The sequence below is a fragment of the Flavobacterium sp. CAU 1735 genome, from assembly GCF_039888695.1.
GTDB lineage: Bacteria > Bacteroidota > Bacteroidia > Flavobacteriales > Flavobacteriaceae > Flavobacterium.
On record NZ_JBDQQQ010000001.1, the window covers coordinates 51,954 to 109,624 of the forward strand.

At 40.2% G+C, this 57,671-nt stretch carries 56 protein-coding genes (1 of these 56 only partly in view); 19 read left to right on the plus strand and 37 right to left on the minus strand.

From position 1 onward, the window contains the following. Nucleotides 1-67 precede the first annotated feature (67 nt). From AAFN64_RS00435 to hemA, 8 genes are all read right to left on the minus strand, one after another. The gene (locus AAFN64_RS00435; protein ID WP_300489394.1) at nt 68-1,114 is read right to left on the minus strand and encodes a DUF4421 family protein; all 1,047 of its coding nucleotides are present in this window, start codon (nt 1,112-1,114) and stop codon (nt 68-70) included. Nucleotides 1,115-1,178: 64 nt separating this feature from the next. After that, nucleotides 1,179-2,084, minus strand: a complete 906-nt coding sequence (gene hemF, locus AAFN64_RS00440) for an oxygen-dependent coproporphyrinogen oxidase (protein WP_347758872.1) — start codon at nt 2,082-2,084, stop codon at nt 1,179-1,181. A gap of 2 nt (nt 2,085-2,086) precedes the next feature. Then, nucleotides 2,087-2,644 (minus strand): DUF3575 domain-containing protein, encoded by a 558-nt coding sequence (locus AAFN64_RS00445; RefSeq protein ID WP_347758874.1) that lies wholly within the window; start codon nt 2,642-2,644, stop codon nt 2,087-2,089. Between the two features lie 25 nt (nt 2,645-2,669). Beyond that, the gene (gene hemE, locus AAFN64_RS00450; RefSeq protein WP_347758876.1) at nt 2,670-3,695 is read right to left on the minus strand and encodes a uroporphyrinogen decarboxylase; all 1,026 of its coding nucleotides are present in this window, start codon (nt 3,693-3,695) and stop codon (nt 2,670-2,672) included. 35 nt (nt 3,696-3,730) lie between these two features. Further along, a complete protein-coding gene (locus tag AAFN64_RS00455; RefSeq protein ID WP_347758878.1) occupies nt 3,731-4,243 on the minus strand; it encodes a GNAT family N-acetyltransferase in 513 nt (170 codons plus the stop codon). After that, nucleotides 4,240-4,917 (minus strand): uroporphyrinogen-III synthase, encoded by a 678-nt coding sequence (locus AAFN64_RS00460; protein ID WP_347758880.1) that lies wholly within the window; start codon nt 4,915-4,917, stop codon nt 4,240-4,242. Before AAFN64_RS00460 ends, AAFN64_RS00455 begins: the two co-directional genes overlap by 4 nt. Beyond that, entirely contained in the window at nt 4,917-5,834 is a 918-nt protein-coding gene (gene hemC / locus AAFN64_RS00465) for a hydroxymethylbilane synthase (RefSeq protein ID WP_347758881.1), read from the minus strand. Before hemC ends, AAFN64_RS00460 begins: the two co-directional genes overlap by 1 nt. Further along, entirely contained in the window at nt 5,827-7,086 is a 1,260-nt protein-coding gene (gene hemA, locus AAFN64_RS00470) for a glutamyl-tRNA reductase (protein ID WP_347758883.1), read from the minus strand. The genes hemC and hemA overlap by 8 nt, the downstream gene beginning before the upstream one ends. Before the next feature lie 229 nt (nt 7,087-7,315). Between hemA and AAFN64_RS00475 the strand changes: the two genes are divergently transcribed. The 5 genes from AAFN64_RS00475 to AAFN64_RS00495 all read left to right on the plus strand — a co-directional run bounded on the left by AAFN64_RS00475 (nt 7,316) and on the right by AAFN64_RS00495 (nt 12,133). Then, nucleotides 7,316-8,188, plus strand: a complete 873-nt coding sequence (locus AAFN64_RS00475) for an AraC family transcriptional regulator (RefSeq protein ID WP_347758885.1) — start codon at nt 7,316-7,318, stop codon at nt 8,186-8,188. Between the two features lie 91 nt (nt 8,189-8,279). Next, nucleotides 8,280-9,296: a ferrochelatase gene (hemH, locus tag AAFN64_RS00480; protein ID WP_347758887.1), complete on the plus strand. Its 1,017-nt coding sequence runs from the start codon at nt 8,280-8,282 to the stop codon at nt 9,294-9,296. Nucleotides 9,297-9,306: 10 nt separating this feature from the next. Beyond that, nucleotides 9,307-9,864 carry a CopD family protein gene (locus tag AAFN64_RS00485; RefSeq protein WP_300489420.1) on the plus strand — a complete coding sequence of 186 codons (558 nt, stop codon included), beginning with the start codon at nt 9,307-9,309 and terminating at the stop codon, nt 9,862-9,864. A gap of 57 nt (nt 9,865-9,921) precedes the next feature. Beyond that, entirely contained in the window at nt 9,922-11,340 is a 1,419-nt protein-coding gene (locus AAFN64_RS00490) for an ATP-binding protein (protein WP_300489453.1), read from the plus strand. A gap of 10 nt (nt 11,341-11,350) precedes the next feature. Continuing rightward, the gene (locus AAFN64_RS00495) at nt 11,351-12,133 is read left to right on the plus strand and encodes an enoyl-CoA hydratase-related protein (RefSeq protein WP_300489423.1); all 783 of its coding nucleotides are present in this window, start codon (nt 11,351-11,353) and stop codon (nt 12,131-12,133) included. A 62-nt stretch (nt 12,134-12,195) separates the two neighbouring features. Here AAFN64_RS00495 and AAFN64_RS00500 read toward each other — a convergent pair whose 3' ends face one another. The 4 genes from AAFN64_RS00500 to yiaA form a co-directional block, all read right to left on the minus strand. Next, entirely contained in the window at nt 12,196-14,025 is a 1,830-nt protein-coding gene (locus tag AAFN64_RS00500) for an enterotoxin A family protein (RefSeq protein ID WP_347758889.1), read from the minus strand. 120 nt (nt 14,026-14,145) lie between these two features. After that, entirely contained in the window at nt 14,146-14,703 is a 558-nt protein-coding gene (locus AAFN64_RS00505; protein ID WP_347758891.1) for a GDYXXLXY domain-containing protein, read from the minus strand. Then, complete coding sequence (locus AAFN64_RS00510; protein ID WP_347758892.1) at nt 14,700-15,977, minus strand: DUF2157 domain-containing protein; 1,278 nt, start codon at nt 15,975-15,977, stop codon at nt 14,700-14,702. Before AAFN64_RS00510 ends, AAFN64_RS00505 begins: the two co-directional genes overlap by 4 nt. 63 nt (nt 15,978-16,040) lie before the next feature. After that, nucleotides 16,041-16,436 (minus strand): inner membrane protein YiaA, encoded by a 396-nt coding sequence (gene yiaA / locus AAFN64_RS00515; RefSeq protein WP_300489454.1) that lies wholly within the window; start codon nt 16,434-16,436, stop codon nt 16,041-16,043. A gap of 196 nt (nt 16,437-16,632) precedes the next feature. Between yiaA and AAFN64_RS00520 the strand changes: the two genes are divergently transcribed. Next, a complete protein-coding gene (locus tag AAFN64_RS00520) occupies nt 16,633-18,123 on the plus strand; it encodes a hypothetical protein (RefSeq protein WP_347758893.1) in 1,491 nt (496 codons plus the stop codon). Here the strand turns inward: AAFN64_RS00520 and AAFN64_RS00525 are convergent, their stop codons facing one another. The 7 genes from AAFN64_RS00525 to AAFN64_RS00555 form a co-directional block, all read right to left on the minus strand. Beyond that, entirely contained in the window at nt 18,124-18,771 is a 648-nt protein-coding gene (locus AAFN64_RS00525; RefSeq protein WP_347758894.1) for an HD domain-containing protein, read from the minus strand. Between the two features lie 52 nt (nt 18,772-18,823). Further along, entirely contained in the window at nt 18,824-19,813 is a 990-nt protein-coding gene (locus AAFN64_RS00530) for an acyl-ACP desaturase (RefSeq protein WP_300489438.1), read from the minus strand. Nucleotides 19,814-19,817: 4 nt separating this feature from the next. Continuing rightward, nucleotides 19,818-20,552 (minus strand): lysophospholipid acyltransferase family protein, encoded by a 735-nt coding sequence (locus AAFN64_RS00535; RefSeq protein WP_347759881.1) that lies wholly within the window; start codon nt 20,550-20,552, stop codon nt 19,818-19,820. 88 nt (nt 20,553-20,640) lie between these two features. Then, the gene (locus AAFN64_RS00540; protein WP_300489441.1) at nt 20,641-21,051 is read right to left on the minus strand and encodes a BrxA/BrxB family bacilliredoxin; all 411 of its coding nucleotides are present in this window, start codon (nt 21,049-21,051) and stop codon (nt 20,641-20,643) included. 152 nt (nt 21,052-21,203) lie between these two features. Beyond that, nucleotides 21,204-23,579 carry a TonB-dependent receptor gene (locus tag AAFN64_RS00545; RefSeq protein WP_300489444.1) on the minus strand — a complete coding sequence of 792 codons (2,376 nt, stop codon included), beginning with the start codon at nt 23,577-23,579 and terminating at the stop codon, nt 21,204-21,206. Nucleotides 23,580-23,908: 329 nt separating this feature from the next. Further along, nucleotides 23,909-24,373, minus strand: coding sequence for a thioredoxin family protein (locus tag AAFN64_RS00550; RefSeq protein WP_347758896.1), 465 nt, complete (start codon nt 24,371-24,373; stop codon nt 23,909-23,911). Then, on the minus strand, nt 24,373-26,631 hold the full coding sequence (locus AAFN64_RS00555; protein ID WP_347758898.1) for a TonB-dependent receptor: 2,259 nt from the start codon (nt 26,629-26,631) through the stop codon (nt 24,373-24,375). The genes AAFN64_RS00550 and AAFN64_RS00555 overlap by 1 nt, the downstream gene beginning before the upstream one ends. Nucleotides 26,632-26,730: 99 nt before the next feature. Here AAFN64_RS00555 and AAFN64_RS00560 point away from each other — a divergent pair, with 99 nt between their 5' ends. Continuing rightward, entirely contained in the window at nt 26,731-27,387 is a 657-nt protein-coding gene (locus AAFN64_RS00560) for a metal-dependent transcriptional regulator (protein WP_300488916.1), read from the plus strand. A gap of 2 nt (nt 27,388-27,389) precedes the next feature. Then, nucleotides 27,390-29,276, plus strand: coding sequence for an Nramp family divalent metal transporter (locus AAFN64_RS00565; protein WP_300488919.1), 1,887 nt, complete (start codon nt 27,390-27,392; stop codon nt 29,274-29,276). Here the strand turns inward: AAFN64_RS00565 and AAFN64_RS00570 are convergent. The 4 genes from AAFN64_RS00570 to AAFN64_RS00585 all read right to left on the minus strand — a co-directional run bounded on the left by AAFN64_RS00570 (nt 29,273) and on the right by AAFN64_RS00585 (nt 32,518). Beyond that, a complete protein-coding gene (locus AAFN64_RS00570) occupies nt 29,273-29,398 on the minus strand; it encodes a FeoB-associated Cys-rich membrane protein (RefSeq protein ID WP_347758901.1) in 126 nt (41 codons plus the stop codon). The two genes, AAFN64_RS00565 and AAFN64_RS00570, sit on opposite strands and share 4 nt — an antisense overlap. A 2-nt stretch (nt 29,399-29,400) precedes the next feature. Then, on the minus strand, nt 29,401-31,503 hold the full coding sequence (gene feoB / locus AAFN64_RS00575; protein ID WP_300488925.1) for a ferrous iron transport protein B: 2,103 nt from the start codon (nt 31,501-31,503) through the stop codon (nt 29,401-29,403). A 4-nt stretch (nt 31,504-31,507) separates the two neighbouring features. After that, on the minus strand, nt 31,508-31,741 hold the full coding sequence (locus AAFN64_RS00580; RefSeq protein WP_136403503.1) for a FeoA family protein: 234 nt from the start codon (nt 31,739-31,741) through the stop codon (nt 31,508-31,510). 105 nt (nt 31,742-31,846) lie between these two features. Further along, a complete protein-coding gene (locus tag AAFN64_RS00585; protein WP_347758904.1) occupies nt 31,847-32,518 on the minus strand; it encodes an SCO family protein in 672 nt (223 codons plus the stop codon). 170 nt (nt 32,519-32,688) lie between these two features. Between AAFN64_RS00585 and AAFN64_RS00590 the strand changes: the two genes are divergently transcribed. Continuing rightward, complete coding sequence (locus AAFN64_RS00590; RefSeq protein ID WP_347759883.1) at nt 32,689-34,755, plus strand: M13 family metallopeptidase; 2,067 nt, start codon at nt 32,689-32,691, stop codon at nt 34,753-34,755. A 47-nt stretch (nt 34,756-34,802) separates the two neighbouring features. Here AAFN64_RS00590 and AAFN64_RS00595 read toward each other — a convergent pair whose 3' ends face one another. The 7 genes from AAFN64_RS00595 to AAFN64_RS00625 form a co-directional block, all read right to left on the minus strand. After that, nucleotides 34,803-37,529: a T9SS type A sorting domain-containing protein gene (locus AAFN64_RS00595; protein WP_347758906.1), complete on the minus strand. Its 2,727-nt coding sequence runs from the start codon at nt 37,527-37,529 to the stop codon at nt 34,803-34,805. Nucleotides 37,530-37,839: 310 nt separating this feature from the next. Then, a complete protein-coding gene (locus tag AAFN64_RS00600) occupies nt 37,840-38,250 on the minus strand; it encodes a DUF6157 family protein (RefSeq protein ID WP_347758908.1) in 411 nt (136 codons plus the stop codon). Continuing rightward, nucleotides 38,247-38,636 carry a VOC family protein gene (locus AAFN64_RS00605; RefSeq protein WP_347758910.1) on the minus strand — a complete coding sequence of 130 codons (390 nt, stop codon included), beginning with the start codon at nt 38,634-38,636 and terminating at the stop codon, nt 38,247-38,249. Before AAFN64_RS00605 ends, AAFN64_RS00600 begins: the two co-directional genes overlap by 4 nt. Continuing rightward, nucleotides 38,633-39,712, minus strand: coding sequence for a winged helix DNA-binding domain-containing protein (locus tag AAFN64_RS00610; protein ID WP_347758912.1), 1,080 nt, complete (start codon nt 39,710-39,712; stop codon nt 38,633-38,635). Before AAFN64_RS00610 ends, AAFN64_RS00605 begins: the two co-directional genes overlap by 4 nt. A 40-nt stretch (nt 39,713-39,752) precedes the next feature. Then, nucleotides 39,753-40,559: an SDR family oxidoreductase gene (locus AAFN64_RS00615; RefSeq protein WP_347758914.1), complete on the minus strand. Its 807-nt coding sequence runs from the start codon at nt 40,557-40,559 to the stop codon at nt 39,753-39,755. Between the two features lie 61 nt (nt 40,560-40,620). Beyond that, nucleotides 40,621-41,157 (minus strand): YfiT family bacillithiol transferase, encoded by a 537-nt coding sequence (locus tag AAFN64_RS00620; protein ID WP_347758916.1) that lies wholly within the window; start codon nt 41,155-41,157, stop codon nt 40,621-40,623. 7 nt (nt 41,158-41,164) lie between these two features. Further along, entirely contained in the window at nt 41,165-42,694 is a 1,530-nt protein-coding gene (locus AAFN64_RS00625; RefSeq protein ID WP_300490984.1) for a bifunctional GNAT family N-acetyltransferase/carbon-nitrogen hydrolase family protein, read from the minus strand. 253 nt (nt 42,695-42,947) lie between these two features. On the opposite strand from AAFN64_RS00625, the gene AAFN64_RS00630 reads away from it, so the two are divergent. Both AAFN64_RS00630 and ssb read left to right on the plus strand, forming a co-directional pair. Then, nucleotides 42,948-44,708, plus strand: a complete 1,761-nt coding sequence (locus AAFN64_RS00630; protein ID WP_347758918.1) for a T9SS type A sorting domain-containing protein — start codon at nt 42,948-42,950, stop codon at nt 44,706-44,708. A gap of 54 nt (nt 44,709-44,762) precedes the next feature. Continuing rightward, entirely contained in the window at nt 44,763-45,089 is a 327-nt protein-coding gene (gene ssb, locus AAFN64_RS00635; protein ID WP_300489736.1) for a single-stranded DNA-binding protein, read from the plus strand. A 5-nt stretch (nt 45,090-45,094) separates the two neighbouring features. On the opposite strand, the gene AAFN64_RS00640 is transcribed toward ssb, so the two are convergent. The 5 genes from AAFN64_RS00640 to metG are packed head-to-tail and all read right to left on the minus strand — an operon-like array spanning nt 45,095 to nt 49,855. Further along, the gene (locus AAFN64_RS00640; RefSeq protein WP_300489733.1) at nt 45,095-45,997 is read right to left on the minus strand and encodes a histone deacetylase; all 903 of its coding nucleotides are present in this window, start codon (nt 45,995-45,997) and stop codon (nt 45,095-45,097) included. 8 nt (nt 45,998-46,005) lie between these two features. Further along, nucleotides 46,006-46,461 (minus strand): NUDIX domain-containing protein, encoded by a 456-nt coding sequence (locus tag AAFN64_RS00645; protein WP_300489730.1) that lies wholly within the window; start codon nt 46,459-46,461, stop codon nt 46,006-46,008. Continuing rightward, entirely contained in the window at nt 46,458-47,087 is a 630-nt protein-coding gene (locus AAFN64_RS00650) for a chloramphenicol acetyltransferase (RefSeq protein ID WP_300489727.1), read from the minus strand. The genes AAFN64_RS00645 and AAFN64_RS00650 overlap by 4 nt, the downstream gene beginning before the upstream one ends. Beyond that, nucleotides 47,084-47,773 carry an HAD family hydrolase gene (locus tag AAFN64_RS00655; RefSeq protein WP_300489724.1) on the minus strand — a complete coding sequence of 230 codons (690 nt, stop codon included), beginning with the start codon at nt 47,771-47,773 and terminating at the stop codon, nt 47,084-47,086. Before AAFN64_RS00655 ends, AAFN64_RS00650 begins: the two co-directional genes overlap by 4 nt. A gap of 21 nt (nt 47,774-47,794) precedes the next feature. Continuing rightward, the gene (gene metG, locus AAFN64_RS00660) at nt 47,795-49,855 is read right to left on the minus strand and encodes a methionine--tRNA ligase (protein WP_347758920.1); all 2,061 of its coding nucleotides are present in this window, start codon (nt 49,853-49,855) and stop codon (nt 47,795-47,797) included. Nucleotides 49,856-50,128: 273 nt separating this feature from the next. On the opposite strand from metG, the gene AAFN64_RS00665 reads away from it, so the two are divergent. The 7 genes from AAFN64_RS00665 to AAFN64_RS00695 all read left to right on the plus strand — a co-directional run bounded on the left by AAFN64_RS00665 (nt 50,129) and on the right by AAFN64_RS00695 (nt 56,115). Next, on the plus strand, nt 50,129-51,025 hold the full coding sequence (locus AAFN64_RS00665; protein ID WP_300489719.1) for an LD-carboxypeptidase: 897 nt from the start codon (nt 50,129-50,131) through the stop codon (nt 51,023-51,025). A gap of 8 nt (nt 51,026-51,033) precedes the next feature. After that, complete coding sequence (locus AAFN64_RS00670; RefSeq protein WP_300489717.1) at nt 51,034-51,393, plus strand: YraN family protein; 360 nt, start codon at nt 51,034-51,036, stop codon at nt 51,391-51,393. A gap of 72 nt (nt 51,394-51,465) precedes the next feature. Continuing rightward, a complete protein-coding gene (locus AAFN64_RS00675) occupies nt 51,466-52,125 on the plus strand; it encodes an aspartate kinase (protein ID WP_136403485.1) in 660 nt (219 codons plus the stop codon). Nucleotides 52,126-52,223: 98 nt separating this feature from the next. Then, nucleotides 52,224-54,419: a M12 family metallo-peptidase gene (locus AAFN64_RS00680; RefSeq protein WP_347758922.1), complete on the plus strand. Its 2,196-nt coding sequence runs from the start codon at nt 52,224-52,226 to the stop codon at nt 54,417-54,419. A 274-nt stretch (nt 54,420-54,693) separates the two neighbouring features. Next, a complete protein-coding gene (locus AAFN64_RS00685; RefSeq protein ID WP_347758924.1) occupies nt 54,694-55,053 on the plus strand; it encodes a T9SS type A sorting domain-containing protein in 360 nt (119 codons plus the stop codon). Nucleotides 55,054-55,156: 103 nt separating this feature from the next. Next, complete coding sequence (locus tag AAFN64_RS00690) at nt 55,157-55,582, plus strand: hypothetical protein (RefSeq protein WP_300484888.1); 426 nt, start codon at nt 55,157-55,159, stop codon at nt 55,580-55,582. Nucleotides 55,583-55,653: 71 nt separating this feature from the next. Then, on the plus strand, nt 55,654-56,115 hold the full coding sequence (locus AAFN64_RS00695; protein WP_300484890.1) for a septal ring lytic transglycosylase RlpA family protein: 462 nt from the start codon (nt 55,654-55,656) through the stop codon (nt 56,113-56,115). Nucleotide 56,116: 1 nt separating this feature from the next. Here the strand turns inward: AAFN64_RS00695 and AAFN64_RS00700 are convergent, their stop codons facing one another. Both AAFN64_RS00700 and AAFN64_RS00705 read right to left on the minus strand, forming a co-directional pair. Then, entirely contained in the window at nt 56,117-56,560 is a 444-nt protein-coding gene (locus AAFN64_RS00700) for a YciI family protein (protein ID WP_347758927.1), read from the minus strand. A gap of 1 nt (nt 56,561) precedes the next feature. Then, nucleotides 56,562-57,029 carry a CYTH domain-containing protein gene (locus AAFN64_RS00705; protein WP_300484894.1) on the minus strand — a complete coding sequence of 156 codons (468 nt, stop codon included), beginning with the start codon at nt 57,027-57,029 and terminating at the stop codon, nt 56,562-56,564. Nucleotides 57,030-57,124: 95 nt separating this feature from the next. Between AAFN64_RS00705 and AAFN64_RS00710 the strand changes: the two genes are divergently transcribed. Beyond that, nucleotides 57,125-57,671: the 5' portion of a recombinase gene (locus tag AAFN64_RS00710; RefSeq protein WP_300484896.1), read on the plus strand. 1,502 nt of this gene lie beyond the right edge of the window; only the first 547 of its 2,049 coding nucleotides appear in the window; its start codon is at nt 57,125-57,127; the stop codon falls past the right edge of the window.

The window sequence follows — 57,671 nt, forward strand, 5'->3', positions numbered from 1 at the left end:
CTTCCGAAAGGAAAAAAGGAGTAAAACAGCGCTGCTAAAAAAGGAATAAAAAACGGTTTTTGTCGAATTATATCGGAAGCCTGTCCAACTGTTTTTCGATTTTTTGAAAAACTTTTTTAATGGGTTTGGATTCTTTAAAGCGGTATCCGATAAAAAAATCGAATCCGATACGGCTACTGATAAACTCCGTATTCAGTTCGTTGATGTAGTTAAAATTCCGGTAATTCGCTTTGAAGCCGGAAAAGAAGTTACTGTTGTTAAAGCCCAAAGCGAGGTTGGCATCGATGTTAATATTAACACCTTGCGAATTTTTTTCCAATTCCTGACTGCTTTGATTGTTGAGGTAAAAGTTTTTGGAATGATTATAACCGATTCCGGGATGTAATCCGGCTGTGGCAAACCATTTTTTATCCAACACAAGATTGTACATATAGCCGGCTTGAACGATTACATCATAGGAATAAATCTTATCGATAAAAAGCTTACTAGAGTTATCAGCATTGGTTTCAAGAGTATTGTAGGCATAATAAATGCTTGGTATAAAAGAACCTGTACTCTGCATTTGCCGTTCGGTTTGCGATTCGTAGGCGCGATAGGAAAAATTCCGGTTAACAATAAAGAATGTTTTTCCACCATAGGTGTTCACTTTCATTTGCGGGAACGCTTCGATCAATTCGTCGTTTTCCGGAGAAACAAGATAATAACCCTGTACGTTTTTATAGATAATTTCCTGTCGCAGTCGATCGGAATAAAAAAACTTAAAACCCAAATCCAGAATCAGGGTGTTGCCTTTGATGGCATTGTCGTTATTTCCCGGGAAGAAACTGGGCGAAAAAGAAACCGTTAGTCCTAAAAACCGATAGTCGAACGAAAAACGGAGCTTAAAAATCTCATTCGGAATAAATTTATTTTCCGATTTTTCCTTGACATTGCGGATATACAGATTGTTGATATCGGAATCGATATTCAGTTTGCATATCATTTTATTAGCATAATTGACACGATACAGCGTGTCGTACTTTTGCGTAACTTCTTGAATGGTATCATTTTGTGAAAAAGCAAAAGTCGACAGGAATATACAATATCCGATGAAAACAAGTTTTCTAAAATCCATCGGTTAGAGGGGAATGGTTAGCGTATCGGTCATGAATCGATTTAAGCCCGCAAGTTACAAAAAACTATTTTAGCCAGTCAACAGGCGTTTTTAAAACGGAAAGCAACTGCTCTTCAGGACTGTCTTTTTCCGGATGATGATCGTAAACCCACTGTACATGTGGTGGTAAGCTCATTAATATACTTTCGATACGACCATTGGTTCTCAAACCAAACAAGGTTCCTTTGTCGTGAACGAGGTTAAATTCGACATAACGACCACGTCGGATTTCCTGCCAGGTTCTGTTTTCCGGCGTATAATCCAATATTTTTCGTTTTTCCACAATCGGAAGATAGGCCTCCAAAAAGCTATTTCCAACTTCGGTCACAAAAGCATACCATTGCTCCATGCTCATCGTTTCGGTAGCTTTACAATGATCAAAGAAAAGTCCGCCGATTCCTCTGGCTTCCTCGCGATGTGCATTCCAAAAATAGGCATCACATTGTTTTTTAAACAGATCGTAAAATGCCGGATTGTGTTTGTCACAGGCTGTTTTACAAACCTGATGAAAGTGTCGGGCATCTTCCTCAAACAGATAGTAAGGGGTTAAATCCTGTCCGCCGCCAAACCATTGGTTGATAACATTTCCGTCTTTATCATACATTTCAAAATAACGCCAGTTGGCATGAACAGTTGGTACCATCGGATTTTTTGGGTGAAGGACCAAACTCAGACCACAGGCAAAAAAATCAACATCTCCTACATTAAAGTAGGTTTGCATCGCTGCAGGAAGTGGTCCGTGAACGGCCGAAATATTAACGCCTCCTTTTTCGAATACAGCACCATTTTCGATCACCCGGGTTCTACCGCCTCCGCCTTCGGGACGTTCCCAGATATCCTGGTGAAAAACAGCCTTCCCATCGGCTTTTTCCAAAGCTGCCGTAATGGTGTCCTGTAAATTTTGTATGTATGTATAAAATTGTTCTTTCATCATTATAATTTATAAACCAACATTAAACCACCGCGATACGGAAGAAACTCACCACTTTTATTGTATTTCTCAGCGCCGTCAATTCGCTCGTGTGTTGTTATCGTATAACCTTTGTAAAAACCCTGATGGTTTCCGCCACCTAAAAATAATTCCAGACTAAAATGATCATTTATCGGATAGAGGTAACCAATAGTCGCTCCCATCATTACGCCAATACCTTCCTGATAATAATCCATATGCCAGGAATCCCATTTTTGGATTTTATATTGACTTCCGCCAACGTGTGCGCCAACAAAAAAGCCTCTGTTGATGTCTTTCGTATAATAGCGGACTTCGGCAAAAGCCAGTGTGAATTCCATCGGGCTACCTTTAAACGATTTCCAGAAAGAAGCGGTGGCATCGAACTGGAAGGTCATTTTCTCACCGATTTTGGTTTCTATACCAAAATTCGGAATGACCGCCAAAGCAGTGGCAATATTCCCTTTAATACGTGTCTGACCGAAAGTAACCGAAGTTATCAGGCAAACCAATAACAGGTGAAATTTGATTTTTGTGGTCACAGAGCGTGGCTTTTATCGTTGTTGTTTATTTCTGATATTCTTTTACTGCTTCTATAAATGCTTTGGCATGATCAACCGGGATGTTTGGTAAAATACCATGTCCCAGATTAACGATGTATTTGTCTTTTCCGAACGCATCGATCATCTCGTGTACCATTTTTTTGATGGTTGGAATAGGCGATAACAAACGCGAAGGGTCGAAGTTTCCTTGTAAGGTGATGTTTCCACCGGTTAGGTAACGTGCATTTTGTGGCGAACAAGTCCAGTCTACTCCCAAAGCGGAGGCTTTACTTTTGGCCATTTCGTTTAAAGCAAACCAACATCCTTTTCCAAAAACAATTACCTCGGTATGCGGTGCTAAAGCTTCTACAATCTGGTTGATATATTTCCATGAAAATTCCTGGTAGTCAACCGGCGAAAGCATTCCGCCCCAACTGTCAAAAATCTGAACGGCATTCACTCCGGTTTTTACTTTTTCGATCAGATAGGCAATCGTAGTATCGGTGATTTTTTGTAGTAAGGTATGCGCCGCTTCCGGTTGCGAAAAGCAAAAACCTTTGGCCGTATCGAAACTTTTCGAACCTTTTCCTTCCACAGCATAACAGAAAATCGTCCATGGTGAACCGGCAAAACCGATCAATGGTACTTCATTGTTTAGCATTTCTTTGGTCAGTTTGATCGCATCCATCACATAACCTAGCGATTCCTGAATATCCGGATTGTAAACTTTTGCCACATCGGCAGCCGAACGAATCGGATTTGGGATAATTGGTCCTAAATTGTCTTTTAGTTCTACATCAATTCCCATTGCTTGCGGAACGACAAGGATATCCGAAAAAAGGATTGCTGCATCCGGTTTTACAATACGGATCGGCTGAACGGTTATTTCAGCAGCCAATTCGGGAGTTTTACAACGGGTGAAAAAATCATACTTGTCGCGCAATGTCCGGAATTCCGGTAAATAACGACCCGCCTGACGCATCATCCATACCGGTGGTCTTTCCACGGTTTCTCCTTTTAAAGCTCTTAAAAATAAATCGTTCTGTATCATAATCTGTTGTTTTGAACAATCGTCTAACCGATTGCTTATTTTTTTATTTTAAATATATTGACAATGGTGTGGTTTACAATGTCGGTATCTTCCCATTCCATGCCCAATTCGCTGAAAATGTCTTCGCGTTCCTGATCCGACGGACTCACATAGGCGAAAAGGGATTTGATTTTCATGGTGTCAAAAGCCGTTTTAATACAATGTTGTAAGGCTTCTTCGGCATAGCCTTTATCGCGAAATTTCGGAAGGAGTGCATAACGAAGTACCACTTTATGGGTGTCGTTCGCATCGGGTTCCAATCCGCATTGTCCGATAATGGCTTTACTTTTTTTATCAACCAGAATGAGTAAACCTCCGGATTGTTGTTCGTATCGTAAAAATTGTTCTTCAAACCATTTTTTACAAGCCTCTTCAGGTGCTTTTCCGGCATTGTAAAATTCGATCGCTTCGGTATCGTGATGATAGGGTAGCCAGTTTTCGAAATCCGACGGAGTCAGTTTTCGGAATAGTAAGCGGTTTGTTTCCTGATTTTCTAAAAGATAATTCATGACGGTACGGATTTAAAGTAATTAAGACATTGAATTATCGTGTTTTCAATGGTAGGCTGATTGGCAATAATAGTGTTTTGTGTGCTATTTTCCAACGCTTCCGCAGTCGTTGTTCCGATACAAAAACACATTTCGTCGGTAATGGTGTTTTCTTTTAAATAACTTTCAACACCCGACGGACTAAAAAACAGGATGCCGGCAGCTTTGGTTTTTATCGGATGTGGTGTTAATACGGTCGCATATACGGTTACTTCGTTAAAAAGTATCCCGGCTTGATGCAAAGCTTCCGGTAGCGTATCCCGACGTAAGTTACCATTAAAAAAGGTAAAACTCGTTTGTGGGCAATGCTTTGTAATATAATCGGCCAACTCAGCGGCATATCCGGTACAGGCCAGCACGGTAAAACCGTTTGCTTCGAGTAGGGCTTTGGTTTTTATGCCAACGCAAAAAACGTTTTTATGTTGTAAGGTTGTCAGATCGACGTGTTTCAGGACACTATGAACGGCATTCTGACTGGTAAATAGCAGGGAATCGTGAAGCATTGGTATTGAAAAAGGCAAGTCTTCCGTTTTGATAAAATCCGATTCGATAACCGAAAAACCGGCATTCAGCAGGTATTGCTTCTGGTTGGACAGAAGTTTTTTGGTGCTGATGATACGAATCGGTTCCTGCATTATTTTTGTAATGTTTTTTTGATAAGCGTCATCAGGACACTTCCACCATTATTCAGTACTTCGCGAGCGGCTTTTTGACCGAGTTCGCGGTAATCGTCCAGGGATACCACTTTTTCAATCTCGTGTTTTTCGGTTCCGTCCAGCGAAAATAAAACCCCGTTAAAGGTGATGGTATTTTCGGAAACGGTTGCCAAAGCACCGATAGGAGCGGTACAACCACCTTCCAGTTCCCGTAAAAACTGTCGTTCGATATGCGTGCAGATTTCGGTTTCTTTATGGTTTAATTGGGCTACGGCCTCACGACAAAAAGCGTCATTTTCCATGGCAACAACAACCATTGCCCCTTGAGCGGGTGCAGGAGTCATCCAGTCCAGATCGATATAGGTATCGGGTTTTAGATTGATCCGTTCCAGTCCGGCTGCTGCAAAAACAGCACCGTTCCAGTTGTTGTCGTGTAATTTTTGCATACGGGTGTTTACATTTCCGCGTAAATCGACCACTTCATGCGTTGGATATTTATGAAGCCATTGCGCTTTACGACGAAGGCTTCCGGTGGCAATAATGCCATTGCCGTTTAAAAAATCAAGGTTTCCTTTGTGGACTAAAATATCAACGGTATTCGCACGTTCCAAAACGGCTGCCTGTACAATTCCTGTTGGAAGTGCTGTGGGAACGTCTTTCATCGAATGAACGGCAATGTCTACTTCACCTTTAATCATTGCGATGTCGAGTGTTTTGGTAAAAATACCGGTGATGCCCAATTCATACAAAGGTTTATCCAAAATAATGTCGCCTGTAGATTTTACGGCGACAATTTCAGTAGGGTATCCTAAGTCGTTTAGTTTTTTGGCCACGGTGTGCGCTTGCCATAACGCTAGCTCACTGTCGCGTGTTCCAATACGTATTGTTTTATTCATTTTTAGCAGTTTCTATCTGGAAAATTTTTTCAATCCATTCGATACTTTCGTCGACCATGGTGTTGTTGTCTTTCAGATGATTGGCAAAATGGGTGGTTATCTTCTGGATAATGCGGGTACTGATAATTTCCGCCTGCTCCTCGTCGAAGTTGTCGAATTTTTTGCGTTGAAAATTCAGTTCACTTTCTTTAATCGTGTTAAGTTTTTCTTTTAACGCATGGATGGTTGGCGCAAACTTTCGGGCTTTGGTCCAGTTAAAGAATTCTTCTTTTATTTCTTCGATAATAGCCTCGGCTGCCGGAATGTGTTTTTTGCGGTTTTCCAATGTCTCATCGGTCATTTGCGAAAGATGATCCATATGAACCAATGTTACATCCGACAATTCTTTTACATTGTCATCAACATTTTTAGGTACCGATAAATCCAGAATCAACAACGGTTTTTTCAGATTCAGGATGGCTTTGTCGATCGTTGGATTTTGTGCTCCGGTAGCAACAATAAGCACATCGGCTTTTTGAATTTCCAATTGCAGGTCGGCATAATCTTTTACGATCAGGTTGAATTTTCCGGCAATTTTCTCCGCTTTGTCTTTGGTTCTGTTGATCAGTGTAATATGATCATTTTTGGTGTGCTTAACCAGGTTTTCGCAGGTATTCCGTCCGATTTTTCCGGTTCCAAACAATAAAATGTTTTTCGAACTGATATCCGGAACGTTATTCATAATATATTGTACCGCGGCAAACGAAACGGAAGTGGCACCGGAACTGATCTCGGTTTCATTTTTGATGCGTTTGCTGGACTGGATTACAGCGTTGATCAAACGTTCAAGAAAATTGTTGACTAACGTATGATTTTTGGATTCGATAAAAGCATTTTTCAGCTGACTGATAATTTCGAAATCACCTAAAATCTGACTGTCCAATCCGGTTCCCACACGAAACATATGGTTAATGGCCTCGTTGTTTTTATAGACATAGGCTACTTTCTGAAAATCTTCGATAGTACCCTGACTGTTTTCGCAAAGTAATTTTATTAACTGAAAAGGATGTTGTGCATAACCGTAAATTTCGGTTCGGTTACAGGTAGAGGTAACGATCATGGCATCAAGGCCATCGTTTTTTGCTTGAATCAGTAAGTTATCTTTCGCCAGGCTGTCAAGGCTGAATTTTCCTCTCATCTCGGCATCCGCTTTCTTGTAACTCAATCCAACGGCATAAAAAGTTGGATGCTTCGATATCGTATTGTTCTCCATTTTTTCCACTTTAATCTAAAGTTAAACAAAAGTATTACTATCTGATTTATAAAAATAACGCTCAAAGGTCTTTTTGTATCGCTTCAAGATATTTTAAACTAAAATAGGATTGTCTGCTCAAAATCTTTTAAATTTGTAGAGAAATCAATGCCTTACGTAATTTTTATTTGGAATTATTCTAAATAAAGAAAATCCGTGGGTTTTTATTTATATACGAAAAAATACCGCTATGGGTTCTCAGGAAGACATAAAAATTGAAGAAGACTTTTTTTTAATTCGTTTTCAGAATGATACGAATGATGTTGTAAAGTTTGAACGTCCGGTGAACATGGGTTTGATCCAGTTTCATTTCGGACTAAAGGGAAAAGCGAAGTTTCTTTTTAATCAGGGGAGTTATGCGCTCGATCTGGTTGAGGAAAAATCACTGTTGCTTTACAACCCGCAAAAAGAACTGCCGTTGCACTTAACAATCGAACCGCATTCGTGGGTGGTATCGGTATTGATTTCGATTCAGAAATTCCACGCGTTATTTTCGTCCGAAGCCGAATATATTCCGTTTCTTAGCGATGAAAACCGGGATAAAAAATATTATAAAGAGGAAAATATCAGTCCGTCGATGGCGATTGTGTTGAATCAGATTTTTAATTATAACCTGAATCCGTCCATTAAAAAGCTATATTATAAAGGTAAAGGATACGAATTGCTGAGTTTGTTTTTTAACCGAAGCGAAGATCCCGATGCCGAACAATGTCCGTTTCTGATTGACGAAGAGAATGTATTGAAGATTCGGAAAGCCAAAGATATTGTGCTGGCTAATATGGCCGAACCACCGGGTTTACAGGAACTGGCCGATCAGGTAGGACTCAATCTGAAAAAGCTTAAAATGGGATTTAAACAGATTTATGGCGATTCGGTATACAGTTTTCTATTTGACTATAAAATGGAATATGCGCGAAAATTGCTGGATAGCGGTTCGTATAACGTAAACGAAGTCGGATTGAAAATAGGATATAGTACGGCGAGTCATTTTATTTCGGCTTTTAAAAAGAAATTCGGAACGACGCCCAAAAAATACCTGATGTCGATCAATATCAGTTCCTAATATATAAAGTAGTTATAGGAGTATTAAAAAAAGAGATTAATATAAACCATGAAATACTTCGCAAGCCGATAATTTTGCGAAAAAAAGATTTATGAAAGGAGTATTGTTAGTAAACCTGGGTTCGCCGGAAAGTCCGGAACCGAAAGATGTAAAGCCGTATCTGGATGAATTCTTAATGGATAAATATGTAATCGATGTACCTTTTTTACTGCGCGCCTTATTGGTAAGAGGGATTATCCTGCGAAAGCGCCCGGAGCGTTCGTCGGAAGCCTATAAAAAAATATGGTGGGAAGAAGGTTCGCCTTTAATTGTACTTTCCAAGCGTACGCATAAAAAAGTACAGGAAAGAGTAGAACTTCCGGTAGCATTGGCGATGCGTTATGGAAATCCTTCCATTTTAAGCGGTTTACAGGAATTGGCCGATAAAGGCGTAACAGAAGTGCTGTTGTTTCCGCTATATCCGCAACATGCGATGGCATCGACAACGACCATTCTTGTATTGGCCGAAGAATTGCGCCAAAAGCATTTCCCGCAAATGAAGTTTACGATTGTACCGGCTTTTTACAATAAAAAAGATTATATCCAAAATCTGGCCGATTCGATTAAAAGGCATCTGGAAGGTTTTGAATACGATCAGTTGTTATTTTCGTACCACGGAATTCCGGAGCGTCATATCCGTAAAACCGATGTGACCAAATCGCATTGTAAAATTGACGGAAGCTGTTGTAATACACCATCACCGGCACACGAATTCTGTTACCGTCACCAGTGTTTTGAAACGACAAGACAGGTTGTGGAGCTATTAAATATCCCCAAAGAAAAATACAGTCAGACGTTTCAGTCGCGTTTGTCCGGAGACAAATGGCTGGAGCCGTATACCGACATTGAGATTAATAAAATGCCGGAAAAGGGCATTAAAAATCTGGCCGTTGTAACGCCGGCTTTCGTAGCCGATTGTTTGGAGACGCTGGAAGAAATCGCGATGGAAGCCAACCATCAGTTTAAAGAACACGGCGGCGAAAACTTTTTGGCAATACCGTGTTTAAACGACGATGATAATTGGGTTGACACAATGAGCAACTGGATTAAAGACTGGTCTAAAAATTAACGCCATTTAGATGGAAGAATATTATAATTATATAAAGTCCCTGCATCTCATCTTTGTAATCACATGGTTTGCAGGGCTTTTTTATATCGTTCGGTTATTTGTTTATCACGCTGAGGCAAAAGATAAACCGTCGCCGGAAAAAGAGATACTGATCAAACAGTATCAATTGATGTCCTATCGTTTGTGGTATATTATTACCTGGCCTTCGGCCATATTGGCAAGTATTTTTGCCTTTTGGATGTTGTTTTTTACAACGTTGGGGAATGCCTGGTTACAAATGCCGTGGATGCATGTAAAGTTGGGGTTTGTGTTTCTGTTGTACCTGTATCATTTAAAATGCCATCAGATTTTCCTGCAATTACAACGAAATGAAATTCGTCATACGTCGGCTTTTTTTAGAATATGGAACGAAGGCGCGACGCTTATCCTGTTTGCGGTAGTGTTTTTGGTAATTTTAAAAGACGCGCTAAATTGGATTTATGGCGTAATCGGAATTTTTGTATTTTCGATCCTGCTCATGTTAGGGTATAAGCTGTACAAACGAATTCGGGAAAGAAACCAGTCATAAATGTTCAAAGATTTCAAAATAACGCAATTATCATTACAAGTCCGGATTTTTTTCTCGATGATTTGTCTTACGCTGATTGCGTCGGTTTTGATCGCTACCGTCTCGATTTATCAGTTCCGAAAAGAAGCCCGGATTTACCATCAGGACCGATTGGAACGGAAAGAAGATGCGATTACGCAGCACATCAATTATATCCTTTCTACTACAACCTATCCGCTAACAACGGAAAACCTGCCGTTAATTTTTAAAGACAAAATCCAGGAATTGGCCAATATCCATGCGCTGGAAATCAATATTCACGATCTGAAAGGAAACCTGCTGATTTCGTCCAAAGGAAACTTTTCGATCGATAGTCTGGCGCGTCCCATATCGCCAATCATTTTAAAAATCATACAATCGTCAACCAGCAAACGTTTTGTCGACTTGCGACAGATAGATGGGCAACGGTACCGTTCGTCCTATAGTTATCTGAAAGACACCAAATTCAAGCCGTTGGGTATTCTGAATTTACCGTATCCGGAGGAAACCAGTTTTTACGAAAATGAGGTGAAAAACTTCCTGATCCGTTTTGGGCAGGTTTACTTTTTTATGTTGCTCACCTCCATTATGCTGGCGTATTTCCTGTCGAGCTATATCACCAAATCCTTACAGGCGATTAGTGAACGAATTTTTGACACCCGTTTTAATAAGAAAAACGAAAAAATACCGATAGAAGCCTCCAGTAGTAAAGAGATTATTTCCCTGATCACGGCCTACAACGGAATGGTGGATAAACTGGAAGAAAGTGCCGAAAAACTGGCGCAAAGCGAACGGGAACAAGCCTGGCGTGAAATGGCCAAGCAGGTAGCGCATGAAATTAAAAACCCACTAACACCGATGCGGCTTACGGTTCAGAGTTTTCAACGTAAATTTGATCCGAACGACCCCAATGTGAATCAGAAAGTGGATGATTATTCGAAAACATTAATCCAGCAAATCGATACGATGAGTTCGGTAGCGTCGGCTTTTTCCAACTTTGCATCGATGCCGGCACAGCAAAATGAAACGCTCGATGTGGTAAAAGTTGTCCGACTGGCACTGGAGATTTTCAATGAATATTATATTTATTTTGAAGCGGAGCAGGAAGAAATTATTACAAAAATCGACCGGACACAGTTAATACGTATTATTACGAATCTGGTTAAGAATGCGATACAGGCGATTCCGGAAACCGAACCGGAGCCAAAAGTTGAAGTAAAGGTTTACAAAGAGAACGACAATGCTAAAATTATTGTTAAAGACAATGGGGTAGGCATAAGTATGGCGCATAAAAATCGTATTTTCGAACCAAAATTCACAACCAAAACCAGTGGTATGGGATTGGGATTGGGGATTATTAAGAATATTGTGGAGAATTATCACGGAACCATTACCTTCCAGAGTGAAGATGGAAAAGGAACCGTGTTTTTGGTAACATTACCAATCATAAACACCTAAACATCAGATTATGAATTACGAGAACATTTTAATTGAAAGAGAAAACGGTATCGCGCTAATCACGATCAACCGTCCTACGAAGTTAAACGCCCTTAATAAGGCGACAATAGAAGAATTACACAAAGCTTTTAAATCCGAAAATGAGGATCGATCGATAAAAGTAATCATCATTACCGGTAGTGGTGACAAAGCATTTGTTGCCGGAGCGGATATTTCGGAATTTGCTAATTTTTCAATTAAAGAAGGTGGAAGACTGGCCGCACAAGGACAGGAAATGCTTTTCGATTTTGTTCAGAATCTGGAAACCCCGGTTATTGCTGCAGTAAACGGATTTGCTTTAGGCGGTGGATTGGAACTGGCGATGTCGGCTCATTTCCGTATTGCTTCCGACAATGCCAAAATGGGACTTCCGGAAGTATCTTTGGGTGTCATCCCGGGCTATGGTGGAACACAACGTTTGCCACAATTAATTGGAAAAGGACGTGCTATGGAAATGATCATGACAGCAGGTATGATCGATGCGCCAACAGCATTAAGCTACGGATTGGTGAACCATGTGGTACCACAAGCGGAATTACTGGATCTGGCTAAAAATATAGCAACCAAAATCACTAAAAATTCCAGTGTAGCGATTGGAAAAGCGATCCAATCGGTAAATGCGGGATTTGAAGAAGGTGTAAATGGATACCATACGGAGATCCGGGCTTTCGGAGAATGTTTCGGAACCGAAGATTTTAAAGAAGGAACGACAGCTTTCTTAGAAAAAAGAAAAGCCGAATTTCCGGGAAAATAGATTAAGAGAATAAAGAGAAAGCCCTTGCCAACTAGTTGGCAAGGGCTTTTCATATATAAAGATTAACGTGGATTAGGAGATTTCGAATATAGTCGGGCTTTAAGCTCTTTAAATTTAGCTTTTGATCTTAGATTGGTATTATATTCGCACCATGATAATGCAGCATCTCTTTTAAGGTCGGGATAACGATCCCATCTTTTACAATATTCAGGAGCAAAATTTCTCCAGGGACTTTCCAGCCATGCTCTGTGGCCCAATGGGAATCCGGCATAGGGATAACCCGCAGCGCCATCAACAATGTGAAGGCCGGAAAATTGATTTTCTCTGTAATTTGGATTTGGAGTCATTGGTCCGGAAATAGATCCGTTTTCAACGATATACCATCCTATAATCTGACTTATAGGGATGCCGCCCATGACAGAAAATTGATTTTCTCTGTTTCTGAATTGTCCAAGGATATTAGAAGTATAAAAAATATTAGGAGCCTGAGCAATTACATAAATATAAGAAGTCTGCTGACGACTAAATAACCGATTCCCCTCCATATAAGCCCTTTCAAGAGAGTTATTAATGCTTACGTAACCATAAGAATCCCTCGTCTCAGATCTGGAATGTTGGTATAAACTCATTTGGTCTACATTTTCTCCCCAGGTCAGATAGGTCTGATCGTTATAGTTATCTCCGATAATTCCTCTAGATTCCTCTATGTCCTCTGGATTTCTGCTTTCTGCGCGGAAAAACTGGTTTGTGAATCCGGGAAGGTTAGTAAATATTGTATAAGGATGCGGATTTCCGGAAGGAATAACGTTTCGGTTATAGTTTGGATTTTCCCGTACTTCCATCTGGCGATAGCTACCACCTTGAAAATGATACCGAACAGCTCTTCTAATGTTACTGCTGGGAATGTTGCCTAAAAAAGCCCATTCCTGTTGTTCCCGGAATAAAGTAATCAACTGATTGACACTGGCTCTTATACTGCTATTTATAGTATTGTCTGCAAAATGTTGAAATGAGGGTATAACACCATAGGCATTTGAGGTAGGAGTAATAACATATAACCAGAACTCCTCATTGGGCATAGGTTGAGAAGGATTTGTAGCCCAATTTAAAGAGGAAGAAGTGGATACCCATCCACTTGGAGCTACACCCTGCTGGTATAACGATATTCCGGACACGTGGGCAATCAGATCATTGTTTTGTCCTCTTGGGCTAAAGCCATTTGCAAAGATATCGGAAGGATCTCTGGTGTCTCTCCGGTAAACAGTATTAGGAGGATTTATAACATCTCTTTCAGGTCTGTTGAGATTGGTCTGTTTTTGGTCTCTTTTTGTAAGAATAAAATCGGTGTATGCACTGGCTGTGAGACGAGGTCCCGTAGTAAGGGTTATATATAATTTGCTGTCTTCCGGATATAATGTTCCGGATATATCCCTGATTACAGCATTTTTAACATATCGGGCATAAAACATATCGCCGTCATACTCTATAGAATTTATTTTTCCAGATAATATATTTGCATAAATCTGAACTTTTGGATTGTGAAAAGTTAAAGGCTTTTCATAATGATAACCGTAATCCAGAAAATCTTGCCTTCTATCTCGTCTTCCAGGTTCCAATTTATGCGAAATAGTAGGAGGTATATCAACATCCTTGGCAGAAACCATGGTAATGGTGCTTTTAAATGCTAAATGATAAGAGACGCTGTCAACAGTAAAAACAGCAAGGTTTCCCATTGAATCGGTTCCTTCCCAAATTCCCAATAAATCATCAATTGAGATATTGTCATCGCGATTTTTATTCGTAGGTGTATTGGATAAGAATTTTTCATCCATCTCAAAATCCGAACAAGAACTTAAAATTGCAATAATAAATAAAAGATAGAAATGTTTCATAAGACGAAAATTTATAGATTAATACTATCTACAAATTCTGAAAAAATGAGAAAAAAATCATTTTTCGGGAGTAAAAGTCCTAGTTCGATCTTAAAAGTTCTTTGTTGGGTTTTTAGGGGTTTACTTTTTGCGAACGTATTCTTTTATCGGTATGTTTTTGATGATCACATCAGATAATACCGCGTTGCCATCTTTCACATGTACAAGGGCATACGTAGGGTAGGAAGTAGTATCGCGTACCTGTTCCTGATAAGCTACTTCGGCATCGTAAGCTTTGCTTTCTTCCATATAATAGGTGTTAAAGGGAAACGAAAAGTGAACATTTCCATCGAAAGCATAATTTACTTTAGCCACAACAAAATCATCGCTACTATTTTTATCTTTGGCTTTAACGGCTTTTTTAATAGCGGCAAACCCATCCGTATCTTTAGTGAGATAAATATAAACAGGATCACCACTTTCCCAGGTCGAATCTTTAGATGGAAAGGATTCCAATGTATATTGTAGGGCGATATATTTTCCAACAAACGGATTGTTTGGATCTACCGGAGCGGTTTTAAATTTATAGGCCGTACCTTTTTCGATGGTTTGCTGGTTATCCCAGATCATGGAAGCCGGAACAGCAAGTTGTATCAGGGCAACGATTCCAAAAAGGAGTAAAAGCTGTTTTGTTTTCATGACCTGTTATTTTTTGTTTTCTGTAATAGAATATAATTCGCGTAGAAAAATCCGACACCAACAGCAATAAATAGTAAACCCCGGATGACAAAAGAAATATTGGTGTCAAAAAAGCGACAGATGATCAGTACGGCAATTATCACCAAACCATAATTGAGTATGGTGAAATCGGATTGTTGGGAACCATTTTTGATCAGTAAAGCACCCATTAATAAAACTACAATGTTGGTTAAAATCATTCCGATAAGGTTATTGGTCATTCCCAATAGAAAGATCAGGTTAAAAACCAGGAATAACACTTGAAAACCATTGAACTGTCGGATATCTTTTTTCTTTTTTTGAAAATAGCGGATCATCAGAATAAGAGCGGTAATCTGTAATGATAAAAGCAGTACCAGATCGCTGGTATTGGAATGATTGGTTTGGTAAAATTCCAGCCAAAACCATTTTGAACTCAGAATCAGGGATAAAATACTGGTTCCGAGAACGCCTAAAATAAGGTAGCCATTTTTGATAAAACGCTGTTCTTCAAAAAAAGAAAGCTTACCGATATTGAAAAATAATCCGAACAAGGAAATGTAAATCAGAAAGCCCAAACGCGAGGTTCCGCTAAAAAAGGCGCCCAGCATAATGGTAATGCTAAACGGAAGCAACCAATGGAAAACCGATGTGATATTTCCTTTGAGATGTTGTTTGCAAAGCTGGTAATAATGCGGTAAAAACAATACGATAAGCAATAGGTATAACCAAGGGTAATCGGATTTGCCATAGCCGGCTTCCACGCCATAATAAGTAGCGAAAATCAGATGTAATAACGCCAGACTATTCGAGTTTAAAATATAAAGAACCGGGACAGACAGCAATATCCAGGTAAGCAGGAAATTACCCAGATTTCCCGGAATATTATAAATCTGACTGATCAGGGCAATTGTGGCGCCAATGGCAAAAAATAAAAAGGTTCCGGTGACTTCTTTCCAGACGGTACTTTTTTGTTTTACGATGGTATAACCGGTGAAAAACTGACAAATCACAAGCGGAAGAAAGGCCAGCGTAACTTTAGCGGTTTTAGGGAAATCGTCCCAGTTATGTGCGAAAATCAGAATGATTCCCAAGCCGATCAGAATCGCACCCAATACACCAAAAATGGTTAACAGACTGTTCGATTTTGTATCCGGACTATTGCGGTAGTAGTGCTCGATAGCCTTTGCCGTTTCCGGACTGATGATTTGGGCATCAACTAATTTGGGTAATTCTTTGACAATTTTCGAACTCATAACGGGATGATTTACTACTAAAATACGTTTTTTAATCTAAAAAAAGCGCAAAAGAAAAACAGTTTAGTTATTACTATTGGCCTGTTTTATGTCACGGGTATTTTTCTGAACCGTGATAGCGGCAAATAAACTTAATACGAATGCCATACCATAAAAGCCTTTTTCACTTAATTCAAGACTGGCATTCCATAAACCGATAACCAATAAAGTGATGGATGCAATAGTCGAAAACCAACTAATTCCATAATAGATTTCCGTAACCGGAATGCCTTCCATTTTATCCCGTACGCTTTTCTGAACCGAAATCACGGAAAATAAACCAAATAACAGTAAAGTAAAATAATAACCTTTTTCATTTAATTGCATCGTTGCATTGGACAAGCCGATACAAAAAGCGGTAACACCAATTAGGAGTACGCCCCATGAAGCGCCTACAAAAGCGTTACTGGGTTTTTGCATCCCGGTTTTCGGGTTGTTCTGATTTTTAGAAACGGGTTCGTCAGGGGTTGTTGTTTTAAAATCTTCCATAATTTATTTTGTTTTTTGTTGGGTCAAAATTCCTATAAAAAATAATGCTTTAAAAATCAATTTTTAATAAAATATGACGATATAAAAATGATTTTAATATCTTTATTTAGATAAATAAACAATCGATATGAATTCTGTTTCCGGAATTATAAATATACTTTCAAGTACTGAAAAAGAAGAATTTATACTCTTTCTTAAAAAGCAAAATAAAAGACATGATACGCATAATATTCAGCTTTTTACGCTTTTAAAAACTGATGATATCATAGAAAAAAACATTGATTATAAAAACAAGCCGGCATTGTATGCGCTTCGCAAGCGTTTGTATGATAACCTTATCGCATTTATAGCAAACAAACGTTTTGAAAATGATACTTCGGATGAAAAGATGATTTTAAAATTGCTTATTGCAAGCAAAGCTTTTTTCGAACATAAACAGTACAAACCGGCATTTAAGACGTTGCGAAAAGCAGAAGAAAAAGCGGTAAAAGGAGAACATTTTAATCTGCTGAATGAAATCTATCATATTGGCATCGAATACGCACATCTGGACAATAAAATTGTTTTTTCGGAACTGGTTGAAAAATACCAGCGAAATCAGAAAAAGTTTTTGCAGGAGGAACAACTCAACCTGGGTTATGCGTTATTACGGCAGGAATTGTCAAAAATCAAACGCGGGACAGTGGCTTTCGATTTTCAGAAAACAATCCAGTCAACAATCGAACAATTTAATATCTCGCTAAAAGAAATTCTAACGTTTAAATCGCTGTATCAAATCCTTTTTATTGCCAATGAATATGCTGCGCTTCTTAACGATTATTATCAAATCGAACGCTTTGTAAGCAAAAGTTACCTTTTTATTGAGTCCAAACAGGAGCAGGCAGACCGGCATTTATTTTATCATATTCAGATACTGTATTTTATTGCCAACATGCTTTTTAGGAATAAAAAATTTGCCGAAGCAGCGACATATCTGGATAAGATGGAAATGACAATGCAAAAACAGGACAAGGTCTATTTTGAACGATTTTACTGCCGACTCCAATTATTGCGATGTCTTACGGATAATTATTCCGGAAATGCAGTAGCTGCAATTGCACGGGCAGAAAGTGTTTTGAAAACACATAAAGGAGTGGATATTTCTGAAATACTGGATTTGCAGTTAAGTCTGGCGGTGTTCAATTTCCAGCAGCTTAATCTGAATCGGGTACAGCAAATCTTTAAAAACTTTAACCATACCGACACCTGGTATGAAAGCAAGCAGGGTATGGAATGGACGATCAAAAAGAACCTGATCGAAATTTTATTACATGTTGAATTAAAAAATCTGGATTATGTACAGTCCCGGTTAAATAGTTTTAAAAGGCGGTATAAGAAATACCTGTTGGAAATTAAAGAAGAACGCGTCCATGTATTTCTTTTGTTGGTAGAAAAATACCTGGACGCGCCCGAAAGCTTTGCGTCTTTGACGTTTAGGAATCAGGTTAAAAATGCTTTTCAATGGAAATCATACCGTAAGGAAGATATCTTTGTAATGAGTTTTTACGCCTGGTTAAAAGCAAAGATTGAAAAAACGGATATTTATACGGTCACGCTACAATTGGTTCGCGAAAGTTGATTATTTCTCTCCGTCCCATTCGGCATAAAACTGCGATAAAAAGCCTTCCATATAGTGATGGCGTTCCAGAGCAATTTTTTTACCGGTTTCGGTATTCATACGATCTTTTAATAACAATAATTTTTCGTAAAAATGATTGATCGTCGGCGCTTCCGTTTTTTTGTATTCCTCTTTCGACATATTGAGGTTTACCGGGATATTCGGATTGTGTAAGGTTCTGTTTTTAAAACCACCGTAATTAAACGCACGGGCAATTCCGATGGCACCAATAGCATCCAGTCGGTCGGCGTCCTGAACTATATCGAGTTCTTTCGAATGGAACTTGCGATCAAAATTTCCACCTTTAAACGAAATGTTTTCAATAATGTTGATCACATGCTGTATCGTTTCTTCCGGTGTGTTTTCACTTTCCAGAAAAGCACGCGCCATTTTTGGACCAACCGTTTCGTCGCCATTGTGAAACTTACTGTCGGCCACATCATGAAGGAGTGCGCCGAGTTTTACCACGGTAAGATCGCAGTTTTCACCCTGAGCGATTAATAAGGCGTTTTTGTAAACCCGTTCGATATGGAACCAATCGTGTCCGCCTTCGGCATTTTCAAGTTGTTTTTTTACAAAAAGGATAGTGTTGTCAATTAAACTCATCATCGGTATAATTTAAAAATCCTTCCGGTTGCGAAAGGATTTTTGATAGGTTATATTATTTTATAATAGCCGGTTGTACCCATTTAAAAATATGAGGTTCCTGAGACACGACCATCCTTTCGGCGATACGTGTCATTCGAGCCGGTAATTTCATTAAATAGTCACGGGCTTTTTCGGCTTCATCGTTCAACCCGGAAATTTTATCGATTTCCCATTTGTCGATTAATTTTTGCAAAATATCCACATAATCCATAGCAGTATATACACCGATACGTTGTGCAGATTCTGAAAACTGTTCGAAAGCACTACCAATTCGTTCACCCGATTCGCGGATCAGATGTGCCGGCATCGTGATTTTTTGCTTCATCATATAATGGAAAGCCATCATCATTTCGCTTGGGTCCACTTTAAAAATACGGTTTACAAACTCGCTGTAGGCATGATGGTGACGCATTTCGTCTCCGGCAATCATTTTACAGATTTTAGAAAGTTTATGATCACCAAACTTTTTAGCAATTTGTGCCACACGGTTGTGCGATACATAAGTCGCTAATTCCTGAAAGCTTGTAAACACAAAGTTTTTATACGGATCACGGTCGGTTCCCGGATCAAAACCATCGGTAATTAAATGTTGTGTGGTGATTTCCACTTCACGCATATTAACACGTCCGGAAAGGTATAAATACTTGTTTAGTAAATCGCCGTGTCGGTTTTCTTCACCTGTCCATTGACGGATCCATTTGGACCATCCGTTGTCCGGGTGTTGGGAAACACCTTCCACATCCATCAACCAGGATTCGTAAGTGGGAAGTGCTTCTTCGGTAATGGTATCGCCAACCAGAACTACCCAAAAATCATAAGGTAATTCTTTTGCGATTTCGCGTAATTCGGTTACTTCATCAAGAAAGGATTCTTTTTCGGAATTGGGCAATAGATCTGTTGGCTGCCATATTTTTTCTATTGGCAACAGATATTGCTCGACAAAACTGTCGATGTTCTTTTCCAGAAATTGCATCACTTCCAGACGTACATTTTTTATTGACATAATCTTAGTGTTTTATTCCCTGAACCACTGCATTTTCGGTCTTTTCCATGATTTCCGCGAAGGAATAGTCTTTTACTGCAAAGGGTTCGTGAATAGTGAAATTTAAAGGGTTGCCCAATCCAACCGGGAAAAGTCCAAAACGGGCCATTTTCCAGGAGTTATTGATCGATATCGGAACGATATAGGCCGATGGGGCATATTTGCATAAAATTTTCAAACCGTTTTCGGAGAATTTTTTCGGAGCGCCGGTTTTGCTTCGGGTTCCTTCCGGGAAAATTACTGCCGAACGGTGATGTTGTTCAATATATTCTGCCAGACCTTTAATAGTTGGCAAAGCTTGCTTCGGATCTTTTCTATCTATAAGAACGGAGCCACCGTGTCTTAAATTGTATGAAACGCTTGGAATTCCGCGGCCTAATTCTTTTTTACTCACAAATTTAGGATGGGAACGGCGCAGGTGCCAGATAATCCCGATAATATCGTACATACTCTGGTGATTGGCTACAAAAATCACCGGAACATTTTTCGGAATGTGTTCGCGGTGTTCGAAAGTATAAGTGGTTCCAAGCAGATTGGTACACTTGGTTAATAGAAAATTCAGGTAATCCACACTTTTCTTATGCGCCTGATAGCCAAAAACATTCAGGCAGATCCATTGGATCGGATGAAAAATCACCAGACATAATCCGAAACACAGATAGTAAATAACGGATAACGGATAAGAAACTATTTTTTGCATCATTGGTGGCTATTTCGCGCAAAGATAAATAATCAATAAATAAAAAAACCACGCTTTAACGTGGTTTCTATTATTTTATATAACAAAATTAACAGTATTCGTTATAAGCGTCTTTTAGATTTTCGGCAATCATCTCTGCCGGGCGACCTTCGATGTGGTGACGCTCCAACATATGAACCAATTCTCCATTTTTAAACAAAGCCATACTTGGCGATGAAGGAGGGAATGGGAACATGTGCTGACGCGCTGCATCAACCGCATCTTTATCCACACCTGCAAAAACAGTGATCAACTGATCTGGTTTCTTACCGTTATCAAGGCTCATTCGAGCTCCCGGACGTGCATTTCGAGCCGCACAACCGCAAACCGAATTGACCACTACCAAGGTAGTTCCTTCTTTCGAAAGGGCGTTTTCTACATCTTGGGCACTATATAATTCCTGAAAACCAACGTCTGATAATTCAGCGCGCATTGGTTTTACCATTTCTTCTGGATACATAACAATTCTTTTTATGATGTTTAGTGTACAAAGTTACAAAGTTTTACCGTATTTCAGAATCATCCGATTCATAAAGATTTGTTATTGTATTCTGGGCCATTTGGACTGAAAAAATAAAGGTCCACAAGGGACCTTTATCGTAACATATGTAATTAAAAGCGATATGTAAGCATACCGGAAATGTTTCTCGGATCGGTTTGATTGATAAACGATGTTCGATAGGCATTATAACCAATCTCGTTAAAGATGTTGTTGATAAACAAACGAACACCCCAATGCTGGTCGAATTTATAAGCGGCCTGTACGTTTACATTCATATAGGCATCGATGTCGAATGGTTTTTGACCGGGAACAATCCCTTCGTGGGTAACCGCTCCGGCCGACCAGTCGTTCATCGGTCTTTTTCCGGTATAGTAGGCTCCGGCACCCAGTGAAAGCCCTTTTAAATTTCCGGTAAATGTATAGTTAGCCCAGGCATTAAAAGTATGCTTTGGTGTATTTAATGGCGATGAATTATAAACATAAGCAGTATGTTCTTTGTATTGGGCATCAATATAGGAGTAACCGGTGATCACTTCAAGATTTTCCAGGATTCTACCGGATAATTCCACTTCGATACCTTTACGCTCGTCATTACCTCCTTTTTGATAATAGCCGGTGGCTACCCAGTTTTCATCGTAAACCGGAAGGTTCATGTCTTTGTTGTTGATCTTAAATAAGGTCAGATTAAAACGAAGTCGGTCGTTAATCCAGGTCGTTTTAAAACCGGCTTCAAACTGATCCCATCTTTCGTTACCCAGTTCTTCGCCATCCTTACTTAATAAAGTGGCACTTCTTGGGTTGGAACTATTGGTATAAGAGCCAAAAAGGTTAATGTTTCGCGTAGGGGAAATGATAAGACCTGCCAATGGATTCCAGGCATCATTGCGTTGTGTTCCCACAGCACTTGATTTGGTGATTTCGACACTGCTATAGCGCAATCCGACAAATGTTTTTAACCATTTGTTCCATGTCATCATATCCTGAACCAATAAGCCCATTGCTCTTGTTTTGGAATCTTCGGAGCTGCCAAAAGGCAATACACTGTTTGGAGTCGGGTAATTATTCGGAATCGATCCGAAAACATTAATGGTATCAATCACAACCGATTTGGAATTGGTTGTCGAAACGCTACTGCTGGAATAATCCATACCGGCCTGGAACGTATGTTTTAGAAAACCGGTTTGTACGTCCTGCCCGACTAAATCCAGTTGCAATACATCGTTTACGTCTTTTCGTGTACTGTTGCTGATGGAACGTTTGCGCTCATTAAAGCTTGATGCCAGTTGTGACAGGCTTGCCCCGGTATCGTCAAGTGCCAGATCCGATTTAAAGTAAGCCGCACGTAATGAAAAAGTATCATTTAATTTTCGGTCAACGCGAATCGTATAGGTGGCATTTTTAGTCGAAACACGATCGGATTTAAAGCCCAGGAATTTATCGTGCGGTAAATCATAAATAGCATTTACATCGTTTCCGGCCAGATTAACGGTTCCTAAATCGGGAGTCCGACTATCATCCAGATAATCCATTTCTACGGTAATCGTGGTTTTGTCGTTAGCTTTCCATTGTAATGACGGGTTAAAATACAGTCGTTCGTTGGAAATCATACTTCTGTAGCTATCGCCTCTTTCGTAAGCACCGTTCACACGGAATGCGATTTTTTCGTTATCATCGATAGGGCCATACACATCAAAGGTAGGGCGGAACAAACCCCAGCTTCCCCCGCGAAGAGAAACTTCTCCGCCAGAGTGGAATTTTGGTGTTTTCGTAACGATATTGATCACACCACCCGGACTTCCCAAATCGGTTGCAACACCTTGTGTAATGGCAGCGGTTCCTTTTAATACCTGGATATTATCGATACCACTGGCATCGGTTAAAATGCCAACACCACGGAAATCGGAGTTCACCCGAACACCGTTTTTCAGAATCGGAATTCCACGGAAACCACGGGATGACATACTTTCTCTTTTATTGCCATACGTCGCAAAAGTGTATACACCCGGTACGTTTTTGGTTGCATCGGAAATCGTCAGGTTTCCTTGTTGTTCGATTAGTTTGGAGGAGATGATCGAAATACTCTGGATTTGTTCGCTGGGTTTTAACGGTAATCGCGTTAAAGCCTGAAGTTTTTCCGGTTGTTTGTTTCGTTTTCCGAAGACTTCCACTTCGTCCAGCATTTGTTCGTTCACTTTTAACTTGAAGTTTACCGTAGTACTTGGTTTATCGATGGTAACGATGATGACTTCCGTTTTATAAGACAGACTGGTAATTTTAAGGGTGTATTTACCGTAGGTCAGATTAGTGAATTCATAATTACCGGAAGTATCGGTAATGGTTGATTGGTTGCTTTCTGCGATAATAACGTTGGCGTGTGCTACCAGATTGTTATTCTCGTCGGTTACAGTTCCTTTTAATGTGCCGTTTTGTGCTAATGTGGTCAGGCTGAAAAAAAAACTAAGGAGTAGAATAGATAAAAATTTCATGTTGTATTATTTAGACTTAATAAAAGTTGTGCAAAATTAAGTCTTTTGTAAAACATAAAAAAAGATAGCGGTGTATATTTTTAACGCTTTAATTTATTGTTTTTCAGTGTTTTGAGTGTTGTTTTGAAATTTGTTTTTCTGATCTTAGATTGTTGAAAAATGCTTTTTTTAACAGGTGTTTTCAGAATAGTATAGTGATTGATTGGTAGTTTGGAGATATTAGGAAAAGAAAGGAGTAATTGTTGTAAAATGTTTTGTTTTTAACATTTAAAAAAATAAAACAAAAATATTGTACATTTTGTGAAAAAATGAGAGGAATTAAAAACAAGCTATTGCTTTCGAAGCGTCTCATTTAGAACCGTTTTTAATTCGTTGCTGTTTAAAAAGCAGCTTACCTGAAAGAGTATTTCATAGTTGCGATTTAAAATACAGGAAACCGGAAAAGAAAGTTGCTGATCATCCATGCGTCCGAGTTCATAAGCCAGGTCATGATATCCGGAAGCCCGGAAAGGGAAGACTTTATCGTGGAATACAATAGTAGTCTTACTTTCAGCATCAAAACCAATAAAATAGAATTGATCGTTTAAAAGCGAAATGATTTCCGGATTTTTGAATGTCGTTTTTTGCATCATCTGGCAATACTTACACCAGGAAGTATGGATAAAAACAAAATACGGTTTCGGATTTATCTTAGCCTGTTTTTCAGCTTCTTCAAAAGTATAGGTTTTCAATTGGGCTCGTCCCGGTGGAACGGCCCAAAAGAAAAATACCAGTATCAGGATAAATGACTTCATTATTTTAAAGTATAGCGCAATCCAAGGAAACCGCGAATGCCTTGGTTTGGTCCGTAAACATAACTCGGATCAAAGGTTAGTGCATACGGATTATCCGGTGTTGCAATTACATTTCCGTTGGTGTCGTGCTGTACGTTATGATCAAACGGATCATTGGCACGGGCAATAATAAAGGGATTTCCTTTATTCGGTGTCCAGTTCAGTAAATTTTTAACACCACCATAAATTTCGAAATTTTTTAGCTTGGTGTAGGTCAGTTGTATGTTTTGAATACTCCACACCGGCGAATATTCTTTTCTTGGATCCAACGGGCCTAACAACGGTAAACGCATCGGTCCGTAAAGATTTCCGGTATAATCGATATCCAGATACAATTTCGGAATTTTATACGAAATCGCCCAGGTTCCGGAAAAACGTTCCGTTAGCATCTGTCGTGTGGTGACACCGTTTTCGGTTTTATTCACATCCATATAGGTTGCGCCAAGAATGACTTTTAAACCATTGTTAAACACCATATCGATATTGGCACTGATTCCTTTGGTAATGGCATGTCCGTCCAGGTTTTTATAGATAATCTGATTCGGGTTGGTGTCGTAATCCGGAATAATGGAATTGGTAAAATAGGTATACCACGCACTCGTTTCAAGTCCGATAAAATTCCCGTTTTCGCTATAGAATTTTTTCAGATAATTCAGGTTGACGTTATACGAGCGTTCGGGTTTTAAATCACCTACCACAATTACATCGCGCGAACCGGTAAGTGCGGCATGTTCTTCGGTAAACAAATTGACAATACGGAAACCGGTTCCGGCATTTAGTCGGATAATATTGGTATCGTCCACTTTCCATTTATAGGCAAAACGAGGCGTGAAAATAGAACCGTGGTTGCTGTTGTAATCGTATCGGGCACCTAATAAAATACTGTGTTTTTTGGCGAAAGAAATTTCATCCTGCACAAACAAACTGGGAATCCAGGTTTCATCGGCGGTAACCGTAGCCGGCGTATTATCGTTATACAACTGATAACGGACAGCCGTACCAAATAACAAATCGTGATTTTTAATCTTTTTATCCCAGGTAAGTTGTCCGAAACCAATACGCTGAATGGCCATAAAAGGGGAATTACCATAAACAGAATTCTGATCGTGATCGGTATAGGAAAACGAAAGCAGCATTTTTTCGCTCACCGGTAGTTCGTAGGCACCAATCAGTTCCCAGCGTTTGGTGTAAATACTTTCCCCGTAAACTTCGTCGCCACCGCGGTATTTCTTTTCCCATTGCATCTCACCGCCCCAACGATCTTCATAAAAATAACGTCCGGCAATTGAAAATAGTTTATTGCTTTTCCGGTTAAAATTCCATTTCTGAAAAACTGAAACCCGATCCTGTAACGTGACATCGGTGAAATTATCATTGTTTTTGTCGATAGGATTGCTGTAATTAAAATAATTGACACCGGTTAAAAAGGAAACCGATTTTCCGATATTGGATTTAAAACCCAAATCGGTATTCAGTTCGCCCCAACTGGTTCCGAAAGCATCGGCCGAAAATACCGGCGCATTTTTCGGGCTTTTGGTGATAATATTGATCAGTCCGCCTACGGCTTCACTGCCATATAAAGAAGACGCAGGTCCTTTTACAACTTCTACCCGTTCCAACAGCGAGTTTGGAATACCCGACAAGCCATAGACGGTCGACAAGCCACTTACAATAGGCATTCCGTCAATCAAAACCAAAGTATAGGGGCCTTCCAATCCGTTAATATGAATATCGCCAGTGTTACAAACGTTACAGTTAAGTTGCGGACGTACCCCGTTTACATTTTGTAAAGCCTCAAAAATATTGGAAGTGGGATTCTTTTTAAAGAAAGTAGGTTTGTACACTTCAACGGGAACAGGGCTTTCGAGTCTGTTCACCGCTTTCAGTGTACCGGTCACTACGACTTCGTCCAGCGACTGGTTTTCTTTCAGATCGAAATGGACCATTGCCGGAGTCGCGTTATGAATCGTTATATTTTTTCGTTGCGAACGGAAACCGGTAAAGCTTACCTGAATTTCGTAGGTTCCATCCGAAACGTTTTCAATTGTAAAAAGCCCGTTGGCATCGGTCGAAGCGCCGAGCTGCGTTTTAGCAATAACCACATTGGCATAGTGTAGCGGAACGCCATCGGAAGTGACTTTCCCTTTTAGTGTAGTTTGAGCCGAAACGGAGTAACCACTTAAAAGGCAGGTAAAAAAGAGTAGGATTAGATTTTTCACAATATTATTTTAGATTAAAACGAAATTAAAATTTAGACAAAACTAAAAATATTTTTTGAATCAAAAAAATTTGTATTTTTGAAAACATAAAATTTATCCATGACGCATTCAGAAGAGAACTATTTAAAAGTCATCTACCACCTATCGGTTGTTTCGCCAAGAGGTGTTAATACCAACGCCATTGCCGGAATGATCGAAAGTAAAGCCTCGTCGGTTACCGATATGGTTAAAAAACTGGCCGAAAAAGACCTAATCCTGTACCAAAAATACCAAGGGGTAACCTTAACGGAAAAAGGCTTGTTGGCAGCAAAGATGATTGTACGAAAGCATCGTTTATGGGAGGTGTTTCTGGTTGAAAAACTCGATTTTACCTGGGATGAGGTACACGATGTGGCTGAAGAACTGGAACATATCAAATCGGAAAAACTGATCAATAAGCTGGATGCCTTTTTAGGCTTTCCGACAGAAGATCCGCATGGTGATCCGATTCCGAATGCAAAAGGAGAGATTAAAAAGATAGACAAACAATTGTTATCCGACCTGGAAACAGGACAAAAAGGGATATGTGTGGGTGTAAAAGACTCTGCTTCGAGTTTTTTACAATATCTTGACAAACAGCAAATCGCATTGGGATCGAAAATCGAGATCATCGGTAAGGAAACTTTTGATATGTCGCTAACGATTATTGTAGACGGAAAAGAAATGATTATATCGAATAAGATTGCGAATAATCTCTTTGTGAAATTAGCCACCTGATTATGACGCGAAAAACAACAAATTCACTGGAAGAAGTACACGAATCGGTTGCCATAGTACAAAATACGTCGATATGGAAAAAAATCCTGGCCTTTTTTGGCCCGGCCTATATGGTGAGTGTCGGTTATATGGATCCGGGAAACTGGGCAACCGATATTGCCGGAGGGAGCCAGTTTGGTTATAAACTGATTTGGGTATTGTTGATGTCCAATATTATGGCGCTATTACTACAAAGCCTTAGCGCCCGGTTGGGAATTGTCCGCCAGCGGGATTTGGCTCAGGCCTCGCGCGATACGTATTCCCGTCCGGTGAATATGGTGTTGTATATTTTGGCGGAGATCGCTATTGCGGCCTGTGACCTTGCGGAAGTGCTCGGAATGGCTATCGGATTGCAATTGTTATTTGATATTCCGTTGCTTTGGGGGGTTAGTATTACGATGTTGGATACTTTTTTACTGTTGTTTTTACTCAACAAAGGAATCCGGAAAATGGAAGCTTTTATTATCGCATTGATTGCTATTATCGGTTTGTCATTCCTGATCGAAATGTTTCTGGCAAAACCGGATGTCACCGAAATTGCCCGGGGACTTATCCCTTCCATACCCGATAGTACGGCTTTATATATTGCCATCGGAATCATCGGAGCCACGGTCATGCCGCACAATCTTTACCTGCATTCGTCATTGGTTCAGACACGGAAATTCGATCGCAGCAAAAAAGGAATCAAACAGGCAATCCGATATAATTTTCTTGATTCGTTTCTGGCGTTAAATATGGCCTTTTTTGTCAATGCGGCGATTTTGATTTTAGCCGCGGCCGCTTTTTATAAAAACGGAATGCACGAAGTGGCCGAAATTCAGGATGCACACCGATTACTGGAGCCCTTACTGGGAACGCATTGGGCTTCGATCTTATTTGCTGTGGCATTGATTGCCGCCGGACAGAGTTCTACGATAACCGGAACATTGGCCGGACAAATTGTAATGGAAGGTTATCTGAATTTGCGGATTCAGCCGTGGGTGCGTCGGATCATTACCCGTTTAATTGCGATAGTCCCGGCGTTGGTAGCGATCATTTATTTTGGGGAAGCCGCCACCGGAAAATTACTATTATTAAGTCAGGTGATTTTAAGTTTACAATTGGGATTTGCGATCATACCGTTAATTCATTTTGTTAGTGATAAAACAAAAATGCAGGGATTTGCCATTGGGAAATGGACTAAAATAGCATCATGGCTTATCGCGCTGATTATTGTAACGCTAAACGCAAAACTGGTTTATGATGAAATTGAAACCTGGATTACAACTTCCGAACATCCTATATATATCTGGTTGTTTGTAGTACCCATTGCTATTTGTGCGACTTTTTTACTACTCTATATCATCGTAAAACCATTTATAGAAAAAAACAGAGCGATTCCGAATCTGGTTCCGCATATCAATGAAATCGTAGTAAGCGAATCCAATGAACCGATCGTATATTCCAAAATAGCCATTGCGCTGGATTTTTCAAAAACGGATCAGAAGAGTATTGCGAGTGCTTTACAATTGGGCGGAAAAACGGCGCATTATACGATTATCCACGTAGTGGAAACGGTAGGTGCGATGGTACACGGGAATGAAACCCATGACTATGAAACAACCAGTGATCATTACTATCTGGAAGAATATCAGAAAGCATTGGAAGCGCGCGGTTACCGGGTGAGTAGTATACTGGATTTCGGAAGTCCGAAAAAAAGTATTGCCAAAGTGGTAAATGAAAACGATTTCGATATATTGGTTTTGGGCGCACACGGACACAACTGGTTTAAAGACCTGTTGTTTGGTACTACGGTCGACGCGGTACGGCACAAAATCACCATTCCGCTTTTAGTCGTTAAAGACCATTAACTGCAACCGCAATCCGGTCCACCGCAATTTTTCTTTTTCTTTTTCCAGAAGTATTTTCGGACAAAGAAAAGTACGGCTGCGGCCAGAATTACATATACTGCTATTTGTTGAAAATCGATCATGATTATTGCAAAATTTGATACGCAACCAGTGAAACGACATACGCAAATCCACTCATAAACACCAATTGAATCATCGGCCATTTCCAGGAATTGGTCTCTTTTTTAGTGATAGCCAGTGTTGAGATACACTGCATCGCAAAAGCATAGAACAACAATAGGGAAACGCCGGTGGCAAGATTAAATACTTTTCCGCCGGTAATCGGATTGATCTCGGCATTCATTCGGTTTTTAATTGTGGTTTCTTCTTCGGAATGACTTCCTACACTGTAAATCGTCGCCAAAGTTCCTACAAAAACTTCACGAGCGGCAAAGGAAGTCACCACAGCGATACCGATTTTCCAGTCATATCCCAACGGGCGGATCACCGGTTCGATCGATTTTCCGATTATCCCGATATAGGAATTTTCTAATTTATACGAAGCAACCAAATCGTCTTTTTCGCCGCTAATTTTATTTTGAGCCAACTCCTGTTCGATAATTTGTTCGGCATTTTTAAAGTTACCGCCTGGCCCATGCGAACCCAGGAACCATAAAATAACAGACAGTGCCAGGATAATTTTACCGGCTCCAAAAACAAAGGCTTTGGTTTTTTCGATCACATTTAAGGCTACGTTTTTAAATAACGGCACTTTGTAATCTGGCATTTCAATCACAAAATAAGATTTCCCTTTTACTTTCAGGATTTTGTTCAGAATATAAGCCGATAAAATCGCCATTCCGAAACCTAACAGGTATAAGGTCATTAATGTTAATCCTTGTAAATTGAAAATACCCAATAGGTGTTTTTCTGGGATGATCAATGAAATTAAGATCGCATATACCGGTAAACGGGCCGAACAAGTCGTAAAAGGCGTTACCAATATGGTGATCAGTCTTTCTTTCCAACTTTCGATGTTACGGGCTGCCATAATCGCCGGGATCGCACATGCCGTTCCGGAAATTAAAGGCACCACACTTTTACCACTCAGTCCAAAGCGACGCATGATTTTGTCCATCAGGAACACCACACGACTCATATAACCGCTTTCTTCCAAAATGGAAATAAACAGGAACAGGAATGCAATTTGCGGAATAAAAATAATGATACCGCCCAGTCCGGGAATGATCCCTTCCGAAATCAGATCGGTTAATAATCCGGGAGGTAGGTTTTCGGCAGCATAAGCACTTAGTGATGCAAAACTTTCATCGATAAAATCCATCGGAATACTCGACCAGCTAAAAATCGACTGGAAGATTAACAGAAGGATACCGAAAAAGATGATATAACCGAAAAATTTATGCGTTAAAACACGATCCAGTCGGGCGCGGATATCAGTTGCCTCTTCGCGGTTAACGGTATAACCCACTTTTAGGACATCGTTGATAAACTGGTAGCGTTTTATGGTTTCTTTTTGTTGCAATCGTTTTAATTCCGCATCCGATTTGACAAACGATTGGATCGAAACTTCGTTGCGGTGCAGGTTTCCAAAATTTACATCCTGCGTAATCACCAGCCACAATTTATATAACAGCTGATTTGGGAAAGCATGACGCAGATTGTTAAAATACTCCGGATCGATTTCGGAAGCATTCAAACAAGGCTCGGTAGAGAGCTCTTTATAATTGATGATCAGGTTTTTCAGGTTGTCGATTCCCGTTTTTTTGCGGGAACTTACCAAAGCGATTTTGGTTTTTAATTCCTTTTCCAAATACGGAATATCCAATGTGATCCCTTTCTGTTCCATACGGTCGGACATGTTGATCACCAAAATGGTAGGGATTTCCAGATCTTTTATCTGAGTAAAAAGCAGCAAGTTTCGTTTTAAGTTTTCCACTTCGGAAACCACCACGGCAACATCGGGAAAATCCTTGTCGTTTTTATTCATCAACAACTCGATCACGACATTTTCGTCGAGTGAGCTGGCGTTTAAACTATAGGTTCCCGGTAGGTCAAGAATAGACGCTTTAACGGAAGGGGATAATTTGGAGACCCCTTGCTTTTTGTCGACCGTGATACCCGGGTAGTTTCCTACTTTTTGATTTAAACCGGTTAGCTGATTAAAAACGGATGTTTTTCCGGTGTTCGGATTACCTATTAAGGCTACTTTTAACGTGCTTGTACTCATGAACTTATTCCTTTATAATCTCAACCTCAATTTGTCTGGCGGTTTCAAGGCGAATCGCTACGTGGCTGTCGTTAACGTTAATATATAACGGATCACCCAGTGGCGCCACTTGTAACAACTCTACGGTATTGCCGGGAAGGCATCCCATTTCCAGTAGTTTAAGAGGGATAACGTCAACATTAAAGTCGTTAATCAAAGCTTTCTGTCCTTTTTTTATTTGTGCTAACGTAATTTTCACCTTATTTAGATTGAATTAAAATAGAACTACAAAAGTAAGCATTTAAAACGGATACGCCATGTTAAAACGGACTTTCACATTTTTTTATGAATCCGCTTAAGGCGATTATTTTTCCTGAGCCGACAACCAGTTGATGTCGTCAAGTAGTCGTTGCACATCCTCCATTTTAGTTCCGTCGTAAAAACCGCGGACACGACGTTTACTGTCAACTAACACAAAATTTTCGGTATGTACCATATCGTAAAGTTCTTCCGGTTTTCCGGTTTTAACAGCCAGATACGATTTACGGGCAATATAATAAATGTCTTTTTTATCGCCGGTAACCAAATTCCATTTACTGTCGATCACGCCTTTTTCCAGCGCATATTTTTTTAACACCGGTACACTATCGATATCGGGTGTTACCGAGTGCGATAACAACATTACCTTAGGATTGTTTTTGATTTTGTCCTGAAGCCATGCCATATTGGTAGTCATGATCGGACAAATAGTTGGACAAGTGGTAAAAAAGAAATCGGCCACATAGATTTTCCCTTCGTAATCCTTTTGAGTAATCGTTTTCCCGTTTTGATTTACAAAAGCAAAATCGGCAATAGTATGTTTATTGGCTACGTGTTGTATTGTAGTGTCCACCAATTCCGGATTAACCATCGATGGTGTATAGATAGGCAAGTGTTTTTTAGGCGTCAGTGCATTATAAAAAAGCGTAATGATAATGGCAGAAAGAACAAAAAGAACGATAAAAAACAGTCGGTATTTTTTGAAAAAGCGAAGCATGATATAATTTTTTGCAAAAATATAAAGAAGTTCGCTATTAGGGGGTTAAATATTGCCTAAATCACAACAGGTTTAATTTTAACAAATAAAAAAAGCGATTCGGCTATGAATTCTTATTTTTGTTATCCTAAACACAAATAGCAACCAAAATTAACAATATGGAAATAAAAATGAATAAAGGCGTATTACTTGGCGCAACCGCTACGTTGGTTTTGTTTTCCTGTAAATCAGGACAGACTACCGCATCGGCCGACAAGCAAGCGACGCATCCGGGTATCAATTTGAGCTATATGGACAAATCGGTTAAACCGGGTGACGATTTCTTCCGTTATGTAAACGGAACCTGGTATGACAAAACCGAAATCCCAAGCGATAAAACCCGTTGGGGAAGTTTTGACGAACTACGCCAGAATACGGATAAAGATGCATTAGTGATCTTAAAAAAAGCGGCTGCCGACAAAAATCTGGATCCGAATTCCGATCAGGCGAAAGCGGTAAATGTGTATAAAACATTTATGGATACCATTGCCCGAGACAAAAGAGGTATTGATCCGATTAAAGCGACATTAGCCAAAATCAATGCGGTTAAAAACGTACAGGATCTGAATGCGCTTTTACTGGAAATGGAATCGGAAGGCGGTATGGGATTCTATGGAATGGGAGTAGGAGCCGATGCTAAAAACAGTAACCGTAACGTAGTATATGTAGGTTTGGGAAGTCTTGGATTACCGGATCGTGATTATTATGTGTCGGATGATGCCGATTCAAAAGAAAAAAGAGAGAAATACGTAGCCCACGTAGCGCGTATGTTGCAGTTTTTAGGTGAAGGACCAAGTCAGGCGAAAGAAGATGCGAATAAAGTATTGGCATTGGAAACGGCTTTGGCCAAACCAAGACTGGATCGTGTGGAACGTCGCGACAGACGAAAAACTTACAACCCGATGCGTGTGGCTGATTTACAAAAATTGACACCATCGGTAAACTGGAAAAACTATTTTGACGGATTAGGCGTACAAAACCTGGATTCGTTAGTGGTATCACAACCGCGTTATATGACAGCTTTGGAAGATATCTTCAAACAAAATGACGTAGACAGTTGGAAAGCCTATTTGCGTTGGACATTGATCAATAAATCGACAGGTGTTTTAACAACCGATATCGAAAATGCCAACTGGGATTTCTACAGCAAAACATTACAGGGTGCAATCAAACAACGTCCGAGAGAAGAAAGAGCGTTACAGGTTGTAAACGGAACGGTAGGTGAAGCCTTAGGAAAATTATATGTAGCCGAAAAATTCCCGGCCGAAGCAAAAGCGAAAGCCAAAGCGATGATCGAAAACGTATTCTTAGCTTTCGAAAACCGTATCAACCGTTTGCCTTGGATGACCCCGGCAACCAAACAGGGTGCGATCCAAAAATTACGTAAGTCGACCGTTAAAATCGGATATCCGGACAAATGGAAAGATTATTCCAAATTGGTAATTACAGGACCAGCTAATGGTGGTGCGTATTATGAAAATATGAAAAACGTAGCCCGTTGGGGATTCCAGGAAAATATCGACGATTTGAAAAAGCCGGTAGACAAAACCCGTTGGGGAATGTCGCCGCAAACGGTAAACGCGTATTTCAACCCGTCGTATAACGAAATCGTATTCCCGGCTGCTATCTTACAACCGCCATTCTACGATTATAAAGCAGACGAAGCCGTAAACTACGGTGGAATCGGAGCGGTTATCGGACACGAAATTTCACACGGATTTGATGATTCCGGAGCGCGTTATAATGCCGATGGAAATTTAGTAAACTGGTGGACAGACGAAGATTTAAAACAATTTACCGGTTTAGGAGGTGCTTTGGCAGCGCAATACAGTGCTTTGGAGCCACTACCGGGAACTTTTGTAGATGGTAAATTTACATTAGGAGAAAATATTGGTGACCTTGGTGGTGTTAATGCTGCTTATGACGGACTACAATTATTCCTTAAGAAAAACGGAAACCCGGGCTTAATCGACGGATTTACACCGGAACAACGTTTCTTTATTTCATGGGCGACCATCTGGCGTTCGAAAATGAGAGACGAGGCGATTAAAAATCAGGTAAAAACCGACCCGCACTCACCGGGAATGTACCGTGCTTATGTGCCGTTGCAAAATGTGGATGCTTTCTACGAAGCATTTAGCATTAAACCGGGCGATAAATTATATGTAAAACCGGAAGACAGAGTTAAGATCTGGTAATGAAAAAGCCCCCGCTAATGCGGGGGCTTTTTTTATAAATCGGAGTTTTATTTTTTCTGAATCACGATTTTCTGAGTGATTGTCGGTTGGTTTTCCGAATCGATCCGGATGATATACATTCCTTCGGAAAGTGCCTGCAGTGACAGGACATCATTCGGACCGGTTAACGGTTGTTGTAGTACGGTTTTACCGGTGATATCGATAAGGGAAACATTGGCTTGTTTTACTTCCAGGTTGTTAAAATCGATATTTAAAATATCTTTAGTCGGATTTGGATAAATCAGCATATTGTCGTTTACCGAAATCGTCGCTGTTTTTTCAAAATCCAACTCCGGTTCCGTTGCTTTCATATTCTGATTTGGTAATTCGCCGCGATACATAGACGCCAGAGATGCTTCGTACCATTCTCTATACCAGAACCACCATCCGGAACTTCTCTTAATATATTGGATGTTAAAAATCTGATCCGGAGCCGTTGGTGCTGCTTTTACCAGGAACTGACGCGAAGGTTGGTTCAGGTACCAGTCGTTATAATAGGAACTTCCACCATTACCCCAGTTATACGACATGCCCGGTGCACCGCTACTGTAATCATAACTGGCGATCCAGTTGTTGCTAATAGCCAGGTATTCGCTATAGCCGTCGTTGTCCAGATTACCGGTCATCATTTTATAACTGTAATGCGCCGGAGTAACATTGGTAGTGGTAAAGCTGGTTCCCAATCCCTGTCCGCCGGTTAACGTCCATCCGCTACCGGTAAAACGCATAATGGCTGAAAAACTACTGGATGAATTGCTTACAAATGCATACAGCTCATCGCGGGTAGTGGTACGCATTTTTCCTTTCATATACCGTTGGATCTGTGAAATTTGTAATCCGCCAATCCATCCGGAACCGTTGTTGCTCCATATCGTTTGCGGGGAATACCATCCACCGGGAGATGAATTGAATTTTACCAGATGCGACCATCCGTTTGGATTTACGCAAAGTAATTCGTCTTTTCCGTCGCCATCGAAATCACCCACAAGGAACGTATCTTTTGGCCCCATATACCAATAGGCAATAGGTGTATTACTTCCGTTATTACTCCAGCGTTCCTTCCACGACCAGGTCGAAGGGAGGTATTCTTTAATTTGTGCCCAACTTCCGGTATCGGTACGGGATAAGATTTCGTCTTTTCCGTCACCGTCAAAATCACCGGAGTAGTAACGATCACCATAATTGCGATACCAGCATCCGAAAGTACGGTTTCCGCCATTCCCCCAAAGATGATACCAGTCGGTTCCCTGATCGCAGGAGAAATCCATAATACCGACCCAATTTCTGTCGGGATTGGCAAAGAAAATCTCTTCATCATTGTTTTCTCCGTCAAAGTTTCCGGTTAGAATATAATCGCCATCCTGCATATACCAGGTTGCCACCCATTTCAGGTTTCGGTTATTGGTCCAGGATTTTACGATTTCACTTGAATTATTCACGTTAGCATAATCGTTCAGGCAATACGCATGACTATTAATGGAATTCAGAATAATATTTCGGGTATGCGGACTAAAATACAGCGGTGTATAAGTCGATGTATACATACACATGATTGGCATATCGTTACCACTACAGGATGAGGTTCCGTAGTGTTCGTCGTCGTGTAATGAACCAAAAATATGGCCTATTTCATGAGCGGTAATACGAATTCGGGTTGGATCTTTACCAATAACGCCATAGGCAGAATAGCTGGTGCAAAGCGAGTTGGTAAATGCGATACCAACCGTTCCGCTATTCGGACGTCTTCCGGTAAAAAGTAACGCCAGATCGCGGTCTTTATTGGTATGATTGGCATTCCAGTTGTCGCGGAATTTATACAGTAAGTCGGTCGCATCATTGGTGTTGTATAACGAACCGTTATTAGGTAAAAGATTGACGTGTTTTACAATAAAAGAAATGTTGAAATAATGCGTGTAAACACATTCGACAAAAAACAGATTACTCAGGATATTGGAAGCCGAATTACTTCCGTTTTGATCACACCAGGGTTTATCACCTTCGGCAGCGATAGTCAGGAATCGCGGCGTACACTGATAGAAAAAGCCTTTTTCGGCCACAGGTGGTTCCTGAATCAACTCCTTGATTTGCGTACAACGGGAGTTTTGCGTACTGATGATGTTTCCGAGGTTAAAAACCAATAACGGATTTTCATCGGTCACAAAATTGTCACCGTTTAATTTGATAAAATCCTGAAGTGATGTATAATACAAAACTTCATTGCTTTCGGTATTCCATTTTATACCGACAAGATTGTCGTTAAAAACAGCCAGACGTGTCAGAATGGACGGATTATTATCGGCAATTCCTTTTATCGTTGGAACATTATAGTTGAGATCCGTTTCGGCAGTACGTTGGAATGTAATCTGATTTTCACCGCCTTCATAGGTAACCCCTTCGGTATAATCGAGGGCGCGCATATCGTGGCGTTGCATAGTAAACTTGGTCGTACCGGCATCGGATTTCAGAATAAATTCGAGGGCATACGGATTTTTGAGCAGGTAATCGTTTAAGGAGGTATAATTGAAATTATACGCCGAAAAACCTTCCACGCGACCGTGGAGGTATTCCTGAATTTCAGGACTTAACTGCGTCGGATGTAATTCATACACCGGCGTCTGGTTTTCCTGAGGTTGGGTGTAACTTGGAGGATCGTCCGGACTGCTGGTTTCCGGAACCTGCGCCATTGCTGCAAACGTAACGAGCAATGCCGACAGTAGGAGTAAGCTTTTTTTCATAATTTATTGTTTTTGGTGTTAATATGCTATTGGTGAATATGCGAATGCTGTAACCTGAAAACAAATGCGAAAAATTATGAGGCTTGTAATATTGAGTTGATTTTAGTGCGATTCGCACTATTTTAAAATATATTATAGGCTTAAAATGGTAATTATTGTATCAAATATAAAAAATTAATTAAATAATTGTTGTAAAAATGACTTGATATTTAAAAAACAAAATTTTTGTGATAAAAAGTGTTAAAGAAAGGTTGGGTTTGGGTGATAAAAAAAACCGGCTAGTTGCCGGTTATATACTAAAAAGGGAATGTTATTTCCGTTTGGAACGCATCGCCTTAACCTGTGTTAGTGCGGAATCCTGCGCTAGTTTTTTATAGTCGTCGGAATCGATAGCGTAGAGTGCGACTTTACCTTCGGCATTGTGATGTGTTCCCCAGCCATACCGTTTGGAAAGCGGAGAACAACGCAAACACGCCTGACTTTTAGAGAAAAAAAGTTCCCGTTCCGAATCGTAATTGGATTTTGGAATATGATTTTTCAGCGCATAAACCGCAAATAAGATATCATCGGAAGTATAGCGATACGGATTGTCGCGCAGTGTCTCAAACTGTAAATTTACAGCCGATTTTTCGCTACCGCGTAAAGGCGGAATGGCCGCTTGTGAAACTGGACAATCTTCTGCAACAGCAATAAACGTATTTTGATAATTGGTCGATTTCATGGTGTTTCGATTAAATCCCAAAGGTTCCCATACAGATCGGTAAAAATGGCCACTTTGCCCCAGGGTTCGTTAACGATGTCCCGAACGATTGAAACATTATGTTGTCGGAAATGGGATAGATCGCGTTCGATGTTGTCGGTATTCAGGAAAAAAGAAACGGTGCCACCGGTCTGATTTCCGACGCGTTCCTGTTGCTCTGGTGTTACCGCTTTGATCAAGGCAAATGCGCTACCGGAATAACCTTTTGGCGCTAGGGTTACCCAACGTCTGCCATCGTCGCCGTGGATATTTTCCAATACCAAAAACTGGAGTTTTTCGGTATAAAAAGCAATTGTTTCGTCATAGTCGTTTACCAAAAGGGTAATATGTGTGATGTTCTGTTTCATGAGTGGTAGTGGATAAGGGGTTCTTTATTTAGGAATACGCCAAATTCCTGTATTTTGTTTTCCAGCGGTTCCCGTAAGGAAGGTGTAAAGGTGTCAAAAGGATGGATGTCAATGGTTACCGTTTGTTTTTTGATGGTTCGTTTCCAGATACCAACGGCCTTTCCGTTATGCAAAATAACCGGATGAAAAATACCATTTCGGGTAACCGCTTTTTTATGGTGGTCAATAGTGAGTGTGGCCGTGCGATCCTTATAGCTAATGATACATTCGTCGAACGCCGGTAACAGATGAATCGGGTTTTCGGGAACCGATAAGCGGATTGCATTCGAAAACCAATAGGTTTCCGAACCGATAGTTGCAGACTGGAAATCGTGTCGGATCAGATCGAGTGCTTTTCGGACTTCCGACAAAGACAAGCCGGACCACCATTGGAAATCGGCCAGTGTTGCCGGCCCATGACTGGAAAAGTATTTCCGAGCCAGTTTTTCCAACGCTTCTTCCCGGCTAATAGTACTTTTTTGCGGAACCCATTCGGCTAACAACGCATAGGTAGTTTTTCCCTGTTTTATTTTTCCGCTACAGATAATGCCGTCCTGTTCAGCCAGAATTAAAATATGGGACATCCGATTGTCGTAGTTGGCAATACCATTTTGCTCGAATAAGGTTACCAGTTCCTCGCGGGTATGATGGTTGTTTTCGACCAGTGTTTTTTCCAAAATGGAATAGGAACGGGAAAGGACTTCGGGCGTTAATTCCAGTTCTTTTAGCCGACCTTTGGCCGAACCTTTAATTCGTTTGGCCGATAAATCCAGCATCCAGTAAATATCGGAAGCGGCTACTGTGTGCCAGGTTGGACGCATCACATGGGTGCGAACAATCGATCCGGAATTAAAAGCGGCTTCAATTTCGGTTTCAAAAGCACCGGGTTTTCGGATGCCTAAGGCCCATTTCGACATGGCAAAATCCTGTGCCTGAAGCGCACCCATACGGGATACGATTTCGGTACTATCCAATGCCGGGCTTTGGTGTAACCATTGGTTGTTGAGACGAAGGGTAACGATATCGGTTAAGTCCATTTGGGATCGTTTTAGCTATAAATGTACCGCTTTTTTCAAATCATAATTCGGGAATCTGGAATTCATATCCCAAAAGGCGCTGTACTTTTTCCGAGCTGATGCTTTTTCCGGACGATGGTTTTTCGTGACTGAATTGCGGTCGCGGTAATCCGAATTCCAATGCTTTTCGGGTATAATACGCTTCCCGCGTAGGATGGGAAGGCGCTACAGCATTAAAGGTTTCGTTCCAGATTTCTTTTTCGATTATTGCCAGAAGAATGCCGATACAATCCGTTTGATGGATAAAATTTATCGGAGCTTCCGGGTTTTCGATGTTTTCCTTTCCGGCGAGGAATTTTACCGGATTCCGGTCACTTCCGATCAGTCCGCCAAATCGCACAATAGTAGTCTGAAGATTCGGATTCTCACGTAAGTAGTTTTCGGCTGCCAAAAGTTGCTTTCCGCTTTCGGTATCCGGTTGCGGAATTGTGGATTCCGTTACTGTTGTATCGGTATCGGAATAGACAGAAGTGGAGCTTACAAAAAGGACTTTAGTGACCGTTGTTGAAACAATACAGGAAATAAGGGTTTGTATTTTGGCTACAAAATTTTCCCGGTTTTCACCTCTAAGCTTCGGCGGAATGTCAATAATAACGATTTCTTTTCCGGAAAGAAACGCTTCCCAGTTGCCTTCTACCTGCTCTTCACCGCATTTGATCAAAAAAGGATCGATTTGCGATTCCTGCAATACGGCTATTTTTTCGGGCGTGGTTGTTGAACCACTTACCGGATAACCGTGTTGTATCAGTTTTTTTGCCAATGGAAGCCCAAGCCAGCCGCAGCCGACAATTGCAATAGAAGGTTTCATGCTTGTGTTTTTATTGGAACAAAGTAACTTCTTTTTTGTTGATAGTTGTTCCGTTATACGATTAAAAAATCCCTTTGTGCTGTATCGCCTGACGGATATGTGCCAGATGATGTCGGGAATGCCAATGGTAGAGTCCGATGGCTTCTTTTAACGAATATAAGCGTTGATGCTGTGGATGAAAGTACAACAGATTCATATCCTGCTCTGATAAATGATCAAGCAGATAACTCCAGCGGCTGTGTATTCCTTTGATCATAAATAAAGAAGCCGAAATGTCATTGTCTTTTCCATCGGGAGTGGCGGCCCAAAGTTGTTCTTCATACGGTCGGATTGCCGGAACATTTTCGGTTAGCGTTAGTTTAAAACGGGTAAAGCTGTTCATGTGACTATCGGCCAAATGATGCACCACCTGTTTCACCGACCAGCCATCCGGTCGGTATATCCAGTTTAATTCCGTTTGCGGGAGGTCTTTTACCAATTTTTCCAGTTCCTGTGGTAATTCCTGTATCGTGGTTTTCCATTCCAGGATATGAGCCTTGTCGATTTCCGTTGGAACGATAAATTTTCCGATCGGATATTTTAATTGTTCGAGTTCCATGGTATGTTTACGGTTTTAATTTTTTGATCTGATACAAATCTTTTCTCCGGTCTTTCATAATGCGGACACTACCGTGTTCGTGTAATTCTTTTAATAAATCTACATCTACGTCTACAATCAGCGTCATTTCGGTATTTGGTGTTGCTTCGGCCTTGATTCCGTTGGTTGGAAACGCAAAATCCGAAGGGGTAAAAACGGCCGCCTGTGCAAACTGTATGTCCATATTGTTCACCTTGGGAAGATTTCCGACACATCCGGCGATGGCGACATAACATTCGTTTTCGATAGCTCGCGCCTGCGCACAATTGCGAACCCGGGTATACCCGTTTTGCGTATCCGTTAGAAATGGAACAAATAGGATGTCCATCCCTTCGTCGGCCAGTAAGCGGGACAGTTCCGGGAATTCCACATCGTAACAAATCATAATACCGATTTTTCCGCAATCAGTATCAAATGTTTTGATTTGGGAACCGCCTTTCATTCCCCAATAAAATACCTCGTTTGGCGTGATATGGATTTTGGAATACATTTCTGAAGTTCCATCTCTTTTACACAGAAAACCGACATTGTACAAATTCCCGTTTTCCAGTAACGGCATACTGCCGGTGATGATATTGATATTATAGGAAATCGCAAATTCCTGGAATTTTTTTCGGATCGAATCGGTATAGCGCGCTAATTCCCGAATCGCATCGGCTTCCGAAAGATGGTTGTAATCGGCCATTAGCGGCGCGATAAACAACTCCGGAAACATAGCAAAATCGCTGGCATATCCGGAAACGGCATCAATAAAAAACTCCGCCTGTTCGAACAGCGCTTCAAGGTTATTGAGCGGTCGCATTTGCCATTGAATCAACCCGAGTCGGATGACACTTTTTCTGGTGTTGATCAATTGCTGATGTTTTTCATAATAGATGTTATTCCATTCCAAAAGGACGGCATATTCCTGCGAGCTAACATCTCCTTCGAGGTAATTTTTCATCACCTTGATCACGTGAAAATCATTGCTCAACTGAAACGATAACACCGGATCGTGGATTTCCTTGGCGCGTACTTTTTCGATATACTGTTTTGGTGTCATCTCTTTGGCATGTTCGGCATAACGCGGAATTCTTCCGGCAAAGATGATCGATTGTAAATTCAGTTTTTCGCAGATTTCTTTCCGGGCATCATACAAACGCCTGCCTAAACGGAGTCCGCGATAATCCGGATGAATAAAAACATCGATACCGTATAACACATCGCCAAAAGGATCGTGTGTGGAAAAGGTATAATTCCCGGTGATTTTTTCATAGGTATGCGTCGCGCTGGCTTTCCGGTTATCGACAATCAATGACAAGGCCGAACCGACTACTCTGCCGTCTACCAGTATAACGAGTTGCCCTTCCGGGAAAAGTTCCAGCAGGCGCTCGATTTGTTCTTCTTTCCAATACGCTTCTTCCAGTTCGCTATAGGCTTCCACCATGGAACTTTTCAATTCTTTATAGTCTTCGATTTGTAAATTTCGTAACTCAACTTTATTGATCGCTTGTTGCATAGGGGAGTATTTTTTAGAAAGTTACAAAAAATACCGACTTTTTACAAGCGTGTGAAAGGTGTTGTGCTGGTAGATTTTCACACAAAAGAGACATTTAACAAGAAGGTGCTGTAATTTTAACACTGTGCTAACATTGCGAATAATGCGGCTTTAGCGGTTATTTTGATGTATTGTAAAAACTTTTAACAGTGTTAACTCTTTGAAATTATATTATTCTTATAAATTTGGTTAAAAAATAACAAAATAGTACAACATGAAACTAAAACTACTTATTGCAACAACTCTTATTAGCTTCTGTGGCACCCATGCCCAGAATTTTAACCAGAGCCAATGGCTTTGGAGTGCTGTAGCCGAAAACAGCGCTGTGATGGAACACCAGCCGCAAGGTTTTGTTGACCGATACGGCAATTATATTATGCTTGGAAATTTCAGAACCGATACAGCAACAATACAAGGGACTACGATACAGAACACCAGTGATCCGTCAGCCACGACCAAAGGAGACGCTTATATCGCCAAATTTGATACGAACGGTATACTTTTAAATGTAAAGCATTTTAGCGGAAGCAAATACGAACAATTTGCATCTATAGCTTATGATGGCAATGATCATTATTATGTTATGGGGAGTTTTGGAGGTAATATGCAAATCGGTACGACCACTTTGGTCAATACAAATACGTATGGAGACCGCAGTTTTATCGCAAAATTTACATTAGATGGCAATCCGGTTTGGATTAAGGAATTTCCGGATTATATAGGAGGAGGTTACCTGCAATATAAAAACAATTACTTGTATCTGGCGGCGAATTATTCATCGGATCAACTTTCTTTTGATGGAGTAACCTTACCGATGGCGAATTATGCACCAACAATTCAGGGTATGGATAAAAACCTGGTAGCCAAATTCGATGCCGGTACCGGTAATCTGGTTTGGGCTTCGTCTTCGCGTTATACCGGTACGTCCAGTTCGAATATGTCTGATCGAATCGGAGCACAGATGAAAACCATGGTTGTCGACAATAATGGGAATGTTTATGTAGCGGGCGATTTTCTGGCTCGTTCGGTAACCTTTGGAAATATTACGCTAAACCGTAGTTCGAGTTCGAATGCAGGGTTGTTTTATGTACGCTATGATAATACCGGAGCGGTGGCTTGGGCAAAAACAGCTACCGTTGGGGCAAGTTCCGACACCAAGGCGTTTAATCTTGCAGTAGATTCGGCAAACAACGTATATTTGGTAGGGATGGCCTATAACTCGACAATAAATTTTGATGGAACCATTTTACAGTTCCCTGGGAATTACGGCGGTTATATGGTAAAACACGGTACAGCCGGAAACCTGATATGGGCTAAAAAAGCAGGAATATCAACAGATCAGGCACCAGGAACCAATGCGGGTTCTTCGTCGAAGTTTTCGAGATTGTATATCGATGCACAGGATAATATTTATGTAGGCGGAAATTTTTACCGATATGTCAATCTTTCCCCGGATTTTACCTATACCATCGATAATAATTTTTTCAACTTCATCGCCAGATATAATACACAAGGAAGTATTCAGTCCTGTGAGATCTATCCTGCTCCGGCAAATGGTTCCTCAAATTTGAAAGTATTGGACTCCAATCCGGATAATTTTACGATCATTTCGACCGCTTCTGTAGATATACAATTAAATAATCTGACGATAGAAACGAACAACAAGCAAGTGGTCTATATTGCTAAAACCGGAGCATCAGCTTTAGGATTAGCCGAATTCGGAACAGCCAATTTTGCAGTATATCCCAATCCGGCCAACGAACGATTGTTTATTAAAAACAAAGAACAATTATCCGATCAGGCACAAATTGCAGTATATGACTTAAACGGAAGACAAATTTTTAAAGTAACAGGAGCTGCTGTTGGCGAAAAAGGAATTGAGGTGTCCAAACTGGCTGCCGGAATTTATGTGTTGGGAATTGAAGATGCATCACAGCAAATAAAAGAATATCAGAAATTCGTTAAAAACAAATAATCATATTGCTCCCTCTTCCCCAAATTAAAAGTTAATCTATTAAAATTATGAGCCATGAACACATTGAGGAACAGAGTGCAATTAATCGGAAATGTAGGAAGTGATCCTGAAATCAAGATATTGGAAGAGGGACGAAAACTAGCCAAACTATCGGTTGCAACCAACGAAGTTTATTACAACGAAAAAGGTGAAAAAGTTACCGATACGCAATGGCATGTTGTAAAAGCCTGGGGAAAGCTAGCCGACATTGTTGAGAAATTTGTAGAAAAGGGAAGAGAAGTTGTATTAGAAGGCAAACTGGTTCATCGAACCTGGGAAGACAAAGAGGGACATAAGCGTTATTCGACAGAAGTTGTCGTAAACGAGATTTTATTGCTATAAAAGCATTAGCTATAAATGTAGGAAGCGACGCGGTAGGTATTGGTATGGGCCTGGATAATTGTTCGGATATCGGGTGAATAGCCGCCGCCCATACTACATTGTACCGGTATTCCTGCGGTATGGCAATGTGAAAATACAATTTCGTCCCGTTTTTTGCAGGCATCGAGCGAACAGGCGAGTTTTCCGAGTTTATCGGAAGCGAGTATGTCGACACCGCTAAGGTAAAAGATAAAATCAGGACGTTGCGATGCAATGAGTTGTGGCAACGTCTGGTTTAACAGCGATAAATATGCATCGTCGGCCGTATGGTCCGGCAGTGCAATGTCCAGATCGGAACGTTCTTTTTTAAAAGGATAGTTGGACTGGCCGTGCATCGAAAAGGTAAAAACGGAACGATTGTGTTCGAAAATCGCAGCGGTTCCGTTTCCCTGATGTACGTCAAGATCTACAATCAGAATTTTTTTAGCCAACTTTTGGTCCAGTAAATACTGTGCCGCTATAGCCTGATCATTTAACAGACAAAAAGCTTCGCCATGATCGGCATAGGCATGGTGTGTTCCGCCTGCGATATTAAAGGCAATTCCGGTTTGTAATGCTTTTTCGGCACCGGTTATAGAACCTTGTACGAGTCGCAATTCCCGTTCGACCAATTCGGCCGATAACGGAAACCCTATTTTGCGAACAGCTCTCGGATCCAACGTTAATCCGATCAAATCGTCTACATATTCTTTTTGATGTACGGCAAGTATCGGTTGCATGTCCGGCATGTCCGGTTCAAAAAAAGCGCTGTCGGAAACAATGCCTTCATGTACCAACTGTTGCGGTAATAATTCGTATTTGATCATCGGAAAGCGATGACCTTCGGGTAGCGGATGTTTGTAAATCGGATGGTAGGCAATCGGAAACATACCGTTTATTACGGATTTAATTCGTCGATCAATTCCAATAAGTTGAGTTCCGCATCATAACGGGCACTATAGGCGAAAGGTTGTTGGTTAAAAGCCTTTTCGTAAATATGCAGATCCGTTTCCGGCGTAAGGATATTTTTCAGATTATCTTTATGAATCCATTCCAATATTCCCTCGTTACATTCGGGTGCCGGTTGGTATGGGATTTCGGCCAAATAAACAAAAGTAAGCCAGTTGTATTCTATGGGTGAAACTTCGAAAAGCGTTCCCATATAGGTGAAATGCTCCGGACGAATGCCGGTTTCTTCAAATGTTTCGCGTATTGCGGCATCCAAAGGTGTTTCGTTTGGGTCGAGTTTGCCGCCAACAGGTACGTAATAGCCTTTAAAAGGTTCTTTAAAACGTTTTAGTAAAAGCAACTCATCGTTGCATTTTAAGATGATAAAAGCGGCAATTTTTCTCATTTCTGATCCAGTTGTTTTTGTAATTCTTCAAAAAACAGCCCTACATGATAACCGTCGGCCAAACCATGATGCACGTGTACGGAAACCGGCATTTCTCTTTTGGCTCCGGTTAGCGTCATTTTGCCAAAGGAAATCTTCGGACAACTATCCGGGAACGTAAAACTTCGGGCATGCGACAATGATGTAAAATTCACCCACGGGATAGAAGAAAAATGGATTAGGTTATCCATTTCAAAACTTCGTGTAAAAAGCCCCGGCGTTTGACGAACCCTTTCGATTTCGTTTTGCGCAATGGTTTTAAAAGTGTGAATATCACGGTCAAATTCGATCAGCGAAAAGCCAAAGGAATTGTCTTCCCGTAGTATCGTTGAAGAAGCATCAATACGATCGTAAATAACGACTTCATTATCCTGAATCCGATAGCGAAAAGCTTCGACAGCATTTACGGCTACGAGCGTTTTATACAGGTAATAAATAAAAAACGGCACACCGGCTTCTTTGGCGTTGTCGTAGGCTTTTGTACAGTCAACCGTTGCGATAAGTCCGAAAAAAGGTTCTTCAAAATTTTTAAAAAATTCGAAATGTTCTTTTCTGCTCCAGTTGGCCAGGTCTAACTTTTGTTTCACGGTAATAAAAGCGGTAGGATATCGGTTAATTTTTCAATGGTTCTAAAGTTGGGATGTTCCACTTTATGATCAATACGTTCGTGCGCCCAAGTGGTATGGAATGGTACGTGTACCGCATGACCTCCAATTTCCAGCACCGGCAGTACATCCGATTTTAGTGAATTTCCGATCATAAAAAACTCTTCCGGTTTTAAATCCAGACGGTTTACCAGCTTTTGGTAATCCAATGGTTGTTTGTCGGACATTACTTCAATATGGTGAAAATAAGCGCCCAGTCCGGAGTCGTGTAATTTGCGATGTTGGTCTTTCAGATCGCCTTTAGTGGCAACGACCAATCGGTATTTTCCTTTTAAGGCATCCAGCGTTTCCTCAACACCATCGAGTAATTCGATTGGTTTTTCCAGCAATTCTTTTCCTAGTTCGATGATACGGCCAATGATGGCGACATCGATGGTATTATTTGAAATTTTTAAGGCAGCTTCAATCATCGAAAGAATATAGCCTTTGATACCGTAACCATAGGCCGGTAAATTCTGTATTTCAATTTTGAATAACTCCTGTGATAATCCCTGATGTGACAGATAATCTTCCATCAATCCGCAGAATTTTTTTTCGGTTTCTTCAAAATAAGGCTCATTTACCCAAAGGGTATCATCTGCATCAAAGGCTATAACTTTTAGTGCCATTTTATTTTTGTATTTGTACTCTTAATTAATAGTGGCTCCGTTTTTAACACCATCGGCATCCGGGTTTACAAAAACCAGTTTGCCTTCGGCATTTTCCGTCATCAGGATCATTCCTTCACTTTCCACGCCGCGTAAAGCTCTTGGCGCCAGATTGGCTAAAACGGTTACTCTTTTTCCGATAATATCTTCCGGTGCAAAATGCTCGGCAATTCCCGAAACGATGGTACGCACATCAAGTCCGGTGTCGACTTTTAGCACCAGTAATTTATTTGCTTTTGGCATTTTTTCAGCAGAAACGATAGTTCCTACGCGTAAATCCAATTTGGCAAAATCATCAAAAGTAGCGACTTCTTTTTGTGGCGTTACGACCTGATTTTCGGCTTTATTGGCCACTTTTGTAGCCTCTAGTCGGTCGATTTGTTTTTGAATTTCTTCATCCTCAATTTTAGCGAATAGTAACTCCGCCTGTCCGATCTGATGACCTGCCGGTACTAAATCGGAATTTTGAGCGATATCATTCCATCCAAATGCATTGTCAATTTTTAAAATTGATTTTAATTTTTGAGCGGTAAACGGAAGGAACGGTTCGGCTAAAACGCTCAATGCCGCAGCTATCTGTAGGGCTACATACATTTGCGTTTTTACTCTTTCCGGATTTTCTTTTACAATTTTCCACGGTTCTTCATCGGCCAGGTATTTGTTTCCTAAACGCGCCACATTCATTAATTCACCTAAAGCTTCGCGGAAACGGTAGCGCTCAATCGAACTCGAAATAACCGCCGGATAGGCTTTTAATTCGGTTAAAGCCGCTTCGTCTGCTTCGGTTAGTTCGTTAGGTTGCGGAATGATACCGTCGTAGTATTTATTGCTTAATACCACTACGCGGTTGATAAAGTTTCCGAAAATAGCAACAAGCTCATTATTATTACGTGCCTGAAAATCTTTCCAGGTAAAATCGTTGTCTTTGGTTTCCGGAGCATTGGAGGTTAAAGCATAACGCAATACGTCCTGTTTTTCCGGGAAATCGATAAGGTATTCGTGTAACCATACCGCCCAGTTTTTGGAAGTCGACAGTTTATTACCTTCCAGATTCAGGAACTCATTCGCTGGAACATTGTCCGGTAGGATATAACTGCCTTCGGCTTTTAACATCGCCGGGAAAATCACACAGTGGAAAACGATATTGTCTTTTCCGATAAAATGCACCAGTTTGGTGTCCTGGTCTTTCCAGTACGGTTCCCAGTCTTTTCCTTCTCTTTCGGCCCATTCTTTTGTAGACGAAATATAACCGATAGGTGCGTCAAACCATACATATAATACTTTTCCTTCGGCGCCTTCAACCGGAACCGGAATTCCCCAGTCCAGGTCACGCGTAACGGCACGCGGTTTTAAACCGTCGTCCAACCACGATTTTACCTGTCCGAAAACATTTGGTTTCCAGTCGTTTTTATGGCCTTCCAAAATCCATTCTCTTAAAAACGCATCATATTGATCTAATGGCAGGAACCAGTGTTTGGTTGACTTTAAGATCGGTTTTGTCCCGGTTATGGTCGATTTTGGATTGATTAAATCGGTTGCATTTAACGACGTACCACATTTTTCACATTGATCGCCGTAAGCCTCTTCATTACCACATTTCGGACAAGTTCCGGTCACAAAACGATCGGCCAGGAATTGTTGTGCTTTTTCGTCGTATAATTGTTCGGTAACCTCTTCGATGAATTTACCGTTGTCGTATAATTTTCTGAAAAAATCAGAAGCGGTATCGTGATGTATTTTGGCTGAAGTTCTGGAATAATTGTCAAAAGAGATTCCGAAATCAGCAAAAGATTGTTTAATAATCCCGTTGTATTTATCGATAACTTCCTGAGGTGTAATGCCTTCTTTTTTCGCTTTCATCGAAATGGCAACACCATGTTCGTCACTCCCACAAATAAAAGCTACATCTTTACCTTGCTGACGTAAAAAACGCGCATAGATATCAGCCGGTACATACACTCCGGCTAAATGGCCAATATGAATCGGGCCGTTCGTATACGGTAAAGCAGCTGTAATGGTATATCTTTTAGGATTTTGTATCATAAAAAAAAGATTAGATTTTGAATGTATTTTCAAGATGAAATGCAAAAATAGGCTATTAGCCACGAATTTGAATATTTTTTTCATTCAAATTGTGCAAAAAAGCGTTGACAAATCCTTTAACAGATGTTTATGGTATTGTTTTAAAAATGCTAAATTTGTTAGAAACGATTTCAAATGAAACCAAACCGCCTCCATACGAAAGCCGTATTTTTGAGATCATTTTTGATTTTACTATTAATTTTTACAACGACCGATTTATATTCACAACGAAAAATGAAAATTCCATCCTATTTAAAGAAAGGTGATACCGTAGCCATTGTTTGTACCGCAAGAAAATTTTTTCCCGAAGACGCTGAACCCGCCATAGCATTGTTAAAATCGTGGGGATTGGAAGTCAAATTAGGACGAACAATAGGGTTGGATAGTTGTCAGTTGGGTGGTACGGATCGCGAGCGTATCGATGATTTTCAGCAAATGTTAGACGATGATAACATCAAAGCGATATGGTGTGCACGTGGCGGTTATGGAACGGTTCGCATTATAGACGGATTGGATTTTACGAAGTTTAAAAAACATCCAAAATGGATCATTGGATTTAGTGATGTTACCGTTTTGCATAGCCATGTCCATAATATGAAAGTGGCAACCCTGCATAGTATCATGCCGTTTACGGTACCACGAACGGAAGAAATTTCAAAAGAAACGCTGCGAAAAGCACTATTTGGAGAGAAAATCCGATATGAGGTTCCGGCGAAAGGATATGAAATTAAAGGAAAAGCAACGGGACAATTGGTAGGGGGGAACCTTTCTATATTATACAGTTTGTTAGGATCCAAATCCTCAATTGATACAAAAGATAAGATATTATTTATAGAAGATCTGGACGAATATTTATATCATATAGATCGTATGCTGTATAATTTAAAAAGAAATGGTTATTTTGACGGGCTAAAAGGACTTGTAGTAGGAGGAATGACAGATATGCATGATAACGAAATTCCTTTTGGGCAAAATGAAGTAGGTATTATCACTTCCATCGCAAAAGAATATAATATTCCGGTATGTTTTTACTTTCCAGCCGGACATGTTAAAGATAATCGGGCACTAATCTTGGGCGCTACGGTTAATTTTGAAATAACCGACGATAAAGTTGTGTTAGAATTCCAATAAAATAAAAAATGGCACGTCATAATGAACTTGGAAAAGAAGGGGAATCGCGTGCAGTAGCATTTTTGATACAGAACGGATACGAAATTCTAGAGCGAAACTGGATATTTTGTAAAGCCGAGATTGATATAATTGCAAAAAAAGGTACAACTTTAGTGGTTGTAGAAGTTAAAACTCGTTCTAAATTAGAGTATGGATTACCACAAGAATTTGTGAAATCGAAGAAAATTCAGCTTTTAGTCAAAGCTGTTAACGAATATGTAATCCTAAGGGATATCGAATGTGACGTTCGTTTTGATATAATTGCTATTCACAAACAGGGGACTGTTTTTGATATTAAGCATTATCCTGATGCATTTTATTATTTCTAATTTATTTTTGTTAAAGTTTTAACAGATTGTTTTTTTTGTAATTTTACGAGATTTTTAAAACCCACTATAATTATGAAAACTATTTCCTCTGTAGTTGAACATTACATTAAAACGAAACCCTTTTTGCTCAATGGCCTCTCCCAAGGTATTATTAATCTGACCTCCTTGGCAAGAGTAATGATGCCGGAATTAGAGCAGGAATTAGGGAAAAACATTAAACAAGGAGCAGTAGTAATGGCTCTGAAACGATTATCGGAAGAACTTGGTTTCCGGATGAACCACAAACTGGATAAAGTTCTGAAGAATCTTGGAGAAATTACCGTTCGTTCCTCATTGACGGATTATAATTTCGCAATTACTCCAAAAGTATTGAGTTGTCAATCGGATTTAATCGCAGAAATTAATAACTATACGGATATATTCTATACTTCTTCGCGAGGTGTTAATGAAACCAATATCATTGTAAGTGATTCTCTAAACCACCTAGTAGAGAAATACTTTGCGGAAGAAAAATGGGCTCATAAAACCGAAAACCTTGCTTCGATTACGGTAAAGCTTCCTAAAGACAACCTTTCGGTACCGGGATTGTTTTACTATGTATTTCAACGTTTGGCATGGGAAGGTGTGAATATTTGCGAAGTAGTTTCCACAAATTACGAATTCACCATTATTGTTAGCGATGATCAAGTAGATATTGCTTTCAAAGCTATTAAAGACCTTAAAAGTTTGTAGTTAAAAGGTTAAAATTGTGTAGTTAAGCCGGGAAAGTGGGTCGGAACCTAAATATTTTCTATATTTGGACTGACTAAAATACTAACTAACCCCGCAAAATGAAAAAAATTACACTTTTTTTGGCCCTTTTAACCGGGCTGACTGTGTTTTCGCAAAACAGGATCGCCCAAAAGGTCGCTGAGTTACGCTCCCAGAACACAGACTTTAAGAAATTTTCAGTATTAGAAGCGTCGACTAAAACTCCCGGTAAAGAAGTTGCCAGAGTTGTAAACGACGCTTCTTTTGCTATTATAAAAGAAGCAGCTGTCAATGAAATCGTATCTAAAAAACCCAACGCGATCGAATTGAATCTGCCATACCATAATGAAACGGTAACACTACAACTTTATCGGGTAGAGATATTAGCAGAAGGTTTTCACCTGGATACCGATAAAGGAAAAAACATCACTTACGCACCGGGAGTTTATTACCGTGGTATTGTAAAAGGTGATGCAAACTCACTGGTTTCGTTTAACTTTTTTAAAGGCGAACTGAATGGAATCGCATCCAGTTCAAAATTAAGCAATTTAACAGTGGGTAAATTGGATAAAAAAGGAAACAAAACGGACTATATTATCTATGAAGATCAAAAAATGAACGTGACTCACGATTTTGAATGTGCTACGGATGATAAAGTTGAAGAATTTAAAAATGCTCCAACAACTACATCGGCAAGTCCAGCCAGTTTAAAATGTGTGACTGTTTATTTTGAAATCGATTATAACCTGTATCAATCAAACGGAAGTAATACAACAACCACTTCCAACTGGATGACTTCGGTTTTTAATAATGTACAGACATTATATAATAACGACGGAATTACAACAGCATTAAAATCGGTATATATCTGGACAACTGAAGATCCGTATGAAGGAGTAGGTAACAGTTCTGGTGATTACCTGGCAAAATTTAATGCAGTACGACCTGTTTTCGACGGTGATGTAGGACAATTGGTAGGGATCGATCCGGGAGGATTAGGTGGAGTAGCCGTAACAATCGGAGGACTATGTACCGCTAATAATTATTGTTATTCGGATGTGAATTTTAGTTATAGTACCGTTCCGACGTATTCCTGGACAGTTCAGGTGGTTACACACGAATTAGGACACTTACTAGGTTCGAGACATACCCACGCTTGTGTGTGGAATGGGAACAATACCGCTATTGACAACTGTGCTCCGGCTGCTTTAGGGGCGACATCGGAAGGGTACAACTGTATGACCAGTCCGCCAACAATTCCTTCTTCTTCTGTAAAAGGGACTATCATGAGTTATTGCCATTTGGTGAGTGGTGTAGGAATCAGTTTTAATAATGGATTCGGACCACAACCGTCAGCAGCAATTGTAAACCACATTGATTCCAGAGCTTGTTTAAGTACAAATTGTATCAATACTTGTATTAATACGGTTACGGATATCAATTCTACTATGGGAGCCGGAAATACATCGGCTGTGATTACCTGGTCGGATGCCGGAGGCGCGACTTCATGGCAGGTGGTTGTATTCCCGTATTCAGGAACAGCAGGTCAGTATACGACAGTAACAACAAATTCGTATACGGCACAAAACCTAACACCAAATACCTATTACAGAGTTCGAATCCGTCCGGTTTGTAGCTTAGGAATGACATCATTGGCCAGAGATTTTATATTATTGACCGGAGCTGATTATTGTAACGGCATTCAATTAACCGATACCGGAGGAACATTTGGACAGTATGGAAACAATCAGACGTTTGTAAGAACGTTGATTCCAAATCTGGCAAATAATAAAGTAAAACTAACCTTTACTGCTTTCAGACTGGAAGATGGTTATGATTTCTTATATATCTACAACGGATCAAGTACGGAAGCACCATTAGTAGGTGGAGCAGGTTTAACCGGATTAACATTGCCGGCACCAATCGAATCGACTGCAGCTGACGGAGCTTTAACCATGAAATTCGTTTCTGATGCAGGTGTAACCGATACAGGATGGGTAGCCACAACTTCTTGTACGCCTTCTTTAGGATTGGAAGATGCTGTGTATATGGATTATTCGTATTATCCGAACCCGGTTAACGGTTTCGTAAATATTACATCAAAAGATGCAATAACAGAAATTCAGGTATTTAATGTTCAGGGACAATTGTTACATAACAGTCAGTTGAACGACCTGACAACAAAAGTAGATATGACGGCCTATGCGACCGGAACCTACCTTTTCAAAATGAAAATCAACAACCAGACCGTGAATTTTAAAGTTGTTAAATTATAAGTAAAATAACTCCAACAGCTATTAAAAGCCGCTTACCGATCAGGGTAAGCGGCTTTTTGATTTATACGTCTTGTTGTAAAGCAAAGGGTAAGGGTCTTTAATGACAATTAAGATCGTGTTACAGACAAAAAAATCAGATTTTATTTTCAAAGGATTCAAACAATTATCTTTTAAAAACAAAATGTTCAGAATGTTGTAGAAATGATCACAAATTATTTTGAACAGCAATGTAAAGTGTAATTAAATAGGAGGAGCCGGATTAACGGGAACAACATTGCCGGGACCAATTGAATCTACAGCTGCCGATGGCGCGTTAACCATAAAGTTTGTTTCCAGAGGTAAAGCACCCGGATGGGTAGCGACTACTTCTTGTAGGGGTGCGTTGGGATTTGACGATAGTACCTATTTGGATTATGCCTATCATCCGAACCCGGTTAATGGTTTTGTGAATATCGTTTCCAAAGATGTAATTTCCGAAATCCAGGTGTTTAACGTACAGGGGCAATTGTTATATTCAAATCGATTAAACGACCGAACTACAAAAGTAGATCTGTCGGCCTATGCAACCGGAGCCTACTTCTTTAAGATGAAAATCAATAACCAAACGGTTAATTTTAAAGTTGTTAAAATATAATTAAAATTATCAGATTCGGAATGAAAAAGCCATTTGCTTGTCAAAGTAAGCGGTTTTTTTATTTTCAATTCCTTATCTTTGTTTAGAAAACAAAAAACTAACTATGTACGAAATTATTCAAAAAGGCCATTCCGGATTGGCTTACTTAGCTTTATTGGCTTTATTCATCGCTGTAATTAATGCTTTTTTAGGAATGAGTTCCAAAAGAGATTTCGAACCAAAAGACAGAAGAATTTCACTTTTTGGATTGATCTTTTCTCATATTCAGTTGCTTTTCGGTTTTATCCTATATTTTGTTTCACCACTGGGTTCGGCATCTTTCGGACAAATGAGTAACAGTGCGCTTCGATTAACTTCTTTGGAGCATCCGCTAATCAATATCATTGCCATAGCATTGATCACCATTGGTTGGTCGAAACATAAAAAAGCAGCTACCGGAACGGATAAATTCAAGAAAATAGCCGTTTTCTATGCGATAGGATTGCTTTTAATACTAAGCAGAATACCATGGAGTTTATGGTTTAAATAAAATAAAGGCCCGTAAGGGCCTTTTTCAACTTGGCATATTTCTTGCCTTTCATCATCTAAAAAACGAATAGAATGAAAAAAGTAATAGTTTACATCGTATTTGTTACACTAGCTGTTTTGTTAATCAGTACAACAACCGGAAGGGTTTTCGCTTTTCAGGCAGATCCGAAAGTGAAAGTTAACGATACGATAAAAAAAGATTCTATCACGATTCAGGGAGGTCTTAAGCTTAAGAATTATAAGAAAAATGTACATGCATCGTATTATGCCGACCGATTTAATGGAAGAAGAACCGCAAGTGGTCGGAAATTTGACAATGCAAAATATACAGCCGCTCATAGAAATTTACCTTTCGGAACCAAAATAAAAGTAACGAATGTAGCCAATAAAAAAGCCGTTATCGTAGAAGTAACCGATCGCGGACCATTCTCACGAGGACGAGAAATTGACCTTTCTAAAAAAGCATTTATGGAAATTACCCACGGAAAAGGCCGTGGATTTGTTAACGTAAATATCGAAGTGATTCAGGATTAAACTATTCGAGTTTACTTCCTTTTGCTGCCCACCATCCCATAGTTTCCACTTCCAGTCGTCCGGATTTTACCGCCGGATCTAGTTTTGCCAGACTGTCGGCTTCGCGTAATGTAGGCGTGTTAAAAACCAGAATGCCCGAAATAGTTTCGTGTTTGTCCATAGGACCGGCAAGGCTGATTTTTCCGTTTTTATGCAACCAGGAAAGATGTTCCATATGTTTTTTCTGAATTTCCTCAGCGTCTTCTTTTGGTTGGGTTCTATTCGGCCCTTTTTTTAATAAGACTAGAAAATATTTTTGCATCACATAGGTGGTACCATTGTCCTGATAACTAAAAGTCTCCGGAGCAAGACCGGTTGGAATGGATGGCGTTTGGGCCGTTTTCTTAGGACTGCTACAGGATAAAACCGCAAGCAGAAAAAGTAAAGTATACCGCGGCGTTTTCATTTTACCAGTGTTTATAAGGGTTGTTACTTAAAAAAGCATTGTAATACCGTTTGTCGCCGGTAACTTCGGATCCGAGCCAGTCCGGCTTTTCAAAAAGCTCGTCTTCCGATTGCAATTCCACTTCGGCAATGATCAGTCCTTCATTGGCACCAGAAAAGACATCCACTTCAAAAGTGTGATTTCCTTTTCGGATTTCATAACGGACTTTGTCGATAACACCTTTTTCGCAGAGCGGCAGGAGCGTTTCAGCATCGGAAACCGGAATTTCCGTTTCCCATTCCAAACGAGTCGTTCCGGAAGCATTGCCGATACCTTTAACGGTTAGAAAACCTTTTTCGCCCTTAATACGAACGCGAACCGTTCTTTCCGGATCGGAATTAAGATAACCTTGTACGATCCTATTTTGATGATGCGATTCGGTAATAAAAGCCTCGGATTTGACTAAAAACTTTCGCTCGATTTCCTGCATTTCTGGAGAAATTAATATAAATTAGGAGCAAGTTAAGAAAATTATAGCTCCCGGATCGTAATTTTGCCACAGAATAATTTACCAAAAACAAGCGCATGAATTTAAGACATAAGCTACAATCAAAGACAACGATAGAAAACCTGTTTGACAAACATTTTGAAAACCAGCGGTATGTCTCTGAAGATAGCTTACATTTTTTAGTGGATCTGGTACATTTGTTCCGACCAAAAAAACCGCAGAAACAAGCGACGGTTTCCATCGAAAAATTACTTTATTTTCTGGAAGAGCATCCGGATAAACGCGAATTACTGATTGGCTATCTGGCGCAGTTGTTTAAAGAAAGAAAGTTCAGCCGGATGTTATCGGACGCTGCGATTTTACAGGATGCCGATTTTGTCTTCGAAGTCAAAAAAAGATTATTAGCCAAAGTACTGCCCTATCAACCACAAAAAGACACCCTTCAATATATCCTGAATCAGGTTTTTTATCTGAATTCAGATGGCATTTGGATCAAAAAAGTTCCAATGGAAGAATTATTGCGATTATTTGATCTGCTTTCGTTTCGGGATATCTATGTTTCGGTTAAAGAAAAATCACCATTATCCGAATTGCTCAATGTGATGAACCTGATTCCGCAGCGTA

What these genes read in the sequence shown, in the direction of transcription:
- AAFN64_RS00655 (WP_300489724.1), bottom strand. Translation starts at nt 47,773, where the DNA reads ATGGCACTAAAAGTTATAGCCTTTGATGCAGATGATACCCTTTGGGTA.
- hemF (WP_347758872.1), bottom strand. Translation starts at nt 2,084, where the DNA reads ATGAAAGAACAATTTTATACATACATACAAAATTTACAGGACACCATT.
- AAFN64_RS00670 (WP_300489717.1), top strand. Translation starts at nt 51,034, where the DNA reads ATGGCACGTCATAATGAACTTGGAAAAGAAGGGGAATCGCGTGCAGTA.
- AAFN64_RS00500 (WP_347758889.1), bottom strand. Translation starts at nt 14,025, where the DNA reads ATGAAACATTTCTATCTTTTATTTATTATTGCAATTTTAAGTTCTTGT.
- AAFN64_RS00680 (WP_347758922.1), top strand. Translation starts at nt 52,224, where the DNA reads ATGAAAAAAATTACACTTTTTTTGGCCCTTTTAACCGGGCTGACTGTG.
- ssb (WP_300489736.1), top strand. Translation starts at nt 44,763, where the DNA reads ATGAACACATTGAGGAACAGAGTGCAATTAATCGGAAATGTAGGAAGT.
- AAFN64_RS00590 (WP_347759883.1), top strand. Translation starts at nt 32,689, where the DNA reads ATGAATAAAGGCGTATTACTTGGCGCAACCGCTACGTTGGTTTTGTTT.
- AAFN64_RS00675 (WP_136403485.1), top strand. Translation starts at nt 51,466, where the DNA reads ATGAAAACTATTTCCTCTGTAGTTGAACATTACATTAAAACGAAACCC.
- yiaA (WP_300489454.1), bottom strand. Translation starts at nt 16,436, where the DNA reads ATGCAAAAACCCAGTAACGCTTTTGTAGGCGCTTCATGGGGCGTACTC.
- AAFN64_RS00510 (WP_347758892.1), bottom strand. Translation starts at nt 15,977, where the DNA reads ATGAGTTCGAAAATTGTCAAAGAATTACCCAAATTAGTTGATGCCCAA.
- AAFN64_RS00475 (WP_347758885.1), top strand. Translation starts at nt 7,316, where the DNA reads ATGGGTTCTCAGGAAGACATAAAAATTGAAGAAGACTTTTTTTTAATT.
- AAFN64_RS00535 (WP_347759881.1), bottom strand. Translation starts at nt 20,552, where the DNA reads ATGCAAAAAATAGTTTCTTATCCGTTATCCGTTATTTACTATCTGTGT.
- hemE (WP_347758876.1), bottom strand. Translation starts at nt 3,695, where the DNA reads ATGATACAGAACGATTTATTTTTAAGAGCTTTAAAAGGAGAAACCGTG.
- AAFN64_RS00625 (WP_300490984.1), bottom strand. Translation starts at nt 42,694, where the DNA reads ATGCAACAAGCGATCAATAAAGTTGAGTTACGAAATTTACAAATCGAA.
- AAFN64_RS00560 (WP_300488916.1), top strand. Translation starts at nt 26,731, where the DNA reads ATGACGCATTCAGAAGAGAACTATTTAAAAGTCATCTACCACCTATCG.
- hemH (WP_347758887.1), top strand. Translation starts at nt 8,280, where the DNA reads ATGAAAGGAGTATTGTTAGTAAACCTGGGTTCGCCGGAAAGTCCGGAA.
- AAFN64_RS00610 (WP_347758912.1), bottom strand. Translation starts at nt 39,712, where the DNA reads ATGGACTTAACCGATATCGTTACCCTTCGTCTCAACAACCAATGGTTA.
- AAFN64_RS00525 (WP_347758894.1), bottom strand. Translation starts at nt 18,771, where the DNA reads ATGATGAGTTTAATTGACAACACTATCCTTTTTGTAAAAAAACAACTT.
- AAFN64_RS00605 (WP_347758910.1), bottom strand. Translation starts at nt 38,636, where the DNA reads ATGAAACAGAACATCACACATATTACCCTTTTGGTAAACGACTATGAC.
- AAFN64_RS00665 (WP_300489719.1), top strand. Translation starts at nt 50,129, where the DNA reads ATGAAAATTCCATCCTATTTAAAGAAAGGTGATACCGTAGCCATTGTT.
- AAFN64_RS00505 (WP_347758891.1), bottom strand. Translation starts at nt 14,703, where the DNA reads ATGAAAACAAAACAGCTTTTACTCCTTTTTGGAATCGTTGCCCTGATA.
- AAFN64_RS00545 (WP_300489444.1), bottom strand. Translation starts at nt 23,579, where the DNA reads ATGAAATTTTTATCTATTCTACTCCTTAGTTTTTTTTTCAGCCTGACC.
- AAFN64_RS00495 (WP_300489423.1), top strand. Translation starts at nt 11,351, where the DNA reads ATGAATTACGAGAACATTTTAATTGAAAGAGAAAACGGTATCGCGCTA.
- metG (WP_347758920.1), bottom strand. Translation starts at nt 49,855, where the DNA reads ATGATACAAAATCCTAAAAGATATACCATTACAGCTGCTTTACCGTAT.
- AAFN64_RS00595 (WP_347758906.1), bottom strand. Translation starts at nt 37,529, where the DNA reads ATGAAAAAAAGCTTACTCCTACTGTCGGCATTGCTCGTTACGTTTGCA.
- AAFN64_RS00700 (WP_347758927.1), bottom strand. Translation starts at nt 56,560, where the DNA reads ATGAAAACGCCGCGGTATACTTTACTTTTTCTGCTTGCGGTTTTATCC.
- hemA (WP_347758883.1), bottom strand. Translation starts at nt 7,086, where the DNA reads ATGGAGAACAATACGATATCGAAGCATCCAACTTTTTATGCCGTTGGA.
- AAFN64_RS00520 (WP_347758893.1), top strand. Translation starts at nt 16,633, where the DNA reads ATGAATTCTGTTTCCGGAATTATAAATATACTTTCAAGTACTGAAAAA.
- AAFN64_RS00620 (WP_347758916.1), bottom strand. Translation starts at nt 41,157, where the DNA reads ATGGAACTCGAACAATTAAAATATCCGATCGGAAAATTTATCGTTCCA.
- AAFN64_RS00600 (WP_347758908.1), bottom strand. Translation starts at nt 38,250, where the DNA reads ATGAAATCGACCAATTATCAAAATACGTTTATTGCTGTTGCAGAAGAT.
- hemC (WP_347758881.1), bottom strand. Translation starts at nt 5,834, where the DNA reads ATGAATAAAACAATACGTATTGGAACACGCGACAGTGAGCTAGCGTTA.
- AAFN64_RS00540 (WP_300489441.1), bottom strand. Translation starts at nt 21,051, where the DNA reads ATGTATCCAGAAGAAATGGTAAAACCAATGCGCGCTGAATTATCAGAC.
- AAFN64_RS00530 (WP_300489438.1), bottom strand. Translation starts at nt 19,813, where the DNA reads ATGTCAATAAAAAATGTACGTCTGGAAGTGATGCAATTTCTGGAAAAG.
- AAFN64_RS00640 (WP_300489733.1), bottom strand. Translation starts at nt 45,997, where the DNA reads ATGTTTCCGATTGCCTACCATCCGATTTACAAACATCCGCTACCCGAA.
- AAFN64_RS00645 (WP_300489730.1), bottom strand. Translation starts at nt 46,461, where the DNA reads ATGAGAAAAATTGCCGCTTTTATCATCTTAAAATGCAACGATGAGTTG.
- AAFN64_RS00460 (WP_347758880.1), bottom strand. Translation starts at nt 4,917, where the DNA reads ATGCAGGAACCGATTCGTATCATCAGCACCAAAAAACTTCTGTCCAAC.
- AAFN64_RS00690 (WP_300484888.1), top strand. Translation starts at nt 55,157, where the DNA reads ATGTACGAAATTATTCAAAAAGGCCATTCCGGATTGGCTTACTTAGCT.
- AAFN64_RS00565 (WP_300488919.1), top strand. Translation starts at nt 27,390, where the DNA reads ATGACGCGAAAAACAACAAATTCACTGGAAGAAGTACACGAATCGGTT.
- AAFN64_RS00615 (WP_347758914.1), bottom strand. Translation starts at nt 40,559, where the DNA reads ATGAAACCTTCTATTGCAATTGTCGGCTGCGGCTGGCTTGGGCTTCCA.
- AAFN64_RS00490 (WP_300489453.1), top strand. Translation starts at nt 9,922, where the DNA reads ATGATTTGTCTTACGCTGATTGCGTCGGTTTTGATCGCTACCGTCTCG.
- AAFN64_RS00435 (WP_300489394.1), bottom strand. Translation starts at nt 1,114, where the DNA reads ATGGATTTTAGAAAACTTGTTTTCATCGGATATTGTATATTCCTGTCG.
- AAFN64_RS00630 (WP_347758918.1), top strand. Translation starts at nt 42,948, where the DNA reads ATGAAACTAAAACTACTTATTGCAACAACTCTTATTAGCTTCTGTGGC.
- AAFN64_RS00570 (WP_347758901.1), bottom strand. Translation starts at nt 29,398, where the DNA reads ATGATCGATTTTCAACAAATAGCAGTATATGTAATTCTGGCCGCAGCC.
- feoB (WP_300488925.1), bottom strand. Translation starts at nt 31,503, where the DNA reads ATGAGTACAAGCACGTTAAAAGTAGCCTTAATAGGTAATCCGAACACC.
- AAFN64_RS00550 (WP_347758896.1), bottom strand. Translation starts at nt 24,373, where the DNA reads ATGAAGTCATTTATCCTGATACTGGTATTTTTCTTTTGGGCCGTTCCA.
- AAFN64_RS00585 (WP_347758904.1), bottom strand. Translation starts at nt 32,518, where the DNA reads ATGCTTCGCTTTTTCAAAAAATACCGACTGTTTTTTATCGTTCTTTTT.
- AAFN64_RS00455 (WP_347758878.1), bottom strand. Translation starts at nt 4,243, where the DNA reads ATGAATTATCTTTTAGAAAATCAGGAAACAAACCGCTTACTATTCCGA.
- AAFN64_RS00695 (WP_300484890.1), top strand. Translation starts at nt 55,654, where the DNA reads ATGAAAAAAGTAATAGTTTACATCGTATTTGTTACACTAGCTGTTTTG.
- AAFN64_RS00705 (WP_300484894.1), bottom strand. Translation starts at nt 57,029, where the DNA reads ATGCAGGAAATCGAGCGAAAGTTTTTAGTCAAATCCGAGGCTTTTATT.
- AAFN64_RS00485 (WP_300489420.1), top strand. Translation starts at nt 9,307, where the DNA reads ATGGAAGAATATTATAATTATATAAAGTCCCTGCATCTCATCTTTGTA.